General features: G+C 49.0%; 38 protein-coding genes (1 of these 38 cut by a window edge). 17 read left to right on the plus strand and 21 right to left on the minus strand.

From position 1 onward, the window contains the following. The 4 genes in view from H8792_RS05200 to H8792_RS05215 are tightly spaced (at most 39 nt apart) and all read left to right on the plus strand, a layout consistent with a single transcriptional unit that may run on beyond the window. Positions 1–369, plus strand: partial view of a vWA domain-containing protein gene (locus H8792_RS05200; RefSeq protein WP_185977879.1) — the 3' portion only. The gene continues 642 nt to the left of window position 1, outside the view; 369 of the gene's 1,011 nt are visible here — the last part of the coding sequence; its start codon lies off the left edge, out of view; it ends in the stop codon at positions 367–369. 1 nt (position 370) lies between these two features. Continuing rightward, positions 371–2,350, plus strand: coding sequence for a VWA domain-containing protein (locus H8792_RS05205; RefSeq protein WP_185977880.1), 1,980 nt, complete (start codon positions 371–373; stop codon positions 2,348–2,350). A gap of 4 nt (positions 2,351–2,354) precedes the next feature. Next, entirely contained in the window at positions 2,355–3,971 is a 1,617-nt protein-coding gene (locus tag H8792_RS05210) for a BatD family protein (protein ID WP_185977881.1), read from the plus strand. A 39-nt stretch (positions 3,972–4,010) separates the two neighbouring features. Next, on the plus strand, positions 4,011–5,336 hold the full coding sequence (locus tag H8792_RS05215; protein WP_185977882.1) for a patatin-like phospholipase family protein: 1,326 nt from the start codon (positions 4,011–4,013) through the stop codon (positions 5,334–5,336). 68 nt (positions 5,337–5,404) lie between these two features. Here H8792_RS05215 and H8792_RS05220 read toward each other — a convergent pair whose 3' ends face one another. From H8792_RS05220 to H8792_RS05235, 4 genes are all read right to left on the minus strand, one after another. Beyond that, the gene (locus tag H8792_RS05220; protein WP_185977883.1) at positions 5,405–7,567 is read right to left on the minus strand and encodes an AMP-binding protein; all 2,163 of its coding nucleotides are present in this window, start codon (positions 7,565–7,567) and stop codon (positions 5,405–5,407) included. Positions 7,568–7,626: 59 nt separating this feature from the next. Continuing rightward, entirely contained in the window at positions 7,627–8,913 is a 1,287-nt protein-coding gene (locus H8792_RS05225; protein WP_185977884.1) for an MFS transporter, read from the minus strand. After that, the gene (locus H8792_RS05230) at positions 8,914–9,594 is read right to left on the minus strand and encodes a TetR/AcrR family transcriptional regulator (RefSeq protein WP_185977885.1); all 681 of its coding nucleotides are present in this window, start codon (positions 9,592–9,594) and stop codon (positions 8,914–8,916) included. It abuts the gene before it with no gap. A gap of 141 nt (positions 9,595–9,735) precedes the next feature. Beyond that, on the minus strand, positions 9,736–10,641 hold the full coding sequence (locus H8792_RS05235) for a LysR family transcriptional regulator (protein WP_185977886.1): 906 nt from the start codon (positions 10,639–10,641) through the stop codon (positions 9,736–9,738). Between the two features lie 113 nt (positions 10,642–10,754). Between H8792_RS05235 and H8792_RS05240 the strand changes: the two genes are divergently transcribed. The 6 genes from H8792_RS05240 (at position 10,755) to H8792_RS05265 (ending at position 18,191) form a co-directional block, all read left to right on the plus strand. Continuing rightward, positions 10,755–11,303 (plus strand): cytochrome b, encoded by a 549-nt coding sequence (locus H8792_RS05240; RefSeq protein WP_185977887.1) that lies wholly within the window; start codon positions 10,755–10,757, stop codon positions 11,301–11,303. Between the two features lie 18 nt (positions 11,304–11,321). Then, positions 11,322–11,903: a YceI family protein gene (locus H8792_RS05245; RefSeq protein ID WP_228766959.1), complete on the plus strand. Its 582-nt coding sequence runs from the start codon at positions 11,322–11,324 to the stop codon at positions 11,901–11,903. 163 nt (positions 11,904–12,066) lie between these two features. Beyond that, the gene (locus H8792_RS05250) at positions 12,067–12,621 is read left to right on the plus strand and encodes a cytochrome b (RefSeq protein WP_185977888.1); all 555 of its coding nucleotides are present in this window, start codon (positions 12,067–12,069) and stop codon (positions 12,619–12,621) included. Positions 12,622–12,657: 36 nt separating this feature from the next. After that, a complete protein-coding gene (locus H8792_RS05255; protein ID WP_185977889.1) occupies positions 12,658–13,716 on the plus strand; it encodes an MBL fold metallo-hydrolase in 1,059 nt (352 codons plus the stop codon). A gap of 149 nt (positions 13,717–13,865) precedes the next feature. After that, positions 13,866–15,029, plus strand: a complete 1,164-nt coding sequence (locus tag H8792_RS05260) for an efflux RND transporter periplasmic adaptor subunit (RefSeq protein WP_185977890.1) — start codon at positions 13,866–13,868, stop codon at positions 15,027–15,029. A gap of 15 nt (positions 15,030–15,044) precedes the next feature. Then, on the plus strand, positions 15,045–18,191 hold the full coding sequence (locus H8792_RS05265; RefSeq protein WP_185977891.1) for an efflux RND transporter permease subunit: 3,147 nt from the start codon (positions 15,045–15,047) through the stop codon (positions 18,189–18,191). 127 nt (positions 18,192–18,318) lie between these two features. Here H8792_RS05265 and H8792_RS12740 read toward each other — a convergent pair whose 3' ends face one another. From H8792_RS12740 to H8792_RS05280, 5 genes are all read right to left on the minus strand, one after another. After that, complete coding sequence (locus H8792_RS12740; RefSeq protein WP_324187597.1) at positions 18,319–18,456, minus strand: AAA family ATPase; 138 nt, start codon at positions 18,454–18,456, stop codon at positions 18,319–18,321. Positions 18,457–18,561: 105 nt separating this feature from the next. Further along, a complete protein-coding gene (locus H8792_RS12790) occupies positions 18,562–18,918 on the minus strand; it encodes a hypothetical protein (protein WP_407701663.1) in 357 nt (118 codons plus the stop codon). Beyond that, positions 18,815–19,225 (minus strand): hypothetical protein, encoded by a 411-nt coding sequence (locus tag H8792_RS05270; protein WP_185977892.1) that lies wholly within the window; start codon positions 19,223–19,225, stop codon positions 18,815–18,817. Before H8792_RS05270 ends, H8792_RS12790 begins: the two co-directional genes overlap by 104 nt. Beyond that, positions 19,222–19,893 (minus strand): HNH endonuclease, encoded by a 672-nt coding sequence (locus H8792_RS05275; protein WP_185977893.1) that lies wholly within the window; start codon positions 19,891–19,893, stop codon positions 19,222–19,224. Before H8792_RS05275 ends, H8792_RS05270 begins: the two co-directional genes overlap by 4 nt. A gap of 99 nt (positions 19,894–19,992) precedes the next feature. Beyond that, entirely contained in the window at positions 19,993–20,496 is a 504-nt protein-coding gene (locus tag H8792_RS05280) for a hypothetical protein (RefSeq protein ID WP_185977894.1), read from the minus strand. Between the two features lie 383 nt (positions 20,497–20,879). Here H8792_RS05280 and H8792_RS05285 point away from each other — a divergent pair, with 383 nt between their 5' ends. Beyond that, a complete protein-coding gene (locus H8792_RS05285; RefSeq protein ID WP_185977895.1) occupies positions 20,880–21,422 on the plus strand; it encodes a DUF924 family protein in 543 nt (180 codons plus the stop codon). On the opposite strand, the gene H8792_RS05290 is transcribed toward H8792_RS05285, so the two are convergent. The 6 genes from H8792_RS05290 to H8792_RS12575 all read right to left on the minus strand — a co-directional run bounded on the left by H8792_RS05290 (position 21,419) and on the right by H8792_RS12575 (position 27,005). Next, a complete protein-coding gene (locus tag H8792_RS05290; RefSeq protein WP_185977896.1) occupies positions 21,419–21,703 on the minus strand; it encodes a type II toxin-antitoxin system RelE/ParE family toxin in 285 nt (94 codons plus the stop codon). The two genes, H8792_RS05285 and H8792_RS05290, sit on opposite strands and share 4 nt — an antisense overlap. Next, complete coding sequence (locus H8792_RS05295) at positions 21,690–21,911, minus strand: TA system antitoxin ParD family protein (protein WP_185977897.1); 222 nt, start codon at positions 21,909–21,911, stop codon at positions 21,690–21,692. The genes H8792_RS05290 and H8792_RS05295 overlap by 14 nt, the downstream gene beginning before the upstream one ends. 91 nt (positions 21,912–22,002) lie before the next feature. Continuing rightward, entirely contained in the window at positions 22,003–23,682 is a 1,680-nt protein-coding gene (locus tag H8792_RS05300; protein ID WP_185977898.1) for a GMC family oxidoreductase, read from the minus strand. Next, the gene (locus tag H8792_RS05305) at positions 23,679–24,308 is read right to left on the minus strand and encodes a gluconate 2-dehydrogenase subunit 3 family protein (protein ID WP_185977899.1); all 630 of its coding nucleotides are present in this window, start codon (positions 24,306–24,308) and stop codon (positions 23,679–23,681) included. The genes H8792_RS05300 and H8792_RS05305 overlap by 4 nt, the downstream gene beginning before the upstream one ends. Before the next feature lie 286 nt (positions 24,309–24,594). Then, a complete protein-coding gene (locus H8792_RS05310) occupies positions 24,595–26,634 on the minus strand; it encodes a M3 family metallopeptidase (RefSeq protein ID WP_185977900.1) in 2,040 nt (679 codons plus the stop codon). Positions 26,635–26,750: 116 nt separating this feature from the next. After that, a complete protein-coding gene (locus H8792_RS12575; protein WP_185977901.1) occupies positions 26,751–27,005 on the minus strand; it encodes a (2Fe-2S)-binding protein in 255 nt (84 codons plus the stop codon). 123 nt (positions 27,006–27,128) lie between these two features. On the opposite strand from H8792_RS12575, the gene H8792_RS05320 reads away from it, so the two are divergent. Continuing rightward, the gene (locus H8792_RS05320; protein WP_185977902.1) at positions 27,129–27,548 is read left to right on the plus strand and encodes a secondary thiamine-phosphate synthase enzyme YjbQ; all 420 of its coding nucleotides are present in this window, start codon (positions 27,129–27,131) and stop codon (positions 27,546–27,548) included. A gap of 16 nt (positions 27,549–27,564) precedes the next feature. On the opposite strand, the gene H8792_RS05325 is transcribed toward H8792_RS05320, so the two are convergent. After that, a complete protein-coding gene (locus tag H8792_RS05325) occupies positions 27,565–28,053 on the minus strand; it encodes a hypothetical protein (protein WP_185977903.1) in 489 nt (162 codons plus the stop codon). 117 nt (positions 28,054–28,170) lie between these two features. Here H8792_RS05325 and H8792_RS05330 point away from each other — a divergent pair, with 117 nt between their 5' ends. Genes H8792_RS05330 through H8792_RS05350 form a run of 5 tightly spaced genes read left to right on the plus strand, consistent with a single transcriptional unit; the run spans position 28,171 to position 33,519 of the window. Further along, positions 28,171–28,995, plus strand: a complete 825-nt coding sequence (locus H8792_RS05330) for an outer membrane lipoprotein-sorting protein (RefSeq protein ID WP_185977904.1) — start codon at positions 28,171–28,173, stop codon at positions 28,993–28,995. 19 nt (positions 28,996–29,014) lie between these two features. After that, on the plus strand, positions 29,015–30,247 hold the full coding sequence (locus tag H8792_RS05335; protein WP_185977905.1) for an ABC transporter permease: 1,233 nt from the start codon (positions 29,015–29,017) through the stop codon (positions 30,245–30,247). Then, on the plus strand, positions 30,244–31,551 hold the full coding sequence (locus H8792_RS05340) for an ABC transporter permease (protein ID WP_185977906.1): 1,308 nt from the start codon (positions 30,244–30,246) through the stop codon (positions 31,549–31,551). The genes H8792_RS05335 and H8792_RS05340 overlap by 4 nt, the downstream gene beginning before the upstream one ends. Positions 31,552–31,559: 8 nt before the next feature. After that, positions 31,560–32,264 carry an ABC transporter ATP-binding protein gene (locus H8792_RS05345; RefSeq protein ID WP_185977907.1) on the plus strand — a complete coding sequence of 235 codons (705 nt, stop codon included), beginning with the start codon at positions 31,560–31,562 and terminating at the stop codon, positions 32,262–32,264. Beyond that, positions 32,245–33,519, plus strand: a complete 1,275-nt coding sequence (locus H8792_RS05350; protein WP_194947648.1) for a hypothetical protein — start codon at positions 32,245–32,247, stop codon at positions 33,517–33,519. The genes H8792_RS05345 and H8792_RS05350 overlap by 20 nt, the downstream gene beginning before the upstream one ends. Here H8792_RS05350 and H8792_RS05355 read toward each other — a convergent pair. The 5 genes from H8792_RS05355 to H8792_RS05375 all read right to left on the minus strand — a co-directional run bounded on the left by H8792_RS05355 (position 33,516) and on the right by H8792_RS05375 (position 41,104). Beyond that, entirely contained in the window at positions 33,516–35,309 is a 1,794-nt protein-coding gene (locus H8792_RS05355) for a Na/Pi cotransporter family protein (protein ID WP_185977909.1), read from the minus strand. The two genes, H8792_RS05350 and H8792_RS05355, sit on opposite strands and share 4 nt — an antisense overlap. 111 nt (positions 35,310–35,420) lie before the next feature. Further along, positions 35,421–36,107, minus strand: coding sequence for a 6-phosphogluconolactonase (pgl, locus tag H8792_RS05360; protein WP_185977910.1), 687 nt, complete (start codon positions 36,105–36,107; stop codon positions 35,421–35,423). A gap of 23 nt (positions 36,108–36,130) precedes the next feature. Further along, positions 36,131–37,615, minus strand: a complete 1,485-nt coding sequence (gene zwf / locus H8792_RS05365; protein ID WP_185977911.1) for a glucose-6-phosphate dehydrogenase — start codon at positions 37,613–37,615, stop codon at positions 36,131–36,133. Positions 37,616–37,619: 4 nt separating this feature from the next. Next, a complete protein-coding gene (gene gnd, locus H8792_RS05370; RefSeq protein ID WP_185977912.1) occupies positions 37,620–39,083 on the minus strand; it encodes a decarboxylating NADP(+)-dependent phosphogluconate dehydrogenase in 1,464 nt (487 codons plus the stop codon). Positions 39,084–39,661: 578 nt separating this feature from the next. After that, positions 39,662–41,104 carry a 2-isopropylmalate synthase gene (locus H8792_RS05375; protein ID WP_185977913.1) on the minus strand — a complete coding sequence of 481 codons (1,443 nt, stop codon included), beginning with the start codon at positions 41,102–41,104 and terminating at the stop codon, positions 39,662–39,664. Between the last annotated feature and the right edge of the window lie 92 nt (positions 41,105–41,196).

Consider the following 41,196-nt stretch of genomic DNA (forward strand, 5'->3'; position numbering starts at 1 on the left):
TCCAACACCAGCGGCATCGATCCGCTCGAGGCGGCAAACAAAGCCGAAGAGATGGGCGTCAAAATCTACACCATCGGAGTCGGTAAAACCGAAGACCGCCACGGTCTGGATCGCTTCCTGAATCAGAAACCCGATATCGACATCGACAGTTTGCAACGCATTGCCGACCTGACCGGAGGCCAATTCTATCAGGCCAACGACAGTGAAGAACTGGCGAAGATCTACCAGCATATCAACCAGCTTGAGTCCAGCGAACATGACGTCTTCAGTTACCGGATCCGTACCGAACTCTATATCTGGCCGCTGGGAACCGCGCTGGTATTAAGCATACTGCTGGCCCTTTTGTGGCTGCGCCGGGCGGAGGTATAGCATGGAACTGCAACTGCTCCGACCCTGGTGGCTTTTGGCATGGATTCCAGCCATCTGGCTGCTATGGAAAATCTGGCACCTGCAGCTTGGACAAAGCGGCTGGCAACGCCTGATTGCCCCGCAGTTCCACTCTCTGCTCCTCGGTGATCAGTACAACCGTCCGAATGACAGTTTGCAAAAGCTGATGGTTTTCGCCTTGGGGCTGGTGTGGTTTTTCATGACTCTGACTCTGGCGGGACCATCGGTTAAAACCGTTAAAATCCCGGCACAGAAAAGCCAACAGGGAACGGTGATTATTCTCGACCTGTCGCTGTCGATGCTGGCGCAGGATTTAAAACCGGATCGACTGAAACAGGCCGAATTCAAAATCATCGATCTGCTGCATAAACATCCCGAACTGGCCGTCGGGCTGGTCGGCTACGCCGGTTCGGCACATACCATCAGCCCGATTTCCGAAGACAACCGTACTCTGCTTGGCCTGCTACCGGCACTGAATCCGCTATATATGCCGAGTTACGGCTCCGACCCTCTGCAGGCCTTCAAACAAGCCAAACAGCTCTTGGACGGCGCACATGTCAATCAGGGGCACCTGATCTGGATTACCGACGATGTCGAACAAAATCAGACTGCGGATTTGACGGACTGGATCAAAGCCAATCATTACAGTCTGAGCATCCTGTCGGTCGGCACTGCCGGCGGAGCACCGATTCCCCTCCCTGACGGCGGGTTTTTAAAAGAGCCGAGCGGGGCTCTGGTTCTGCCTGCGGTGCCGGAACGTCGTTTTAGTACTTTGAGTCAGCAACTGGACGCCAATTATCTGCATCTTAATCCGGCTGAAGAAGAGCTGGACGAACTGTTACCTCCGATGAATGCCGCTGCCAAACTGGATGACGAGGACAATAAATCGCTGAAAATTCCACTGGATGAAGGGCCGTTTCTATTGCTGATTCTGCTGCCGTTTATTGCGCTTTTCTATCGCCGTGGCGTGCTTTTCACTTGGCTATTTGCCGCCTGTCTACCGGCCGGTATGCTGTGGAGCGATCCGACAATGGCGCAGCCTTCGTTATCGGAATTTTCCGACGTCTTTCAATCCCCTGACCAGCAAGCCTATAAAGCCTGGGAGAAGAAAAACTACGCCGCCGCCGAAGCCTTGTTTGAAAACAAACAGTGGCGAGCCAGCTCGCTGTATCGCTTGGGGCGCTACAAAGAAGCCGCCCACCTGTTCTCTTTGGATCACAGCGCTCAAGGGCACTATAACCGCGGCAATGCGCTGGCCAGAAGCGGACAATTGCAGGAAGCCGCCAAAGCGTACCGCCAGGCTCTGAAACAACAGACGGATTTTAAAGAAGCCAAAGACAATCTGACGCTGATCGAGTCACTGTTGAAACAGCAGCAGCAAGGACAGAATAACAACTCGAACAATCAACAAATTCCACCGCAATCCCCCGCACAAAACAGCGATAAGCAAGAGAGTAAGGATTCACAGAAAAAAACCGCTAAATCCGGGCAGGAAGAGCAACAGACCGGAAATCAAACATCGCAATCCGGCAGCCCGCCATCCGAGGAACAGGATTCGCAAAAGGCCTCTGACGGCCAGTCAAAGGATTCGGCGCAAAATGCCTCTTCCAACTCCGCACAAAACGGACAACAAGGCGAAAACCAAAGCGGCAAACCGAGCGATGGAAAAACCGACGCCGATGCAAACTCGCCCTCCGAATCCGGCGAAAACCAGTCCACCTCCAGAGAAATTAATCGCGGCGATAAGGATCAGGACAAAGAACCGGAACTCGGTGGAGCCAGCCGGATTGGCGACAGTAACGACGGCACTGTAATGTCTCAGCAGCAGCGCGAACAGCTGCAAGCGACACAAAACTGGCTGCAGCAGATTCCCGACGAACCGCAAAAATTCCTGCAGCGGAAATTCGAGTATCAATACCAGCAATCTCCTTCGCAGGGATCGCAGTCCGATAAAGTGTGGTAATTGTATGAACCCTAGATTGAACTTCAGACATCTGATTATTTTGCTGATCGGCACGTTACTGAACTGGCCGGTTTTTGCCGACAGCGTCACGGTGCACAGCGACCGGCAAACCATCGAGATGGGCGACATTCTGACTGTATGGATCGATACCGATTTTGCCACTCATGGCCAACAACCGGATCTGTCTGTACTGGAAGACCAGTTTCAGGTGCTCAATTCCCAGCAGAGCAACCAGTTGGAAATCATTAACGGCAAAATGTCGGCTCGCACCCGCTGGCAGGTGGAACTGCTGCCGAAGCAGATCGGAGAACTGATGATTCCGCCGATCAAAGTCGATAGCGTCAGCAGCCAGCCGTATAAAATACAAGTCACCAAAGCCGCGCAAACCGGCAGCCTGAAACCCTACTTTATGGAAGCGACTCTGGATAAAAAACAGGCCTATGTTCAGGAAGAGGTGCTCTATACCCTGCGTTTCTATTACCGCGGACGTTTGATTTCAGGTAATGTCACTCCGGTAGAATTCGGTCCAGCGCTGGTCAACAAAATCAAAGATCAGGCCGTATTCCAGAAATACATCGACGGCAAGCCTTATACCGTGTACGAATGGGTTTACGCCTTCTTTCCACAGGCCAGCGGTCGCAAGACTATTCCCGCGGTCGAATTCAACGGCGTCATACAAACCAACGGCCGCCAAAAATCGATTCATCAGGTATCCAAACCGCAAAGTTTGCAGGTCTTGGCGTCTAAACAAAACCCGCAAAATCAGGTCACCTGGCTACCGGCACAAGACTTGAAACTGAGTGCCACACTGGAACAACCGAAACAAACCCTGAGAGTCGGCGACAGTCTAAGCCGTACCCTGGTATTAAAGGCAACCGGTTTAAAATCCTCGCAGCTGGTCGAACTCAAATCCGCCGATGGCGACGGCTTTAAACTGTATGCCGAGCCGGTGAAACGGGAAGAAAGCATCGAACAGAACCATGTTGTCAGCCGCCTTATCCAAGCGCAGACATTGATCTTTACCAAAGCAGGTGAAATTACCATTCCCGGCCAGACGCTCAGCTGGTGGAATCCGCAAAAACACGCTTTTGAAGAAGCGACCCTAAAACCGCAAACGGTTGAAGTCTTGCCGGCCGCTTCCCAACCCAAAGCCTCAGATCTGCCTGTCAGACCGGTTTCAACATCGGTTCCACGTGAAACCCCTGCACAAAGCGGTTGGTTATGGCCGGCTCTGAGCGCGGTTTTCGCTGTGCTGTGGCTGATTACTCTGATTTACGCTTTAAAAAACCGCCGTCCGCAACCGGCTGAACCGCTATCGACAGCGCAAAGCGAAAGCCCGCCTGACCTGGATTACGGCGACTGGTGTCAAATGCCTGCCAAGCCTTTCTACAACGAGTTGAGAAAACGCATGCGCGAACAAGGCCTGCCAAACACTTCACAACTTGAAAGTCCCGAACTGAAAAACTTGATCGCCGGGCTTGAGGCGCATCTGTTTTTTGATGCCGAACTTCCCGACGACTATATAGAGAAAATCTGCCGATCATTTAAACCCGGCAAAAAGAAAAGCAAGTCGTCGGATAATAGCCAACTGGCACAACTTTACGGTCGCGCAGCGGATTAAAACTGATTAAACTGGCTGTAAAAAACAGGAGATAATCAAATGAAGCCGTTACTTTGGGTAATGGGGTTAAGCTACATGCTGTTGATCGGCGGTTGTACCACCTACGGCGCCATCAGTAATCCCAAAACACCCGAATCCGCTGCAACGACCGGCGATTACAGTATCACTTCGACCATTCGTCAGAAAGAACCGGGTAAAATTACCCTGCTATTGAGCTTCTCCGGTGGCGGTTCGCGTGCAGCCGCCCTGTCTTATGGCGTCCTCAAAGCCTTGCGGGATATTCCCAGTTCGCTCGAAAAAGGAGCGCCGAGTCTGCTCTCGGAAGTCGACCTGATCAGTGCGGTTTCCGGAGGCAGTTTTACCGCTGCCTACTATGCACTGAACGGTGCGGCAACATTCCAGAATTTCGAACCCGATTTTCTTAATCAGGATATCGAAGACAACCTGATTACCAAACTGCTCTATCCTTCTCTATGGTTTTCCGATCTCGGACGTACCGATGTGGCTACTCAGCTCTACGAAGAATCGGTCTTTAAGGGCGCCACTTTCGGCGACCTCAAAAAACGCAAAAACGCCCCTCTGGTTCTGATTAATGCTTCCGACCTCTCTAACGGGGTGCGTTTTAGCTTTGTACAGGAATATTTCGACCTGCTGTGCTCGGATCTTTCAAGCTATCCGATCGCCCGCGCGGTTACCGCCTCATCGTCGGTGCCGATCCTCTTTAATCCAGTGGTGGTAGAAAACTACAAAGGCTGCAAACCGGATAATCTGCTGATAAAAGACACCCCTCTGCACAGTCGTCAGCTGGAAGAAACCCGTCAGGGATTACTCACCTACGTTAGAGAAAAACGCCGTCACCGCTATTTGCATCTGGTAGACGGCGGCATCACAGATAACCTTGGACTGCGCGCCATTTACGATTTTATGGAACTTGCCGGCGGCCCGAAGGCGATGACAAAACTCCTGAATCGCACGCCTTCGGACAAGCTGGTGGTAATCGTCGTCAACGCCTCGACACAGTCGGCCAGCGATATGGGCAGAAGCAATCTTAATCCGTCGATTGAAACCAGTCTAAATGCCATGACGGACATTCAATTGCATCGCTACAATGCCACCACCCTAGAGCTTTTCGACCAAGCCATGCAAACCTGGAGCTCGCAGCTTTCGACAAAATACCGAAAGGTGACCCCTTACTTTATCGAACTGAATTTCAAGCAGCTCGAAAACGAGAGTCAGCGTCAGTTTTTCAATGCTATTCCAACCGGTTTCTATCTGACGGAAGAACAGAAGCAACAGCTGATTAAAGCCGGTGGGGAGCTGCTGAAAGAACACCCGAAATTACGCCAGCTGTTACAGGATTTATAACTTCCGGGCAATAAAAAACCCGCCGCAGATTACTCCGACGGCGGGTCTTAAGGCAAATTGCCGGAATCTTATTCGTTGAAATGGCGTTCGGCGATTTTCTGTACTTCCGGATAGTTGGTTTTACCGGTTCCGAGAATCGGTACCGCTTCGACCAGAATAACGGTTTTCGGAATCATCAGTTCCGAGAAGCCGCCATTTCTCGCCGCTTCGGTCACGGTATTACGGCTTAGAGAGCCGTCGTCTGTCACCAGCACCAGCTGCTCGCCTTTGCGTTTATCCGGCACTGCAACCACCACGTGATGGCCTTCCGGACTGGCTTCGTTGATATAGGTTTCCACTGCCGTCAAAGAGACCATCTCACCGCCGATCTTGGCAAAGCGTTTGGCGCGGCCCTTGATCCAGACATAACCGTCTTCATCGACATCGACAATATCGCCGGTATCGTGCCAACCGTCAACCGGAGGCTGCAGAACGCCCGGTTTATCGGCCATCAGGTAGCCTTTCATGATATTCGGCCCTTTAACAAACAAGCGGCCCCCTTCGCTGATACCCGGAATCGGTTCCAGACGGTGCTCCACCGCCGGTACGAACTGACCGACCGATCCGTTTTTATAGGCGATCGGAATATTCACCGACAAGACCGGTGTGGTTTCGGTCACGCCGTAACCCTCGAAAATCGGCTGGTGATATTTATCGGCATACAACTGACGGGTTTCCGGACGCAGACGTTCGGCACCGGCCACCAGCGCGCGCAGACTGTAAAAATCGTACGGGTCGGCCTTACGCGCATAACCGGTATAAAAAGTGTCGGTTCCGAAGATCAGGCGCGAGTTGGTCTGATAAACCATTTCCGGGACAATACCGTAGTGCACCGGCGACGGATACATATAGACGCGGGCACCCTTCAGGATCGGCCACAGCATCCCCGCAGTCAAACCGAAGCAGTGGAAAGTCGGCAAAGCGTTGAACAGCTGCTCACCCGGCAACAGAGTCAGCATGGCGCTGATCTGCTCGATATTGCTGACGATATTGCGATGCGACAACACCACCCCTTTCGGCACCCCCTCCGAACCGGAAGTAAACAGCACCACCGCATCCGCTTCCGGATCGACCTTATTACCCGGCAAACTGCGCACCGAACGCAAGAGTCCGCCCAGTTTGGCAAAGGCGCCGATGGTTTCGCGAACATCCTCCAGAAAGATAAAACGCACTTCATCCTGCAGGGCATCGATCAGCGGTTGCAACTCGAAAGCGTCAACAAAGCGCTTCGAAGTGATGACGGTTTTCAGCTCGGCCGTTTTGCACGCCGAGCCGATCGCATTGATACCGGCGGTAAAATTGATCATTGCAGGAACATAACCGTAAGCCTGCAGTGCAAAGAAGGTCGCCGGCATACCCGCCACGTTCGGTAACATCAAACCGACACGCTGTTCATCCTGCAGCTGCTTCTGCAAGGCTTTCCCGAGTATCGAGGACGCCAGACGGATTTTTTTCAATGTCAGCGTCTGATCGTTAATGTCTTCGACACAGATCTCTTTTGCGTGGAACTGACGTTCGGAATCCAGCAAAGCGCGGAAAAGCGGTTTCGGTTCCGAATTTGCATAAAAGGCTCCGTCTCGCAGCATGCGGAAGATTTCACGCTTGAAGAAAAGGTGCTTATCATGACCTTTCATGCCCTTCGGAGATTGAATAGTTTCCGCCGGCTGAATGCTGATGGTAATTTTCGGGAAAAAGAAGCTTTTCATAAAAGCGAATTTCGTCCCGTCGAGATAGGAGAACTTACTGTAAACCGCACCGGCGATATGCACCGGAAGAATTGCTGCGCCGGTTTTGGCGGCGACCAGACCGGTCCCTTCATATACCTTCATTAAACCGCCGGTGGTGGTGATACGACCCTCCGGAAAAATCATGCACTGCTTGCCCTTTTTGAGCTCGTCGATCATATGCTTGGCGGCGTAAGGACTGTGAATGTCGACCGTAAAATAGTGGCTCATGCCGAGGATAAAACGCTCGGTCGATTTCTTGGTGTGGCCCTTATCGACCATAAACGTGGTTTCGCCGGGAATGAACAGTTCCAGCAAAGGCCCGTCCAACAAAGAAACATGGTTGGCGATAATCAACATCGGTTTCTGACTCTGGTCGACTGCATAATAGTTTTCCAGACCCTTCACTTCAACGCGATACAACAGCTTCAACAAGAACCTGACCACGCTTTTAATCAGCCACTTCATAGACACTCCTCAAGGATTTTTGTAACTTTTTTATTTTCGGCCTTAAAAGGCACATATTTTTATAACTGTCGACGACCGACCTGTTTAGCGAAGTATCTCATCAACACTACCGCCAGCAGGTTCCCAACGGCGATCAACAGCAATTGGTTTAACAAAGAAATCTGTAAACTGTAACCCAGCATCAATAACAGCGAAGAAACCACCATAAACAGAGCATTCAGGATGTTATTGGCGGCGACCATTCTAGCACGCTCCGCCTCGGGGGTAGCGCTTTGCAACAGGGTATACAGCGGGACGATATAGGCTCCACCGAGGATACTGAACAGTAAAAGAAATACGAGAGAAAGGTTGGCCGGCCATAGAACAATCAATTGGCCAATCCCCATAGGAGCGGTTGATATTTGCCAACCGGTCAGCTGGATCGACCAGACGGCAAGCGCCAGAAAAAGACTCATCAACAACAGAATCAGTGCGTGCCAAAACAGATGCAAACCGTTTTTCATCAGTTTGGAAATCAACGCGGAGCCGATCGCAATACCGACCGAAAACAGGGTTAAGTAGGCGACCACGACCTGATCGTCGGCGTGCAGGTCATATTTGACCAGATTAGGAATCTGGCTGAGCAGAACCGCTCCCAGAAACCAGAACCAGGAAATTGCCCACAAACTCCGCCATGGCAGATGAAATTGCGCCATTTCGCGCATCATGCGCCAGGCACTCAGCAGCGGGTTCCAGTCGATACTGATTTGCAGATGGGAGTGCAAACGCTTGTTGATCAGGAAACTGGCGGCAAAGCCGAGAATCGCGGTAACGATAACGGCAAGACTCATCACCTCTTCACCACCGTCCAGCATAACGCCGATGCCGCCGAGAATCGTTCCGATCAGAATGGCAATAAAGGTTGAACCGCTCACCCAGGCATTGGCGCGCAATAACTTCTCCTCGGGCACGATTTCCGGCAGGATCGAATACTTGATCGGCCCGAAAAAAGTCGATTGAGCACCCATTAAAAACAGCGCGGCAAACAGCACCTCGAGTTGTCCGGCAAGCAGGCCATAAGCGCCAAGCCCCATAATGACGATTTCCGCAAATTTGACCCAGCGGATCATACGCGTCTTGCAGAAGTGGTCCGCCAACTGTCCGGCGAAAGAAGAGAAAAGGAAGAAAGGAAGAATAAACAGACCGGCGGCAAGGGTGATTAGAAAACCGGTCTCTTCGGCCGAATCACTTAGCCTGAAAGTAATCAGCAACACCAGAGCGTTTTTAAACAGGTTATCGTTAAAGGCGCCTAAAAACTGCACAATGAAAAAGGCGCGGAAATCGGCAAGATTTAACAAACTACGCATCTAGCCGCTCTTCGATTCGCCCGCTGATCGCATGCAACCGTGTAAAAACAGCTCCACACCATGCGATAGGGTTCTTTCCATCTCTTCCGCCCCGATCGTTTCACCGAACAAAGCGCGATAGAAAAACGGCCCCTTAATCATTTCCAGAAACTGTCCCGCGGCAAGAGAAGGATCGCCCACCTGAATTTTGCCGCTGTCCTGAACTTTTTGCAGGTAAGCGGCAAGCACTGCGATCGCCGCCTGCGGGCCGTGCTGATAGAAAATTTTCTGGATTTCGCTCTGCTCGTGATTATTTTCCGTCGCCACCAAACGGTACATGGCAATCCCGTCTGCGGAGAGCGACACCGCCTGCAAAACGCGCCCGAAATGCGTCAGGTTGGTTCGCAGGTCATCGCTCCAAAATTCGGTATTCTCAAACGGTTTGAACAGTTCATTCGCTTTGGATTTAAACACCGCCTCGAACAATCCGAGCTTGTTGCCGAAATGCCGATAGAGGGTATTGAGAGAGCCACCGGCTTCTTTGACGATTTCGTTGACGCTGGTGCCGGCATAGCCTTGAGCCAGGAAGTGCTTTTGCGCGACTTCGAGCAGTTTAAGTTGCCGTGCCAGACCACGCTTATTGGTTGCACCCTGACAGCAGCCGTCTAAATGGGATAGGGAATCCGCGGTAATTTGACTCATAAGCTGTAGATTTTGTTATTTTTTTCTAGGCAGATTATACCGCGATGGAAGCCTCGCAAGCGAATATATCATGCAAACTGGCGCCAATTGGTACGAATCGAATCGAAAATCGGCAACCCGCCTCTTCGAACACAAAAATGGTTACAGCGGTTTTTTAAAGAATTCCGCGACCAGATCGGTGAAGGCGCGCACTTTGGCGGACAGGAAATGCCGGTGCGGGAAGACCACATAGACCCCGAATTTAGGCGGCTCGTAATCTTGTAAAACCGCTACCAACTCTCCGGATTCAATCAGCGACTGGCAGATAAACTCCGGTAATCGCCCAATACCCACGCCCCCTTTCACCAGCTCGAGCATCATCAGCAAATTATTGGTCTCCGCCTGATGCGGAAGATCGAGATTGATCGGTTTGCCGTCACTATCCTGATATTCCCAGGTAATCGGCACCTGATTGTAGACATACTTGACCGCCCGATGCCCGCGCAAATCTTCAGGTTGCTGCGGAATGCCGTGGTTCTGCAGATACTCGGGACTGGCAACCGTCATCATTTGCACAGAGATAATCTTGCGACTGATCAGATTCGAATCTTTCGATTCTCCCATCCGTACCGCAACGTCGAAACCCTCACCGACCATATCGACCAGACGGCTGCTGAAATCGACATTAAGACGAATTTCCGGATAACGCCGCATGTACTCGGTTATTACCGGCAAAAGATGCGATTGTCCGAAACTGAGGGGCAAACTGACTTTTAAACGCCCTGTCGGCTTATCTTGCAACGAATTGATGCTTTGTTCGGCTTCTCTGGCTTCAAGTACCAGGTTTCGAGTTTTCTCGAAATACATCTTACCGATTTCGGTCAGGCTCAGGCTACGCGTGGTTCGATTGAGCAACCTCGCCCCCAACCGTTCTTCAAGCCGGGTGACTTCCTTACTGATATAGGAAACCGAATGGCCAAGTTCGGTTGCCGCCGAAGTAAAACTTCCGGATTCAACGACCTGAACGAAAGTGCTGATGCCTTCGAGGCTGTCATGATGATTTTTCATAGATCGCCCTTAATTCCATTCCATTTGGAAAAAGTCTTTTCTTTATTTAGCAATTCTAATTCAAATAACAAAAAAGTAGTCTATTTAATAACCTAAATAAAATCGAGAAAGAGATGCATTTAGCCAATCGAGACACCAATTATGGATGGATTGCCATAAGTTTGCACTGGCTGACGGCTTTGGTCGTGATCGCACTTTTCGTGCTTGGACTGTGGATGGTTGATCTCGATTTTTACAACCCCTGGTATCACGACGCTCCGTACCTCCATAAAAGCGTCGGGGTTCTGTTAATGGCTGTAATGCTTTTTAGATGGATCTGGCGACTGATCTCGGTTGAACCTCAAGCCCTGCCGACGCACGGCAGCTTTACCCGCTTGGCGGCTAAAAGCGCCCAGCGTCTACTGTACCTGCTGGTTTTTGCCATCGGGATCAGCGGCTACTTGATTTCAACCGCCGAAGGTCAACCTTTGCAAGTATTTAACTGGTTTGCATTGCCCGCCTATCCGCTGGAAATCGAAAACCAGGCGGATATCGCCGGCAGCATCCACTTGTGGCTGGCCGTCAGTTTGATTTCTCTGGCGTCGATCCACGCTTTGGCGGCTCTAAAGCATCACTTTATCGACCGGGACGCAACTTTAAAACGCATGCTCTCGGCGAATTAAACCGAAAAGGAGTAACTAATGATTACTTGGATTAAACAAACTACCATCGTGGCCGGACTGGCGATGATCAGCAGCTACAGCTATGCAGCACCGGTTAACTATGAGATCGACGCAGGCGGTATGCACGCATCGGTCAACTTCAAGATTAAGCACCTGGGTTACAGCTGGCTGGCCGGACGCTTTGATAAATTCGGCGGAAATTTTGTGTATGACAACGAAGATCCGTCAAAAAGCAAGATCAACGTCAACCTGGACACTGCCAGCGTCAACAGTAACCATGCCGAACGAGACAAACACCTTCGCAGCAAGGATTTTCTCGATGTTAACAAATACCCGACGGCCGAATTTGTCAGTACTTCGATCACCGAAAACGGTAATGATCTTGTCGTCAAAGGCGACCTGACACTGCACGGCGTCACTAAACCGATCGAAATCAAAGCGGAAAAGATCGGCGAGGGTAAAGATCCATGGGGCGGATATCGAGCCGGTTTCAGTGGCGACACCTCAATCAAACTGGCCGATTACGGCATTACCTACAACTTGGGACCTGCTTCAACCGAAGTCTTCCTGCAACTCAATATCGAAGGTATCCGTAAATAAGTAATCAAGTTATTGTCTGCTCCCCCTGAGCACCCAGCTTGCCCGAATTCGTTCGGGCTTTTTTATTTTTAAGGATGCGTTTGCACATTTTTTGCAAAATCCTGCGCATCTTACAGCGTAAAACAAAAGTACTCTCTGAAAATTAGAACAGGAACCACCACAAATGGACTCAACCAGTAAATTATCTACCGCGACCATTGCCCTGCACTGGATTGTCGCCTTAGGCATGATCTCCCTGATTGCCAGCGGCATCTATATGCACGAAACGGAAGCATTCTCGATCTATCCTTTACATAAATCTTTCGGAGTCCTGATCACCCTCTTTGTACTCTGGCGCATCTATCTGCGCATTAAGAACGGCTGGCCAACCCCGGTTCGTCAATATAAGCCGCTGGAAATCCGTCTATCGAAAATCGTCCATTGGCTGCTGATTATCGGCACGATCCTGATGCCGGTTTCCGGGATGATGATGTCCGGCTTAGGCGGTCACGGCATTCCGTTCTTCGGACTGGAGTTGCTCGCACGCAACCCATCTCCGGAAAACCCCAAGGAAGTCATTGCCTACAGCGAGTCTCTGGCTTTCGCCGGAAAGGTCATGCACGGGTTGGGAGGTAATATTCTTATCGCCGCGATTACATTGCATCTTCTGGGCGCGCTTAAACACCACTTTATCGATAAGGACGCGACTCTACTGCGGATGCTTGGCAAATCAAAATAACCACACTCAATCCATTAACGCGAAAGGTGCCTCACAATGAAAAACAACAAGATAAAAATCCTGATCTCCACACTGGCATTATTTACCGGACAACAGAGCTTGGCAGCGGCAAGCGACGATCCATATACCGCCGGTTTGAAAACCTATTTTGAAGAGGTTTCCCAACTGGAAAAACAGCAGGGGTATATCGGAAAAACCTTGCCGATCCCTAAACTGCAACAGATTGCTCCGGATGTTTATATGTCGGTCGGCAGCCAGATCTGGGGGAATCGATCCAATTTCGGTTTTAACAACAATATGACGGCGGTTATTTTTCCGGACGGCGTGTTTGTCTATAACGCCGGGCCGAACGAACCGGTCGCCTATTCGTTTCATCAGCAGTTAAAACGGATCACCGACAAACCGGTGAAATGGGTCGCCATCGAAAACTATCAGGGACATGCCAATATGGGTGCAAGTTACTGGCACGATATCGGTGTGAAGCACATCTATTCGCAGGAAGAGGCAGCGGCCGACTTCAATAAGCGTTTTGACCGGCATAAAGCGCGTTATATGGCCGCCTCAGGTGCGGAAATCAATCGCCATTCGCAAAATGTCGCCAAACACTACACAACCTTCAAAGATTCGATGGAGATCGATGTCGGCGGTGGCGAAAAAGTGATCCTGGTGAATTTCGGCGGCGGTCATACCGAAACCATGGCCGGCGCGATTATCCCCTCCAAAAAACTGATTTTTACCGGCGATCTCGGCTTTAATCAGCGCGTACCGGGGCTGTTCGCAGGCGGAAACTACCTGGAATGGATCGCTTCTTTTAACAAGATGACCGATATGGCCCGCTCGCTTTTCAAGGATCAGCTGGACACGGCAGTCGTCGTTCCGGGCCACGGCACGGCCGCCGATCTGGCGACTATCCACAAGCAAACTATCGGTTACTTTGAAGATGTGGCTGCAAAAATCAAGAAGGTCATCGATCAGGGCGGAGATTTGCAGCAAGCTAAAAAGGTCGATCAATCCGCCTATCGAGATCGCCCGGTGTTTGACCAGCTGGCAGAATCCAACGCCGAACATATCTATAAACAGATGATCAAGCAGTAAGGATTCCATTCCTGTTTCGCTATATTTAGAACCGGTGGTAAGGTAATTAAAAATAAATTCCGTTAAATGTAATAAAAATGTAGCGAACACTACACTTTTAATATTAAAATAGAAAATTCATTGTGATTTCAATCAGTTCAGGGACGGCCATGAAAAATCGATCTGACGCTTTATTTTTTTCTCACCCTCTATTCGCGCTGCTGTTCATTCTCAGCATGAGCGTAAGCCAGAAAGTGTATGCCGAAGGCCAGGCTCCGCAAGCCATGCCGGTGCAAGCGCTGGAAGTGAATCTGCAAACACTGCCTTACGAAAAGAGCTATCCGGCTACTTTGTCGGCCTATAAAGGCGTTGAAGTCCATTCCCGCGTCAATGGGATTTTGGAACAGCAATTTTATAAAGAAGGCCAGACTGTAGAGAAAGGCCAAAAGCTGTACCAGATTGACAAACGTCGCTATCTGGCCAGTGTCCGACAAGCCCAGGCTCAGCTGAAAATCGCTGAGGTCAAAGCCCAGCAAACCAAGATCAGCTATCAGCGTATCAAAGGCCTGGCGAAAAGCCGTTCGGTAAGTGAACAGGATATCGATGACGCCAAGGCAAACTGGGATGCGGCAATGGCGGAAATCCTTAGTGCCAAAGCCTCTTTGAACAGTGCACAAATCGATCTTGACGATACTATTATCCGCGCCGAAATCGACGGCGTTATCGGCGAGAAGCAGTTGGATGTCGGTGATTTGGTCACGGCCAACAGCACTCTGTTGAACCGTATCGTACAAACCGATGTTCTTTACGCGCAGTTTTCAGTTTCCGACAGCGAATTGAAACGCCAACACCAGCTTGAAGATCAAGGCCTGCTGAAATTGCAGGACTCTGCGGGTATCAAATTGCTTGACGACAACGACAAACCAACCATGGACGGCAAAATGGATTATGCCGCAAGCGAGTTGGATATCAGTACTTCAACCCGTTTGATGCGTGCGACTTTCGAAAACCCTCAATCCCGTCTTTTCCCGGGACAGATGGTGCGTGTTAACGTCCGTTTCGGGGAATGGCAAAATGTGATCGCCATCCCGCAAAAAGCGGTACTGCAAGTCGGCCCGCAAAGTTTTGTCTATGTAGTTAAAGACGGCGTCGCCAATCTGATGCCGGTTCAGCTGGCAAGTCAATACGGCGACCAGTGGCTGGTAACCGGCGGTCTGAAACCGAAAGATCAGATTATCATCGCCAATTTGATCAAAATCCGTCCGAAAACGCCGGTTATGATTCTGCCAAAAACCGACGCGCCTAAAAACGCACCTCCGGCAACCAAGAGCTAATTAAAGGGATACCGTATGTTTTCGCGCTTTTTTATCGACCGACCGGTCTTTGCGTCGGTATTTTCCATCATCATAGTCATCGCCGGTTATCTGGCGATGAAAGCCCTGCCGGTTGCGGAATATCCGCAGATCGTGCCTCCGCAGGTTCAGGTAACCGCCACCTATCCGGGTGCCAGTGCCGAAACCCTGTCGGAAACCGTTGCTGCGCCTCTTGAACAGGCGATCAACGGCATCGACGACATGCTGTATATCAACAGCGTGAACTCCTCTTCCGGCGTGGTAACGCTGACGGTCACCTTCAAGATCGGTACCGACATCGATCAGGCTAACATCAATGTTAACAACAAGGTTCAGGGCGCTTTAAACAAACTGCCTTCCGAAGTACAGCAGCTGGGTGTGCAGGTGAATAAACGTTCGCCGAGTATCCTCAAGGTTATCGCGCTCTATTCCGGCGATTCCAGTCTGGACACAGTGTTTATCGCCAACTACGGTTTGATTAACGTTGTCGACGATCTGGCACGTCTGCCGGGGGTCGGTGAAGTCCGCCAATTCGGTTCCAAAGATTACTCGATGCGTATCTGGCTTAATCCGGAGAAGCTTAAACGTTTCTCTCTGACTCCGGCCGACGTCTACGCTTCGATCAAGCAGCAAAACTCGCAATTTGCCGCCGGTAGCTTTGGCGCCGAACCGATCAAAAACGGTGAGCCTTTCACCTACACGGTTTCGACTGCCGGTCGTATGAACAACCCGGAAGAGTTCGAGAACATTATCCTGCGCACTCAGGAAAACGGCGGTATTCTTCGCCTGAAAGACGTCGCCCGTGTCGAACTCGGCTCACAGGCCTATAACTTCAATGCGACCTTCGACGGTAAGCCGACGGTTCCGATGGGGATTTTCCTGCAACCGGGCGCCAACGCTCTGGAAACCGCCAAACTGGTGGATGCCAAAATGGCGGAACTGGCGAAAAACTTCCCGCAAGGTCTGAACTATGCCACCCCGTATGACACCAGCGAATTCGTGCGTATTTCGATCGACAAGGTCATCTATACCCTGGTCGAAGCCCTGATTCTGGTGGTTCTGGTCGTGTTCCTGTTCCTGCAGAACTTCCGCGCCACTCTGATTCCGGTATTGGCGATTCCGGTATCGATTGTCGGTACCTTTATCGGGATGTATCTGCTCGGCTTCTCGATCAACCAGCTGACCCTGTTCGGTATGATTCTCGCCATCGGGATCGTGGTTGACGACGCAATTATCGTGGTCGAAAACGTCGAACGGATTATGCGCAGTCATCACCTCAGCGCCCGCGAAGCGACGCTGGAAGCGATGCGGGAAATCACCGGACCGATCATTGCCATCGTACTGGTACTGGCGGCGGTCTTTATTCCGGTCGCCTTTATCTCCGGCCTGAGTGGTGAAATGTATAAACAGTTCGCCATCACCATCGTCGTCTCGGTCACCATTTCCGGTATTGTCGCTTTAACGTTGACGCCGGCGCTGTGTGCCAATTTGCTGAAAGAAGGCCACCTCAAACCGAGTCCGGTATTCGGATTGTTTAACCGCGGTTTCGATGCTGTGACTAGAGGATTCGGGTTCGGAGTTCGTCAGGTGATGCGTTTCAGCTTGATCAGCATCCTGATTTTCGGCGGCCTGATTTACCTGACCTATAACACCCTTAACGGCATTCCGAAGAGTCTGGTACCGCAGGAAGATAAAGGAACCCTGTTCGTTCTGACTTATCTGCCTCCGGCTTCATCGCTGGAACGTACCGAAATCGCTCGTGATCAAGTCAGCCAAACCCTGTTGAATCAACCGGGCGTGGCGCACAGTGTCAGCTTCGCCGGTTTCGACCTGCAATCGTTTGCACTGAAAACCGACTCGGCAGTCTCTTTCGTTACCCTGGATCACTGGGATGAGCGTGAAGCGCCGAATATGAGTTCGCAGGCGATTGTCGGCCAACTGTTCGGCAAGCTGATGGCCGTACCGGATGCATTCAGTATTCCAATCGGTATGCCGACCATTATGGGGATGAGTATGACCGGCGGTTTCGAAGCCTATATTCAGGATCGTCAAGGAACCGGATCGTTGGCATTGAGTAAAATCGCCGACGAGCTGGTCGCCAAAGCCAATGCGCGTCCGGAACTGACTCAAGTGCGCACTACCCTGTCAACCAAGGTTCCGCAATACCAGATTGTAGTCGATCGGGACAAAGCGCAACTGTTGCAGGTATCGGCGCAGGAAATTTTTGCAGCCATGCAATCTACTTTCGGTAGCCTATATGTCAACGACTTCACTCTGTTCGGTCGTACCTTTAAGGTCAATCTGCAGGCCGATGGCGAATTCCGTGCTTCTGAAAAGAATCTGGATGATGTCTTTGTCCGTTCCGCGAATGGCGATATGATCCCGTTAAGCGCTCTGGTATCAGTTAAACGTACCACCGGTGCCGACATTATCGACCGTTTCAACCTCTTCCAGGCAGCGAAGATTTCCGGTGACCCGGCTCCAGGTTACAGTTCCGGACAGGCTTTAACCGCCTTTGAGGAAGTGGCTAAAGAAGTCATGCCAGAAGGCTATACACTTGGTTGGGTCGGCGAAGCCTTCCAGCAGAAACAATCCAGCGATACCGGTAATCAGGCATTCCTGTTCGGCCTGTTGTTCGTGTTCCTGATTCTGGCCGCACAATACGAGCGTTGGTCGATTCCGCTGGTCGTACTGACCGCGGTTCCGTTCGCCGTTCTGGGAGCCGCCGTGGCGGTTACTCTGGCCGGACAAAATAACGACATCTACTTCGAGTTAGGACTGTTGACCCTGATCGGTCTCTCGGCCAAAAACGCCATACTGATCGTCGAATTCGCGATGCAGAAGCATAAGGCAGGGATGCCAATTAGCGAAGCGGCACAGGAAGCGGTTAAACTGCGTTTCCGTCCGATCGTTATGACCTCACTGGCCTTCACCATCGCCGCCGTACCGCTGATGCTCAGTACAGGTGCCGGTGCCGCAGCCAGGGTCTCGGTCGGAACCGGTCTGGTCGGAGGCATGATCGCCGCGACCATACTCGCTCCGCTGTTCGTACCGATGTTCTTTAAACTCATCGCCGGCTTAAGCGAACGCGGGAAAGGCAAACAAGAGGCCAAACCGACGGATCAAACCCATCAACCTCTATAAATAACCATCCAATCATCACATCGGAACTTGAAAGTTCCACGTGAAACCAAAAACCCCCAATCAGCAAATGCCGATTGGGGGTTTTTAATTTTCGGACAAAGGACAATCAAATTAGCGGTGAAATTGATCAACAGCTAATAAGTGACATAAGCCATTCATCTCCAGACAGCAACACCGCTCCTCCATCGTGGGAAATCTGCTGAGCTTTGGTTGACTTACCAACGCCCATTTTTCCACAGAAGAATACTAAGGTTCCTATGATCACTTATTTTCTCTTTTGATTGCATAATGCCAAGGTAAGGGGCGCAAAAAGCGAAGCTTTTAGCGTCCCGCGCAGCCACGTAGTGGCGGAGTGAACTTGAAAGACTTGTTAAGTTTTGTACTCAATTATTGGCACCAAAATATCTGATTCTAAGAGAGGTTTCTTTTCAAATTCAGCATGGGTGAGAAAAGTAATATCTATAGGAATATCAAACTCTATAGAAAGTGACGACATTAAGGATTTGACTGAGTAATAATCGTCAAGCGGATTAAGTGAAGACCTACTAGACACAAACAACAAATCGATGTCATTAAATTCTGAGCATCTAAAAAAAGACCCAAAACCATAAACTCCATGAAGGTTAGGATGCTCTCGTAAAGTAGATTGGATTGCCGTCACTATCTCTTTTATGGTAATCCCAGCATTCATCTTTCCAAAGCGCTCCAGACATTTCATCAGAAACATACAATCCTATTTCAGATTCTAAACAAAACTCTTTAGCTTCTTCTGTATAACCACACCATCCGCCACCAATGTAGATTAAATCTATCTCTCCAAACTCAGCCAAAGCTCTTTGGACTAAAGTCAACCCCATGGTGTACTCGCGAACGCACAAAATCCTTAATGTATCATTTTGGTTCTGACGCTGAACTTCAAAGAGTATGTCGTGATCTCGTGAGACCGATGTAACGTTATCATGATTATTCAACAATCGATCTAGCCACATGATGTGGCTAAACGGCACTCCCCAGTCATTGCTTCCGTTCGTCATATTTCAAAGACCTCTCTAAATTCTTCTGGAAATGTTGCATATCTATCAAGTCGACAATACTGATTTGCTTCGAATGATGACGCGTGATGTTTAAAGAGTAAAAATGCCTTGTACTCAGTGAGGGGAAGTAGCTTTATATTTGCCTCAATCAGATTCGTAATTTTCTGGTTGTTAGGAATAACAGTGTCTAGCTTTTTAATATTCCATAGCTTATAGGCGTTTGAGCCAGGGTCTTCTCGGGCAGTTTTGGACTGAGGCCCTAATTCTTTCCAAAGTAACTTGTTCTCGAGAAGGAGCTTGGATACTTCTCCCTTTAGTGCATCTAGGTTATCAAAAACCGCATCGCTGAATTGCGACCGGATCGCCGATTCATGGTCTTTTTTCCATTGATGAAGTTGTTCAACTGTAAAAGTGCCTTCGGGCGATTTATCAATATGACGGTGGCATGTTGGGCACAACAAAATCAGGTTCTCGTATCCATCGGATCCTCCCCCTTGTTCGCCACGAGGCCCACCTTCGCTCTTCGCAATGATATGAGCCATCTCCCCGACGTTGTAACTTTTCGCTTCTTGCAGAATGGCAGTTAAGTCAGCGCGACAAGAAGGGTTAGAACATATGCCCGCAGCCCGCCCCCATAACAATTTACTATCTGCATCATTTATCGCCATAGCTTGCTATCCATCGAAGAAACTTAACGTTTTGCTCAGCGGAAAATCACCTGTGGAGCCGATAGGTGCAGCAGGTGAGTTTTCCGCTGAAGCTGTTTGTTAGGAGTTTTTCCATTCGAAACCAATCCCATTATGACTTAAAACTTCTCCTGCTTTACCTTGTGAAAGAACCCCACCGATCATTCTAAGTTTCGAACCTTTGTAGTCAATGTGGAATAGAAAACTTATACCATCAATTTTCCTATTTGATTTTGGTATTGCTGTGGCAAGGAAATACATGTCCCGTATCCTTCCCTCAAGGTGATATTCATCTGCTTCTTCATTTATATTTTTATGAGTATAACCACCCTTTATGGTCTCTCCTTTTTGGCTTAGAGATAAACGCATGAACATATCATTTTCTTCCATTGTTTCTTTAGCGTCTTCATTACCACTTAAAACAGTTGCCTCCCATTCTCCATCTATTCTTACACCTCGATATATTTTGTCTGCATACCAGGGAATAATGACTCTACGAATAAATTCACTTAATAAAATAAAAAGTGCAGTAGCAACTAAACTGCTACTTATCCCTATGATTAACGAAAGTCCGATATTGCCCACTTTTTACTCCTAACTATTATTAGACATCCTAAATGCTGGATATTGCGTATGTCAATCACTGTTTTTATCGCCGTTTTATATAGAAATTTAGTGGCTATAAAGTTTGTAATAACTTGATCTTTATACACTTTTAATTCATATTTTCGTTTTTATGCGGCATAAATGATTTTTTATAAATCAAGTCAATCGGTTTTCTGAGTTAAAACCCGTAAACTTTATTGCTTAAGCCTGCCTGTCCCTAGTATTTTTTGAGTGGCTGAGAGCTTATTTATTGATGATCTGATATCTAAGCCGTTTGAATGCTTACAGGTTGCAGGTGTTTGTAACTGAATTAATTCTGTATGATTAAAAATCAATTACTTACTCAGACAGGAAGAGAAAGAATGAACCCATTAGACATTTTGAATTTCTGGTACACACCGCCGATGTCGGAGCATTGGTTCAGCTCGACGCCGGAAATCGATGCGGAGATTCGCGAGAAATTTGAGTCGGTATGGGAAAAGGCGGCTGAGGGTAAGTTGGATGCTTGGAAAGAAACCGCCGAAGGTTGTCTGGCGTTGTGTATAGTTCTCGATCAGTTTCCATTGAACATGTTTCGCGGCGAGGCCAAGAGTTTCTCGACCGAGCAGCAGGCGGTTGCGGTGTGTAAATACGCGGTTGAAAAAGGCTTGGATCAGCAGCTTCCGATAGAACGCCGAACCTTTTTGTATATGCCGTTAATGCATAGCGAACATCTGGCCGATCAGGATGAATCGGTGCGTCTGTTTGAGGCTTCCAAGCTGGAAAACAATATTAAATTTGCCCACCATCACCGCGAGATCGTACGTCAATACGGCCGCTTTCCACACCGTAATGCGATTCTCGGCCGCGGAAGCACACAGGCCGAAATTGATTATCTCAATTCGCCGCAAGCCTTTACCGGCTAGGGCTTAACATCACGATAAAAGTTTTCGTGGCTTCCCAATGCCAACAATTCTAAAACCAGTTGTTCTTCTTGGTAAGAGTACCCTAAAAGCGTTTCTTGTTTAACCATTTTGAATTTGTAAACTCTTAAATAAGATAAGTCGCCTTTTTTCTTTATTCCGAGCTCGGGGTTCTGGATCAAGCATTTGACGGCCTCATCTAGGTCCTTCTTTTGATTCGGATGAAGCTTCTTCACGGCTTTTTTAAAGTTAGGCGCTTGAAGAATATGCTTAACCAAACTCATAAGGTTCCAGCTTTCCGGCCTCGATTTCCGCTTTAGCGATAATTGCCTGTCTGACAAATTCATACGGCAAATCCGGATTGTCTTCCATCATTTCCCCGATTTTCGCCCAGTGTTCAATCTGCTTGGGAACCGTTCGGTTAAATGCTTTCGCCATAATACCCGCCTTCTCAACGAGAGACTCGTCAAGCCGAATACTTGTTGTAGCCATATCAAAACCCCTTGTTGTGGCAAATAAAAACCAATTGTAGCAAAACGCTACAATTGATTCAATAAGCGACAATATCTTCCTTTTGGAAGAATCAAAGCGCGGCGAGAATTTTATCGGCTACTCGAAAGGCATTGGCGTAAATCGTCCAGGTATAGGTGACACTGCCGCCGGTCGGCATAAAACTGCCGTCGGTGACGTACAGATTTTCGACATCATGCGCGCGGCAATCCGCATCCAGCACCGATGTCTTAATGTCGTTACCGAAACGACAACCACCGGCCATCAGGTTCTGCGCGGGCGATCCGCTGACCGATGAGCTGACGTTTTTCGCTCCCATCTGCCTCAATACGTCCTCGGCCTTATCGCTCAAATAACGCCCGACTTTGAGGTCGTGAGGATGATAACCGAGACGAATACTGGCCACCGGTTGCTGCCAGCGATCCTTGACCGTGTTGTCGAGAGAGACAAAACAGTTATCGGTCGGCAGCCAGTCGTTAAAGACCTCGAAATTTAATGTCTGCTTATCGGAAAACGCCGATTTCAGACGTTTTTGCAGCGACTCGCCCCAAACCAGATCACCGTTATCATCCCACTTCTGCGGAAACGCCTGCGGCAAGGCATTCGGATGACGTAACAGGAAGTCGATGGTGCCGCCCTTGGCTTTGCCGCCGAATTCTTTATCATCGATAAAATACCACTCTTGCAGATTACGATTGACGAAAGGCCCGCGTTTGTTCAATTCCGTGGCACTGAGCCGATCCATTTCCGAATAGATAAAATCGCCACTACCGGCTCCACCGGCCGAGAACAGCAGGTTTTTACCGACCTGGCCGTGATTGTTCGCCAGACCGTTCGGATGTTTCGGCCCGGTCGACGCCAGCAACAAGCGACTGGTTTCCACCGCCTGACAAGCCACCACGAAAATTTTGGCCGAGACCCTTTTCACCTTACCCTCAACATCGACATATTCCGCCTCGATCACTTTTCCTTTGGCATCGCTGATCAGACGATTGACCTTGCTGTCGGCTTGAATATGACAATTACCGGTTTGAAGCGCCCGATCCAGCAAAGCGGCACGCGAACTGCCCTTGGCGCCGGACGAACAGCCGTAACTGCCGCAGAAACCGGAGTACTCGCAACTGCGACGGCCGTTTTTCGGCTGCGACAGAATTGCACGCGGCGTCGGCAAAGCCTGATAGCCGAGATCGCTACAGGCTTGATCGATATGTTTGACGATCGGATGCTCCTGCGTCGGCGGCATTGGGAAATCTTCGGTGGAGCGCGGTTCCAGAAAACGGTGTTTTACAATCCGTCCGGAAATGCCGACTTCGGTTTCGACTTTGCTGTAATAGGGTTCGAGATCCTGGTATTGAATCGGCCAGTCGGCAATATTCGCTCCTTCAATCGGGCCAAATTCCGACAGCAGTCGAAAATCCTGCGGTTTGAGACGATGGAAAAATCCGCTCATCAGATTGGACGAACCGCCGACCAGATTACCGTTCCAGAAATCCCAGCCGGACGCTTCGGTCGATTCACCGACCCACTCACCGAAATCGTTCTGCTGCTGCAAAACATGCTTCTCATCCGCCAAATCGGGCGTATAGACCGGATAACGGCAGCAACTGAGTTCGTCCTTATAAAAGTCCTTTTCGGTCAGCCACGGCCCCTTTTCCAGCACCAGCACCGAATAACCGGCCTGCGCCAGAGTCAAAGCCACCGGACCACCGCCTGCTCCGCTGCCGATCACACACACATCATAATCGCGACTCATGCTTTGGTTCTCCGGTAAGTGTCTACTCTGCGTTTTTCATAGCCGATTTCGAAGTAGCGTTTTCCTTGCGGCGGGCGCGGATAACCGGGAATCTGCCCAGCCGCTTTCCAGCCCTTACCGTTGGGATTACCGCCATAAACCGGGTCGGTCAACAGGGCTTCCAGCAGATTATTGAGCATCATCGACAACCAGTTCTGCCCGGCTTGGCTCTTGGATACTTTTCTTAACAAAGCCTCTTTCTGCTCGGACGAAAGCGCAATAAACTTTTGTTTGTAATCAGATTTGGCCAGATCGTTCAACCAGCCGACGCCCTGATAAATGAAATTTTCGGAATCCTTATCCGCCAGAGGACGCTGAAATTTACTTTGCAGATAACTTAAGGCGTGCAACTCTTCAGCGCCGGGAAAACCGTCCATCGACGGAAACAGATGGTTCTGCACAGCTTGCACCGTCTGCCAGGCCGGATTGTTTAAAAATACGGCTTCCTGCTTCGTCATGGCCGATAGTGCCGATCCTTCGGCTTGAGCCAGAGAAATTTTCGCCAGCGGAATGGTTGCGGCCAATTGCAGTAAACGTCGTCGGCTCAACTGAAATTCGTCAAAAAAGGTTGATCGGTTGTTCTTCATTTATCCTCTCCCGCTGCCTCTGGGCTTTGTCATGAACTTTATGCTACCAGTAAAGCCGTATACGCCATAATGGAAATATTCTGGAACCTGCCACGACTGATTTATCGCAAAACACTCTAGTACCCAGACCTCAATGAGACCTGATTTGTTTCACTGTTATAGATCATTACGCCGCAAACCGTTTTTTGGATGCAGGATATTGGAGATTACCGACCAATAAAAAAACCCCGGATTAACCGGGGCTGGTAATGCACTCTGCTTACTGATGAAGCCTATATAAAGCGAATTAAGCGGCGATCCCGCTGTGTCGCAACAGCGCATCGATTTGCGGTTCGCGACCGCGGAAGGCTTTAAACAGCGTCATCGGATCAATCGAACCACCGGCAGCCAGAATGGTGTTTTTGAATTTGGCACCGATATCGGCATTCAAAATCCCCTGCTCTTCGAACAGGCTGAAAGCATCTGAAGACAAAACTTCGGCCCATTTATAGCTGAAGTAACCCGCCGCATAACCGCCGGCGAAAATATGGCTGAAGCTATGCATGAAACGGTTATAGGCCGGAGGGAAAATCACCGACACTTCCTGACGAATGCGCTGACTCAAATCGCCTAAAGATTCGACTTCGTCCGGTTGATAAAAAGCGTGCAGTTCGAAATCGGTCAGGGAAAACTCGATCTGGCGTAACATCATCATCGCCGACTGGAAACCGCGACTCTGCTGCAAAGAGGCAAACAAACCTTCCGGCAGGGGTTCGCCACTGTCGATATGCCCGGACATCAGATCGATGCCTTCGCGCTCCCAGCAGAAGTTTTCCATAAACTGCGACGGCAATTCGACTGCATCCCAGGGAACACCGCTGATACCGGAAATATCCAGATGTTCCATTTCGGTAAATAAGTGATGGATGCCGTGACCGAATTCATGGAACAGCGTAGTGACTTCATCATGCGTCAAACAAGCCGGTTTACCGCCGACCGGAGGCGTGAAATTGCACACCAGATAAGCAACCGGTTTCTGCAGTTCGGTTGCACTGCTGCGCCAGCGGCTGACCGCGGAATCCATCCAGGCTCCGCCGCGTTTGTTTTCGCGTGCATACAGATCCAGATAGAACTGGCCGATCACCTGATCATCGGCATTGAACAGCTCGAAAAAGCGTACATCCTTATGCCATACCGAAACACCGAGTTTTTCCTGCAAACGGACGCCGAACAGACGCTCGGTGATGGTAAACAAGCCTTTTAAAACGGTTTCTACCGGGAAATACGGACGCAAGGCTTCCTGCGATAAGGATAGACGCGCCGATTTCAATTTCTCGGATGCATAACTGATGTCCCAGGGTTGCAGATCGTCCAGACCGAGTTCCTGTTTGGCAAAGGCCTGCAATTCGGCCAATTCCTGCTGGGCCTGCGGTTTGGATTTTTTCGCCAGATCGCGCAGGAAGCCCAGCACCTGTTCGGTACTCTCGGCCATTTTGGTCGCCAGAGACAATTCGGCGTAATTATCAAAACCAAGCAACTGCGCCTTTTTATGACGCAATTCGCGAATCTTCTCGATAATATCGCTGTTATCGAATTCAAGCTGTTCGAACTGGTCGGAGGCACGGGTACTGAAAGCGCGATACACCTCTTCCCGCAAGGAACGGTTGTCGGCATGGGTCATAACCGCCAGATAAGACGGAAAGTCCAGTGTCACGCACCAGCCTTTTACTTCTTTCTGCTGCGCCAGCTGCTGCAACAATCCCATTGCCGATTCCGGCAGACCTTTTAGTTCACTTTCGTCTTCGATGGCCTTAAACCACGACTGAGTGGATTTCAAAACGTTATTGCCGAACTGGGAACTGAGTTGCGAAAGTTCCTGCGCATACTCGCGATAAATCTTCTGTTCCGCTTCTTGCAGGGCGATACCGCTTAAACGGAAATTGCGCAAGGCATTTTCGATTACTTTCTTCTGTGCCAGATTGAAGTGTTCATATTCTTCACTCTGCGCCAAGGCATTGAATTTTTTATAGAGTCCGGCATTTTGCCCGATCTCGGAGTGATAGGCACTGATATCCGCCAGACAATCGGTATAAGCCTGATGCCATTCATCGGAATTCTTCACTGCATCCAAATGCCCGATCGGCCCCCAAACACGCCCAAAACGGTTATCGATCTTCTCCAGAGGTTCGATAAAGTTTTCCCAGGTCGGCTCCTCTTCCATCTCGACCAGACGCTGAATTTCGGCACGGTTTTCCGCCAGCAGGGTTTCCACGGCCGGACGGATATGTTCCACGTGAAACTTTTCGAATTGCGGTAGCCCGCTCAGATCAAATAAAGGGTTGCTCATATAAATTTAACTCGCGAATAGAATTAGTCGATGATTGGGATATTTCGAGAATGTTTTGTCGATTATTTAAGAATTATGCGGACGACTTGGCGGATTTTAAAGGGGCAAAACGGTTTTTAATCGCAATCTTTGTCTTTGTCATACATGTCGATCAAACGCTGAACCTGACGTTCGCAGCACTGGCTGCCCTGACAGCCGTAGGTTTTTGCCGTTACCCCGGCAATCGAATCGGCGCCGTTTTCAATCGCCTGCATAATATCGATTTTCGGCACGTCGTAGCAGACGCACAGACTTCTCTGCGGACTCTTCTGCAATTCGTATTCCCAAGTTCCGGTTTGCGCCACTTCAACTTCCAAAGAAAATTTAAACACCAAACGCTTATTCTATTGAAAAGCGCACTTTAAAACCATTTCTAAACGGTTCCAGACTTCCTGTAGTGGATAAATTGACTCACTGCTTTACAATTCAAGGTAACACACAAAAGGAATTGAATTATGTGGCACCAGTATAAAATTCATCTCGCACCGCGCTGCCGTGGTTTTCATCTGATTACCAACGATCTGTTGCGTCAGATACCGGAATTAAGCGAAATTAAGGTCGGAATGATGAATGTCTTTCTTCAACACACTTCGGCGTCTTTGACCATTAACGAAAATGCCGACCCGTCGGTGCGTACCGATTTTGAAAGCTTTTTCAATCGTACGGTGCCGGAAAACGAGTCTTACTATACCCATACTTACGAAGGGCCGGACGATATGCCGGCACATCTCAAAGGCAGCCTTTTGGGGTTCAGTTTGAATATTCCGATTACCGACGGCAGATTAAATCTCGGCACCTGGCAAGGAATTTATCTGTGCGAGCATCGCGATCACGGCGGCAGCCGAACGCTGATCGTGACCTTGAACGGAGAATAAAAAATAGCGGAGGAAATCAAAGTGACCTGTGCATCGGCCAGCGTTGATGAATCTGCACCGGTTCGGTTTCAATAGCGCCGAACAGGTCGTGATTTTCACTGTCGATTTTCGGAATCGCATTTTCCGGCGGAGTGGTCGTCATCACATATACGCGCCATTTGCCGTCGACCACCAGTAACAGCCCTTGCAAACACTCACCTTTCGGCATGGCAAACCAGTGTGATTTACCGCTGTCGTCTTTCTCCATAAAGGCATCGACGGCAATCCGCACCGGCTTATTACGGTAACGATTCCACATCGAATCACCACGGGCATAACTGTCTTCGCGCACCCAGCCGTTGACCGGAAACATGGACGCTTCCGGATCGTTTTCTTCGTTGCGTCGCCCCCAGGTAACCAGCTCAATTGCTCCGTCGCGACGAACCACCGGTAATTTGGCATTCGGATAGGGAAAATAGACCCGCATTTCTTCGCCTTCCCACTCGTATTCGACACCGCCGCACATAGAACTGAAATCCCTTTTTCTTCTAGCATTTTCACAATAAAAATTGATTTGTTTCATCTCCAACGTCGTTACAGGCGTTATAGTAGAAACTCACCATGATCAAACTACGAGGTCATTATGCTTCGCTTGCCCCGGATGATTTTTTCGACGCTTATTGTAGCGCTTCTTGCGACTCCGCTCTATGCGCATGCTGCCGAATCCTCGACAAAACCGGTTGAAAATAAAACCGAACAACCGACGGCCAAAACGCTGATTCAACAAGCCCTTGAACTGTGGCGAGGTAAAAGCTCCTACAGTGAAATAAGCATGGAAATTCACCGTCCGGAATGGCAGCGTAAAATGTCGATGATCGGCTGGACCGAAGGTTTGGATCGCTCGCTGATCCGTTTTACCTACCCGCCGAAGGATGCCGGAAATGCCACCCTGAAACTCGACGAAGAGATGTGGCTGTTTACCCCGAAACTGCAGCGCATTACCAAACTGCCGACCAGCATGATGAGCCAATCGTGGATGGGATCGGACTTCTCCTACAACGACCTGTCGAAAACCGACCAGATTCTGAAATATTACGACGCCTCAATCGATAAAACCGAAAACGACGAGAACGGCAATACGCTTTACCACCTGACACTGATTCCGCATCAGAACGCCCCGGTTGTCTGGGGCAAAGAAACCTTGATTATCCGTGCTGACGGATTACTGCTGAATGAAACTTTTTACGATCAGACCGGCAAAGCGGTAAAAAGCATGCAGACTCTGCAGATTATGCAGGTGAGCGGCCGCCCTTATCCGAAGGTGATGCGCATGACACGATCCGATAAACCCGATCAATGGACTCAGGTCGTCACGGATGCGGTGTGGTTCGATCTACAACTGCCGAGTTATCTGTTTACTCAGTCGAATCTGAAAACACCGCGTCCGTGGTCGGCGCCGAAACCCTGATTGAATAGACGGAGTCGATATGCTCATCTCTCTTGCCTGGCGAAATCTCTGGCGGCACCGTAAACGCACTTGGATTACCGTTGCTGCGGTCGGATTGACGACCTTGATGCTGGTATTTATGTTGTCGTTTCAATTCGGCATTTACGACACCATGAAAGAACAGAATCTCAAGCTGATGGACGGTTATGCACAGATCCAACAAAGCGATTTTCTGGAACAGCCTAATCTGGAGCACAGCTTTGTCTATTCCGATCAATGGTCATCGGTTCTGGATAAGGTTGACTCGCTGAGTGCTTATGGTTTTCGGGCTCAAACCTATGTCATCCTCAGCAACAATGCCGACACGCAAAACCGCGGTGCACTAATCATGGGCGTACAACCGGATAAAGAACCGCAACTCTCGTCGCTGGCAAAAAAGATCATCAGCGGCCGTTACCTGCAAAACAGTGACGATCACAAAATCGTTCTCGGTAAACAACTGGCAGCGCAACTGCGCAGTAAAGTCGGTGATCAAGTGCAACTATTGGGCGAAGACCGCGACGGCAGTCTGGCAATCGATCTGTATGAGATTGTCGGTATTGCCGACACCCACATTCCCGAGTTGAACCGCCAACTGGCACAAATTACCCTAAGCGATTTTCAAATCCTGTTTGCCATGCCGAATCGAGCCCAACAACTAGTGTTCATGACTGCGGAAATCGGCCAGGCCGCCGATTTAAAACCGCTGGTTATGCCGCAACTCCAATCCCTGACCGATTCGGATCTTCGTTTCCGTAACTGGCAGGCACTGCAACCGGCATTGGATCAAGCGATTGAATTGGATTTAAGCAGTGCCATCCTCTGGTATGCCGCACTGTTGCTGATCGTTATTCTGATTCTACTCAATACCCTTTATATGTCGATTCTGGAACGGCAGAACGAATTTTCCCTCCTCAATGCACTTGGCGTGCAGCCGATCCAAATCAGTCAGATTCTGATTCTGGAGATCGTCTTTACCACCCTTCTGGGTCTGATCAGCGGGGTCTTACTCGGCATGGCGGTGACCGAATACTTTATTTTTCAAGGTATTACCCTGCCCGGTTCCGAAGGCGTTTTCGCCCAGTTCGGATTATCGGATACACTTTATCCGGTTCTAAGTCTGCTGAGCGTCGGTTTCGCACCGGCGGTATTCGGTTTCGGTTTAATCCTGCTGTGTGCGATGGTACTGTTTAAAATGCGCAGCCTTAAACCGCTGACGGGAAGACAGTTATGAAACAAAAAACCGCTGAACAGCAAACTATGCCAATCCATAAAAGCGGCAATCCGGCGCTGATTAATCGCTTTGCCTGGCGTAACCTGTGGCGTAATCCGCGGCGCAGCTTGATCCTGATTCTGGTGACGGCCCTCGGCTTGATGTCGAGCCTGTTTTTCTACAGTCTGATGCAGGCCTGGGCAAAGAGCATGCTCGACCACACCCTGAACAGCTTGAGCGGAGAAGTGCAACTACACGCCCCCCACTATCAGGACAATCCGGATGTCGAACACAGTATGCTGCTGACTTCCAGTCAGCTTACTCAACTGAAATCCCTGCCGATTCGCGATTTCAGCGCACACCTCAAATTACCGGCGATGATCAAGAGCGAATATGAAACCTATCCGGTGCAACTGCTCGGTGTCGAACCGCAAACCGGACGCCCCCTGGATTTTATTCGCAAAACCGTGCATCAGGGCCAATTTCTCAATCAGGATTCCACTTATCAGATCGTTATCGGAGCCAAACTCGCTAAACGCCTGAATACCGATTTAGGCCGTAAGGTCGTATTAATGTCGCAAGGAAACGACGGTAAGTTGAAAGAGATCGGTCTGACCATTGTCGGTCTTTATCGTCACAGTGATCCGAACGCCGAAGCGGCGATGGTGTTTGCCGATCTGAAAACCGTGCAAAACTGGCTCGATATCGATAACAAATACAGCGAAATCACCCTTAACAGCTCGCAACCGCTGGATATTCAGCAGATTCTCAACGATACCCCAAACAGCCCGTTAAATCGCTTGAAAAACCGACTGAAGCAGGCATTTCCCGAACTCGACGTTCAGACCTGGCAGAGCCTGCAACCCTTCGCCAACGCCAGCATTAAAATGATGGACAGCTTCAACTGGGTGTGGATTGCAATGATTCTGGTTTTGATGCTATTCGGTATGATCAATACCCTGCTGATGTCGCTTTACGAACGACGCCGCGAATTCACCACTCTGTATACCATCGGCCTAAAATCTTCGGCGTTACGCTGGATGCTGCTGCTGGAACTGGTCTGGATTCTCGCCATTGCACTGCTGGTTTCCTGGGGAGCAATGATCGCTTTGATTGCATCGGTCAGCGATGGCATCGACCTGGGCTTTCTATCGGAAGGCGCAGCCTGGTTCGGCGTCGACCGCATACTGTATTTGAATATCGAGTGGCAGGATTGGTTTGACGTCAGTGCCGCCATGGTCGTCACCTTAATTATGATTGCCGCTGTTCCGATCTGGCGTTCGACCCGCGTGGCGCAACTGAAACCTTCCAATAGAATCGCGTAGGATGAAATATGAGCGACTTATCTGAAAGCCTAATGTTATTGCAGGATGTGACGAAAACCTTTGAGGACGGTAACCGGACGATTTACGCAGTCGACCATCTCGATCTGCAGATCCGTTCCGGGGAATTTATCGCCCTTTACGGTCCTTCCGGTTCCGGTAAAACCACCCTGTTAAACCTGATCGGCGGACTGGATCGTCCCTCATCCGGTGAATTGAGTATTGGCGAATATCAATTAAACCGGATGAGTGAAGCCGAGTTGACCGACCTGCGTCTGATGGAGATCGGCTTTATTTTCCAGTCTTATAATCTGATTCCGGTTTTCAGCGCTCTGGAAAATGTCGCCTTTATTTTGCAGATGCAAGGGGTGGAAAAAGAGCAGGCATTAAAACAGAGCCGCGAAATGCTGCATCAGGTCGGTTTGCAAAATATGGAAAACCGACGCCCGGCGGAATTGTCCGGCGGTCAGCAACAGAGGGTCGCCGTAGCACGGGCGATCGTTTCCAAACCGAAAATCGTCCTTGCCGACGAGCCGACCGCTAATTTGGACTCGCAAAACTCTCAGGAGCTGATCGATTTAATGAAACATCTCAACCAAACTCATAAAATGACATTTGTGATTTCCAGTCACGATCCACAGGTGATCGACTCTGCGAGACGCAAAATCCATTTGAAAGACGGAAAAATTGTCTCCGATGAAATCGTTTCCGATTAAAAATCGCTCAAACGCAATTAAACGGGCTATAAGGCTCGGTTTTATCTTTAGCCTGACTTGCCCCTTGGTTGCTTTGGGATCGCCGCTTCAAGGGCACTTTAAGGGAGCCGGTTTTTGGCAGCTGTGGCCGGAAAATAATTATCCGAGCCCGAGCGACGAACAAACCGATTTGCTGATGGCGGACGTTCGTCTCAAGTGGCAGGACGATTTTCAAGCTTGGCATTTCAATGTCGATTACCAGCTTCAGGGAGTCAAAAGCCAAACTCTGCTGGCGAAGCGCAGTTCGGTTTCCGGATACGACGCCTTCGACCTCGATCAGACGCAACTCTTCAATCTAACCAACAATCTCGTCAACGAGGACGACAAATTCGTCTATCAAAGACTGGATCGTCTCAACGCAACCTATCGCGCCGCCGACTATTCGTTTAAGGTCGGCCGTCAAGCCATCACCTGGGGCAACGGCGTTCTGTTCAACCCTCTGGATCGGTTTAATCCTTTTGCACCGAATCAGTATGACCGAGAATATAAACCCGGTATCGATATGCTCAGCTGGCAAAAACTGATGATCGATGGCGATGAATTAAGCGGAGTTGTTATTCCGCGGCGAAATTTGAACGGCGATATCGATGTTTCTTCAAGCAGCCTTGGTTTCAAGCTGTATCACTACGGCGAAACCGTCGACAGCCAATGGATTTTGAGTCAGGATCGAAACGAAACTCTCGCTGCACTGCAGATGACCGGCAACTGGCTGGACGGTGTTTGGAATCTCGACTGGATAGCCGGATATAATCACGACAACCAGAACTGGGTGTATAGTTCGGTGGCTAACTTTCAAAGTGCATTCAGTTGGCTTAACCGCAATTTCACCTATGCAATCGAATACTTCTATAACGGTTACGGCAGCAGTCAATCCCGTCCTTATCTGCAATCCCTCGACAGTGATCTCCTCGATAAGTTCGATTCCGGACAACTGTTTACCCTTAATCGTCATTATGCGGATGTCACTCTAACCGCGGAAATCACGCCGCTATTTAATTTAAGTGGCAGCGCGATTTTCAATTTGCAGGACGGTAGCTCTTTATGGAATCTGAACGCGCAATACTCTCTTTCCGACCAGAGCCAGCTACTCGGTGGCTGGCAATATGCACGCGGTAATAGCGGCACTGAATTCAGCGGCATCAGGGTATCGGATCTAAGCGACGAAGTCGTCGCCTATCCGCAACAGCTCTATCTGCAATACCAGTATTATTTTTAAGAAATCTTGGCACTTTCCGGCTTGACGGCGTTCGGATCGATTTCCAGACGGAGATGAGCGATCCTTTTCGCCAAGCTGTACAGCTGTTTAAAACCTTCAATCAATTCCATTTCGTAACGAAAAATCCCCAAGCGTTCTTCAGTCGGTTGGAAATGGCGTAATTGATGGTTTAAAGCTTCCTGAATCAAGTGCTCGACGGTTGCTTCAACCGCAATCACGGAAATGGCGGCGTCATTATCGTTATCGATAATACTATGCACCGACTTGGTCATCGCCTTACCGACTTCGGAAGTTAACTGACCCACCAGATTAAGCATGGTTTCACTCGGTTTGATATCGTTTTGGATCAAGCGATGCAGAACGTGGAAAATATTATGTTCTATGGCATCCATCATCGATTCCAAACTGTGAATAACCATCATTAACTGAACCTGCTGCTGCTGCTCTTTCGGCGTTAAGGATTCCTGACCGATTCGTCCCAAATAACTGATTATCTGCCGCTGATAGGCACGGAATTTTTGAATTTTTTCGGTCTCTTTGCGCAGCTTTTCCAGCTTGGGATCGGAAATTAAACCGACCACCCGTTTGTAAAACAGATCCTGATGTTTATCGTAGTGGCCAAGTTCGAGAACCACCGCTTCCAAAGCAAGCGAAGAGGTGGAAATAAAGCTTTCATCAAGTGATTCCGCCTTGATCTCATTACCGGCTTTCTCATCCTCTATCACCGGTACGATCTTGGTCACCAGCCAGACAAATAATGGGATTGTCGGCAGAAAAACAATCAAACTGAACAGGTTGAGAATCGTATTGGCGTTGGCGATTTCCCGCGGGGTATTTTCCGCCAACAACAGGAAATCGTCGGTACTGGTCAATAACTCATGATCGGAAATCATGGTCGCAAAGTTGGCTAATTCAGGAATAAACGCCAGCCAGATCAAAACCGCCAGTAAATTGAAAAACAGATGAATCAAACCGGCACGCAGTGCATCGCGGGATTTGCCGATGGTCGCCAGCATGGCGGTAATGGTGGTACCGATATTCGCCCCCATAATCAATGCTATTCCAACCGGCAAAGTCAAAAGACCGTTGCCGGCCATGGCAATGACAATCCCGATAGTTGCCGAAGAAGATTGTACTAAGGCGGTAAAAACCAACCCGACCAGAATACCGAACAACGGGTTCTGTAATTCCGTCATCAACTCGAGAAAAGGCGCATAACTTCTAAGCGGAGCCATTCCCTGACTCATCACATCCATACCAAAAAACAGTAACCCCAACCCCATCAGCATCTGCCCGATAGAACGGGTTTTATTAAGCTGGCCGATAAACTGCATCAAAAAACCGACTGCGATCATCAGCAAGGCTACATTATCTATTTTAAAGGCGATGATCTGCCCCGTGATGGTGGTACCGAGATTGGCCCCCATAATGATTCCGGCGGCTTGGCTAAGGCTGATTAAACCCGCCGATACAAAACCTACTGAAAGTACGGTGGTAATAGAAGAAGATTGAATAATAGCGGTAAGACCGGCGCCTGTCAGAGCACCGATTACCCGGTTTTTCGTCAGACTTTTGAGGATATTTTTAATCTGATTTCCGGCGACCGACATCACCCCCTGAATCATTTGCTCCATACCGAACAGGAACAGTGCCAGGCCACCGCCGAACCACACCAGCATTTCAAACCAGTTTAATTTGTTTTGATCCCCGTCTTGTGCCAGAACATCGGAAACGTAAAACAGGAAAAACAGAGAAGATAAAACAGAAAAGAGCCGAATAAACCGCTGCATAATCCAGTCTCAATCAAGATATGAAACTCAATCATACCGCCTTTGGCACGGTTATAAAAAGAAAAACCGCTTTTTAAATACAAGCGGCCTTAGCTGACATTTTTAGAAAATTTAATCCGGACGCGCGGCCAAGTCGATCCAAACCTGATGAGTTTCTTTAGCGGAAATCCATGAAATCGGCAGATTCTCACCCTCCAACCAAGCTTTAAGTGCCGGTTGTTTTCCGGCACCGGTAATCAACTTTAACACTTCACAGCTTGCCGAAAGACGCTCGGCGGAAAGCGTTAATCTTAACGGCGGCGGTTTCGGCGAATCTCTTTCGATCAGCAAATCGCAACCTTCGGCATAACTGTGTCCGGGGAACAAACTGGCGGTGTGACCGTCTTCTCCCATACCGAGCATAACCAGATCGAAAACGGGAACTGACAGCAACCGGGTTTGATAATCCTCTAAAGCGGCTTCTGCGCCCAACTCCGTTGCCATATAGTGAATCTGGCTTGACGGAACGCTGCATTTATCCAGCCACATCTCTTTTAACGGCGTACGATTCCGTTCCGGATCATCCAAAGGCAGACAGCGCTCGTCGCCCATATAAATATGCCAGAATTGCCAATCATCGCGTTCGCTTTCACCGAGCAACTGATAGATACGATTCGGAGTCGTTCCACCGGCAGTTACCAGATGAAAAGCGCCGTTTTCACGAATCGCTTTTTCCGCCGCCGAGCAAATATACTCCTTAGCGGTTTGTGCCAGTAACTCGGCATCTTCGAAACAGCGCCAATCTTCCGGTAACTGCATTTTTAACCTCTGGCTTTTTACGCTTAATTGTGTGATTCAGGCTCGAAATGATAACGCCATGCCTGTTCCGAAGTATCGAATAATTTCGAAGCACCTTGCGGCCCCCAGGTTCCCGACTGATAAGTATCGATATAGGAACTTTCCGACGCCCAGGCCTGAAGAACCGGATCGACTACATCCCACGCCGCTTTAACTTCGTCATATCGTAAGAACAACGAACGATCGCCCTTGATGACATCCAGCAACAGTTCTTCATAAGCGTCATAACTGTGTTCAACTTCCGCTTTTAAAGCCGCATCCAGACTGATCTGTTCGGTCTGAATTTCAAGACCCGGCTGCTTGGCAGTCATTTCGACGCGAATCGACTCTTCCGGTTGAATTCCGAAAACAATCCAGTTCGGATCCATCTTTTTCACCTGAGATTCACGGAAAAATTGCTTCGGAGGATGCTTGAAACAGATTGCAACGATGGTGCGGTTTTTCGGCATATTTTTACCGGTTTGAATATAGAAAGGTACACCTGCCCAGCGCCAGTTATCGATATATAATTTCATGGCAGCATAGGTTTCGGTCACGCTGTCTTCGGCCACTCCCGGTTCATTCAAATAAGAAGGCACCGCTTTACCGTTGACCTTCCCTTCGGAATACTGTGCTCTATAAGCCTGTGCATTAACCTGCTTTTTGGAAATTTTGCGAATCGATTTAAGCAGCTTCACTTTTTCGTTGCGCAGGTCCTCGGCATCCATCGATGCCGGCGGTTCCATAGCAACCAGAGCCAAAAGCTGCAACAGATGCGATTGAATCATATCGCGCATGGCACCACTGGTATCGTAGTAACCGGCACGGGTTCCAATCGGTCGATCTTCGGCGTGGGTAATCTGAATATGATCGATATAGTTACGGTTCCACAAAGGCTCCATCATCAGGTTAGCGAAGCGGAATACCATGATATTCTGCACCATTCCTTTACCAAGATAATGGTCAATACGGTAAGTTTGATCTTCTTTAAGGAAGTTATTCAGTCGCTTCTGCAACTGCTTGGCACTTTCCATGTCATAACCGAACGGTTTTTCCAGTACCACACGTTTCCAGCCGTCGGATTCGTCGAGCAGACCATTACGACCAAGACGTTCAACTGCCGGCGCAAATTGATCCGGTCCCAAAGATAGATAAAAGGCGATATTAGTCGGCCAGTTGTTTTCGTGAATGTGTTCTTTCAAACGCTGGTAACAAAGCTCATCGAGGACATCCATCTTGAAGTAATCCAGACGACCGCAGAATCGCTCGCAGACTTCATCTTTAATCCCTCCTCGCGCTTTCGGAACCACTGCCTCTTTTACGCTTTCGATCCACTGTTCACGACCCCAATTACGGCGACCTATCGCAAGGATCTTAACGTTACTTTCCAGTCTGCCGTGTTCATCCAAGTGATAAAACGCCGGCATTAATTTGGTCATTGACAGGTTACCGGTTGCGCCAAAGACAACGTAAGTACATGGTTCCGGCATAATTTTAGACCTCGTAAGTTGTTGAGCTGATTCGACCGCCGGATTGAATCCAGTCGGTATGGAAATAGGTTCCACGTGGAGCATCGACACGTTCATAAGTATGCGCCCCGAAATAATCGCGTTGCGCCTGAAGCATATTGGCCGGAAGATTCGCGGTTTTATAACCGTCAAAGAAGGCCAGAGCCGAGCTGAGAGCCGGTGTAGGAATCTGCTGCTGAATCGCGAAAATAACTGCTTTACGCCAATTGGCATCGGCATCTTTTAATGCCGAAGTAAAGAAATCCGCCACCAGCAGGTTGGTCAGCTGCGGATCTTTTTCGTAAGCGGCCTTAATTTCTCCGAGGAATGTACTGCGGATAATACAGCCGCCACGCCACATTAGGGCGATCGCACCGTAGTTCAGACTCCATGCAAACTCCTTGGCTGCCTCGGTCATCAGCATATAACCTTGCGCATAAGAGATGATTTTTGAAGCATACAGCGCATCGTGAATCGCATTTAACAATTCCGACTTTTCCTGTTCGCCTAAGGAAGGCGGTGCTGAAGGTTTGCCGAAATGCGCTTCGGCTTTGATACGCTCGTCTTTCAAAGCGGACAAACAACGAGCATAGACCGATTCGGTGATCAGCGTTACCGGCATTCCCAACTCCAAAGAGCTGATCCCGGTCCATTTACCGGTTCCCTTTTGACCCGCCGCATCTAAAATTTTATCGACCAGTGGTTCGCCACCTTCATCTTTAAATTTAAGAATTTCGGCTGTAATTTCAATTAGATAACTATCAAGAACACCTTGATTCCATTCGGCAAATACCGCTTGGCATTCGTCGGCCGCCAACCCCATGCCATAGCGCATCAAGTGATAGGATTCGGCAATCAACTGCATATCGCCATATTCGATACCGTTATGCACCATCTTGACATAATGCCCCGCTCCGCCGTCACCGACCCAATCACAGCAAGGTTGCTCGTCCGCTTTCGCGGCAATCGATTGAAAAATCGGTTTTACCGCTTCCCAGGCTAAAGGGTTTCCGCCAGGCATAATCGAAGGACCGTGGCGGGCCCCCTCTTCTCCACCGGAAACACCGCTACCGATAAAATAGATGCCCTTGTCTTTCAGTTCGGCCGTTCTGCGATTGGAATCCGTATACAAAGAGTTGCCGCCGTCGATAATGATGTCGCCTTCTTCCAAAAGCGGTACCAATTGATCGATAAACAGATCAACCACCTCTCCGGCCTTGACCATTAACATTACTTTTCGCGGAGCACTTAATCCTGCGACAAAAGATTCCAAATCAAAATAAGGAAATAGCTTTTCGTTATCCGGTTCAGCAGCGATAAATTCATCGGTTTTTTGACGTGAGCGATTATAGACCGCTACTTTAAAACCGTGGTCGGTCATATTTAAAACCAAATTTTGCCCCATAACGGCTAAACCAATTAAACCGATATCAGCCTTGTCTGCTGCCATGATTTCTCCTAAAACACTCTAGTATTTCTACTCGAGAAAAAATTCTTTGCTCGAAACTTAAAAAAGCACCAATAAAGCATAATTTGCTATGTTTGAAGTCATTCGGACTTATTGATACTTTCTCCAATTATTCAGCATTATATTGTTGTTTTATACTATTAAAGTTTTAATAAAGTCTTACTTTAAAAATGGTCTTTTCAGGCAATTTTTTTAAGTGGAAAAAAGTTTCTTAAAATTTTCTTGCCTTCCATGCAGAACATCTAAAAAAATCTATTAAATGCTCTAAAACAGTGCAATTCGAAATAAGTATATAAAACACAGAAGTAAGAAAAAACGGGTTGATTTTCCCGCCAAATAGCGGAGTTAAAGCTGAAAAGACCGTTATTTTCGGCACGTCGAGCATATTTTGAACATCCTCGATTGGTGCTTAAAATAAAAAAAGCAAAAAATATGCTTACTTAAACAAACCTGGCGAGAATTTCTACAGAGAGCGCTAAAAAAATCCCCCTGATTCAAAGTTAATCCTAAAAACTTAACAATGAAAACAGAGGGAATCAATCGGAGAAATTTTAAACGTATTAAATCGTTGCGTTAAAGAAGGCCAAAATCATTGCCGAAACGGTATCTTGCGCTATGGCAACGCCGACCTTTTTACCTTGATCTGATTTCAAATAGACATAAGCGATCGCCATAGCATCCTTGCCGGTATTCCCATGTAAATCAGGAATCGGGTCGTGTAACGCATGTTCGGAATAATCGATGATATCGATCGATTGTCCGGATTGTTTTTGGTATGCATCACAAACCGCGCTCAAAGTACCTTGTCCCATTCCCTGCCAGGTCTGACCATTCAATTGAACCTTCAAAAACTCTACATCGGACTGGCTGTTAACGCGGATAATCGCTTCGTAATCTCGACCGATATCTTTCGGATCGATCGGCAAATAGGCCACATTCCAGGGTTGATCGTCATTCTGCTTCAACAGACATTTACGAATTGCATCCTGATGCGATCCGGAATAAGCGGTATAAACCGCCTGACCTACCCACGGATGGCGGATATGCGTTGAAATTTGTGTCACTTCTTCTACGACTTCAACCCACTCGTCCGGATGGGTGAAATCCAATTGTGGATCAATTCCTTCGCTATACAGATTCATCGCCAGCGTCACGATATCCATATTACCGGTACGCTCGCCGTTTCCTAGAAGCGTCCCTTCCACTCGATCGGCTCCGGCAAGTATCGCCAACTCGGCCGCCGCTACCGCACAACCCCGATCATTGTGAGTATGTACCGAAATAATGGCGGATTCGCGGTTTTGCATATGAGTAATAAAGTATTCGATCTGATCGGCAAAACGGTTCGGAGAACTGCTTTCGACGGTTGCCGGAAGGTTTAAAATACATTTATTTTGCGGTGTCGGTTTCCAGACATCCATTACCGCCTGACACACTTCGACTGCATAATCGGTTTCCGTTTGCGAAAAACTTTCCGGGGAATATTGGAAAACCCAGTCGGTTAGCGGATAGTGTTTGGCATATTCCTGCACCCAGGTCGCGCCATCGACTGCGATCTGTTTGATTTGCTGCTTGTTTTTACAAAAAACGTTGTCTCTCTGAACCTGAGATGTCGTGTTATAAACATGCACGACTGCCTGTTTGACTCCCTCAAGCGCTTCGTAAGTACGTTGAATAAGGTGTTCGCGCGCCTGGACCAAAACCTGAACCGTCACATCGTCCGGAATACGGTTTTCTTCAATCAAACGGCGGGTAAAATCGAACTCCAACTGACTTGCCGACGGAAAACCGATTTCGATGGTTTTAAAACCGATCGACACCAACTTATCCCATAGTTTAAGCTTTTGCTCCACGGTCATGGGTTTCGCTAAAGCTTGGTTGCCATCTCTTAGATCGACGCTCACCCAAATAGGCGCCTTGGTAAGGCGACGGTTCGGCCACTGACGATTGGGTAAATCGGGAGTCACCGTTGGGCGGTATTTATGAAAATTCATGGTGTTCATCTGTTATCTCGTTACCAAATTCAATTGAAGTTCATCGAGTGCTGTTTTCGACTCTGAAAAAATTGTAACAATTAACCTGCGCTATTAAATTG

The organism is Thiomicrorhabdus heinhorstiae, assembly GCF_013391765.2.
GTDB lineage: Bacteria > Pseudomonadota > Gammaproteobacteria > Thiomicrospirales > Thiomicrospiraceae > Thiomicrorhabdus > Thiomicrorhabdus heinhorstiae.

Bases quoted from the DNA above. Each gene is read 5' to 3' on its own strand.
- H8792_RS05300 (WP_185977898.1), bottom strand. From the start codon at position 23,682: ATGAGTCGCGATTATGATGTGTGTGTGATCGGCAGCGGAGCAGGCGGT.
- H8792_RS05220 (WP_185977883.1), bottom strand. From the start codon at position 7,567: ATGAAGTGGCTGATTAAAAGCGTGGTCAGGTTCTTGTTGAAGCTGTTG.
- H8792_RS05250 (WP_185977888.1), top strand. From the start codon at position 12,067: ATGGACTCAACCAGTAAATTATCTACCGCGACCATTGCCCTGCACTGG.
- H8792_RS05265 (WP_185977891.1), top strand. From the start codon at position 15,045: ATGTTTTCGCGCTTTTTTATCGACCGACCGGTCTTTGCGTCGGTATTT.
- H8792_RS05245 (WP_228766959.1), top strand. From the start codon at position 11,322: ATGATTACTTGGATTAAACAAACTACCATCGTGGCCGGACTGGCGATG.
- H8792_RS05275 (WP_185977893.1), bottom strand. From the start codon at position 19,893: ATGGCGATAAATGATGCAGATAGTAAATTGTTATGGGGGCGGGCTGCG.
- H8792_RS05230 (WP_185977885.1), bottom strand. From the start codon at position 9,594: ATGAGTCAAATTACCGCGGATTCCCTATCCCATTTAGACGGCTGCTGT.
- H8792_RS05355 (WP_185977909.1), bottom strand. From the start codon at position 35,309: ATGCAGCGGTTTATTCGGCTCTTTTCTGTTTTATCTTCTCTGTTTTTC.
- H8792_RS05320 (WP_185977902.1), top strand. From the start codon at position 27,129: ATGTGGCACCAGTATAAAATTCATCTCGCACCGCGCTGCCGTGGTTTT.
- gnd (WP_185977912.1), bottom strand. From the start codon at position 39,083: ATGGCAGCAGACAAGGCTGATATCGGTTTAATTGGTTTAGCCGTTATG.
- H8792_RS05255 (WP_185977889.1), top strand. From the start codon at position 12,658: ATGAAAAACAACAAGATAAAAATCCTGATCTCCACACTGGCATTATTT.
- H8792_RS05340 (WP_185977906.1), top strand. From the start codon at position 30,244: ATGAAACAAAAAACCGCTGAACAGCAAACTATGCCAATCCATAAAAGC.
- H8792_RS05375 (WP_185977913.1), bottom strand. From the start codon at position 41,104: ATGAACACCATGAATTTTCATAAATACCGCCCAACGGTGACTCCCGAT.
- H8792_RS05205 (WP_185977880.1), top strand. From the start codon at position 371: ATGGAACTGCAACTGCTCCGACCCTGGTGGCTTTTGGCATGGATTCCA.
- H8792_RS05295 (WP_185977897.1), bottom strand. From the start codon at position 21,911: ATGGCTACAACAAGTATTCGGCTTGACGAGTCTCTCGTTGAGAAGGCG.
- H8792_RS05260 (WP_185977890.1), top strand. From the start codon at position 13,866: ATGAAAAATCGATCTGACGCTTTATTTTTTTCTCACCCTCTATTCGCG.
- H8792_RS12790 (WP_407701663.1), bottom strand. From the start codon at position 18,918: ATGTTTCTGATGAAATGTCTGGAGCGCTTTGGAAAGATGAATGCTGGG.
- H8792_RS05240 (WP_185977887.1), top strand. From the start codon at position 10,755: ATGCATTTAGCCAATCGAGACACCAATTATGGATGGATTGCCATAAGT.
- H8792_RS05215 (WP_185977882.1), top strand. From the start codon at position 4,011: ATGAAGCCGTTACTTTGGGTAATGGGGTTAAGCTACATGCTGTTGATC.
- H8792_RS05305 (WP_185977899.1), bottom strand. From the start codon at position 24,308: ATGAAGAACAACCGATCAACCTTTTTTGACGAATTTCAGTTGAGCCGA.
- H8792_RS05235 (WP_185977886.1), bottom strand. From the start codon at position 10,641: ATGAAAAATCATCATGACAGCCTCGAAGGCATCAGCACTTTCGTTCAG.
- H8792_RS05285 (WP_185977895.1), top strand. From the start codon at position 20,880: ATGAACCCATTAGACATTTTGAATTTCTGGTACACACCGCCGATGTCG.
- H8792_RS05350 (WP_194947648.1), top strand. From the start codon at position 32,245: ATGAAATCGTTTCCGATTAAAAATCGCTCAAACGCAATTAAACGGGCT.
- H8792_RS05270 (WP_185977892.1), bottom strand. From the start codon at position 19,225: ATGACGAACGGAAGCAATGACTGGGGAGTGCCGTTTAGCCACATCATG.
- pgl (WP_185977910.1), bottom strand. From the start codon at position 36,107: ATGCAGTTACCGGAAGATTGGCGCTGTTTCGAAGATGCCGAGTTACTG.
- H8792_RS05225 (WP_185977884.1), bottom strand. From the start codon at position 8,913: ATGCGTAGTTTGTTAAATCTTGCCGATTTCCGCGCCTTTTTCATTGTG.
- zwf (WP_185977911.1), bottom strand. From the start codon at position 37,615: ATGCCGGAACCATGTACTTACGTTGTCTTTGGCGCAACCGGTAACCTG.
- H8792_RS05345 (WP_185977907.1), top strand. From the start codon at position 31,560: ATGAGCGACTTATCTGAAAGCCTAATGTTATTGCAGGATGTGACGAAA.
- H8792_RS05310 (WP_185977900.1), bottom strand. From the start codon at position 26,634: ATGAGCAACCCTTTATTTGATCTGAGCGGGCTACCGCAATTCGAAAAG.
- H8792_RS05330 (WP_185977904.1), top strand. From the start codon at position 28,171: ATGCTTCGCTTGCCCCGGATGATTTTTTCGACGCTTATTGTAGCGCTT.
- H8792_RS05335 (WP_185977905.1), top strand. From the start codon at position 29,015: ATGCTCATCTCTCTTGCCTGGCGAAATCTCTGGCGGCACCGTAAACGC.
- H8792_RS05325 (WP_185977903.1), bottom strand. From the start codon at position 28,053: ATGTGCGGCGGTGTCGAATACGAGTGGGAAGGCGAAGAAATGCGGGTC.
- H8792_RS05210 (WP_185977881.1), top strand. From the start codon at position 2,355: ATGAACCCTAGATTGAACTTCAGACATCTGATTATTTTGCTGATCGGC.
- H8792_RS05290 (WP_185977896.1), bottom strand. From the start codon at position 21,703: ATGAGTTTGGTTAAGCATATTCTTCAAGCGCCTAACTTTAAAAAAGCC.